This is a genomic window from Kitasatospora sp. NPDC088160, from assembly GCF_044741445.1.
Taxonomy (GTDB): Bacteria; Actinomycetota; Actinomycetes; order Streptomycetales; family Streptomycetaceae; genus Kitasatospora.
This window is the reverse complement of the sequence record NZ_JBIUSS010000005.1, coordinates 56481-110293: the sequence shown is the minus strand read 5'-3', so window position 1 is coordinate 110293 and position 53813 is coordinate 56481. Positions and strand designations below refer to the sequence as shown.

Sequence of the window (53813 nt, the reverse complement as noted above, 5' to 3'; positions counted from 1 at the left end):
CCTGGAAGGCGAGGAAGAGCAGCCCGGCGTCCGGCGAGCCGTCGGGCAGCAGGCCGTCGTGGTACGAGAACCCGCGCCGCAGCATCGCCGCCCCGCCGTTGGCGGCCGGGGCGGCCACCCGGACGTGCGCGTCGGCGGGGATCGCCAGCGCGCCGTCCGGGCCCTGCGCGGCCAGGTCGACGGGGGTGCGCTCGCCGGCCCCGGCGGGTGCGCCGAGCGGTGCGCCGTCCGACTTGCGCCGCCCGATCACCCGCTCCTGCCGGTCGGTCGGCAGCGCCTCCCAGTTGTCCAGCAGCATCCGGATCCGCCGGAACACCAGGTACGAGCCGCCGACGAGCCAGGCCGGCTGGTCCGGCCCGGCGGTGCAGAACACCTTGGCGGCGAAGCCGTCCTCGCCCGGCTGGGGGTTGTTGGTGCCGTCGATCTGGCCCATCAGGTTGCGGCCGGTCATCGGGCGCGCGGTGGCACCGGGCGTACGGGCGAAGCCGGCCGACTGCCAGCGCAGCGCCGCCGTGCCGGCCGCCTGGCGTTGCAGCACCCGCAGCGCGTGCACGGCCACCAGGGCGTCGTCGGCGCCGATCTGGACGAACAGGTCGCCGTCGCCGCGTGCGGGGTCGAGCGCGTCGGCGGGGAAGGGCGGCAGCGGTTCGAGCGCCTGCGGGCGGCGGTCGGCCAGCCCGGCCTTGTCGAACAGGGCGGCGCCGAAGCCGACGGTGAGGGTGAGCGAGCAGGGGCCGGCGTCCAGCGCCACCTGGTTGTCGGCGTCCTCGGCCGGCTCCCCGGCGGTCAGCCGCTCGGCGGTCTTCGTCCAGCGCTGGAGCAGGGCGCGCAGCCCGTCCCGGCCGGCGCCCTCGGCCAGGTCGAAGGCGGCCAGCTGGACCCGGGCCTGCTGGGGTTCGAGGATGCCGGCCTGGTGCTCGCCGTGGAACGGCACCCGGGCCGCGCCGAGCGCGCCGCCCGGCCCGGCGGCGGGCGCCGCGCCGGGGTGGCGGTCCAGGGCGACCGCCCCGGCGGCGCCGGCTCCGGCGCCGGCCAGCAGCCCGGCGCCGGCGGTGCCGAGCAGGGCCCGCCGGGTGAAGCCGGCGCGGCCGGGCGCCTGAGCACCCTGTGCTGCGGGCCTCGGCACCGTGGCCCGGTCCGTCGTGGCCCGGTCCGCCGTGGTGCGGTCCGTCGAGGTGTGCTCCATCGCGGTCAGCCGATCTTGAACTGCTGGGTCGGGGTGGTCTGGTCGATGTCGGAGGAGCGGATCTGCACCGACACCACCCAGGTGCCGGCCAGCGGCAGCTGCGCGGTGCCGCTCCAGCGGCCGGTGCCCTCCGGGGTGAGCGCCACCGGCAGCGGGCCGAGGTCGCGGTCCGGCAGGGTGAAGGCGAGCTGCACCTCGGGGACGTCCACCGGCTGCCCGTCCGCGCCGGTCAGCGCGAGGTGCACCTCGTTCGGACCGGTCCGGGCCGGGTTGAGGGTGACGGTCGCCGTCCCCTTGGCGTTCGGGGTGCGGCCCTTGGTGTCGTACGGGAGCTTGAGCTCCACGGTGCGGCCCGGCTCGGTCTGCGGGGCGGGCGCGCCCCCGGCGGCCGGTCCGGCGGCGGGTGCGGCGGCACCGGCCTTGACCTCGCTCGCCACCCGCCCGGGCGGGGAGTTGGTGAGCATCGTGGTGACCACCAGCACCGCCACCGCGACCAGTGCCTCGACCAGCACCGAGCGGCGCAGCCCGGCCCGGGTCGGGGTCAGTCCGCGCTCGCGCCCGGCGCTCTCCCGGGCCGCCTGCTGGCGGGCCAGCTGGGCCTGCCGGAGCGGGTCCTCGGAGTGCGCGGCGGCGACGCCGACCGGCTCCGGCACAGCGGCCGGCTCGACCTCCGCCGCCTCGGCCGGGGCCGCGCGCAGCCGGGCCAGCCAGGTGCGGGAGAACCAGGCGGCGCCGAGCATCACGGCCACGCAGCCGGTCTTCACCAGCAGCAGCCGCCCGTACTCGGTGCCGGTCAGCGCGCCCCAGCTGCCGAGGCCGCGCCAGGACTGGTAGACGCCGGTGGCGGCCAGCACCGCGACCGAGCCGAAGGCGACCTTCGAGAAGCGGTCGACGACCTGCGCGCCGACACCCTCGCGCAGCGCGACCAGCAACGCGGCCAGGCCGCCCAGCCAGAGCGCCATCGCGATCAGGTGCAGCATGCCGAGCGGCAGCGACAGCCAGACCTGGATGCCGACCGAGGCGTGGTCGGCGCCGACCCAGGTCGCCGCCAGGGCGATCGAGAGCACCAGCCCGGCGACGCCGAGGCCCAGCCGGGCCTCGCGCTGAGGCCGCTCGGCGGCGCGCTGCTCCAGCTCCCGCAGCTCGGCCTCCTCGGCCTCCTCGTCGCTCGCGCCTCCGGCGCTCCCCGTGCTCCCCGTGCTCCCGGCGCCGCCGGGCCGCACCGCCGGCCGGGCCGGCTGCCCCAACTGGCCGACCAGCAGCGACAGGAACACCCCGCTCGCCGCGAGCAGCAGCAGCCGGGCGGCCAGCGCGGTGCCGATCCGCTCGTCCAGGGTGGCGCGCACCAGCGACAGGTCGAGGGCCTTGCCGATCCCCGAACCGCGCTCGTACGGGCCGCGCAGCATCAGCACCGCGACGGTGGAGGCCAGCAGCGCCGCCCAGCCGGTCATCAGCAGCCGCTGCATCCGGCGCCGGGCGGCGCCCTCCGGCCAGCAGATCAGCACGAACGCGGCGACGCCGGCGAGCAGCGCGAACGCCGCGTACGCGACGGTGCGCCCGGTGCCGTAGAGGGCGGAGACCAGGCCGTCGGCCTTGGCGCCCTGGAGCGCGGTGGCGGACACCGAGGTGTCCGAGGGCGCGCCGATGGAGAAGGTGAACGCGCCGCCGATCGGGTGCGAGTCCTCCGAGACGGCCCGCCAGGCGACGGTGTACGTGCCGTTGGCGAGCCCGCTGTTCAGTCCGACCCGGGCGGTGTCCGCCTTGCCGCCGGCATGCCCGGGGTTGCCGGTGTCCACCGCCTTGCCGGCCGGGTCGAGCACCCGCACCGAGTCGCTGGACAGCGACACGGACTCGCTGAAGGTCAGCGTGACCGCCTGCGGGGCGGTGGCGACCACCGAGTTCTGGTGCGGGTCGGTGGACTCCAGGGTGGCGTGCGCGGCGGCCGGTCCGGCGCCGGCGAGCATCAGCGCGAGCAGCGCGCCGAGCGTCCCGAGCAGTCCGGCGATGCGGCGGTGGGCGGCCTTCTCCATGCTGGCGGTCCCCTTAACTCTGGCCGGGGCGGTAGGTGAGCTCCTTGACCGGCACCTTGACCGACAGGGTGCCGGACTTGGCGAAGGTCAGGTCGAGCTCCAGCTCGTCGCCGAGGGCGGGGGCCTTCTGCCATCCCATGATCATCAGGTGGGTGCCGCCGCGGGCGAACTCCAACGCGCCGTGCGCGGGCACGTCCAGGCTCGGGACCTGCTCCATGCTCGACGGGGTCGAGCGGTGCATGGTGACGGACTCGGCGCCCGGGCTGCTCACCTTGACCAGCTGGTCCTGCCCGCCGTCGTTGCGGACGGTCAGGTAGCCGGCGGCCATCCCGCCGGCCGGGGGCAGCGGGATGTAGGAGTCGGCGACGCTCAGCTTCGCCGCCCCGCCGCCGGCACCGCCCTGACCGCCTGCCCCGCAGGCGACCAGGATGGCGCCGCCGCCCAGGGCCGTCGCCAGTACCGCGCCCGTGAGCGCCGTCCGTCGGAAGCCGAGGGTCGCGCGGCCGGCCGGGGCGTGGCCGGTCGAGGCCTTCATGCCGCGACCCCCTTGGCGAGCAGCGGCAGGTCGTGCTCGTAGGTCTTCTCCTCGGTGCCGCTCAGGTAGAGCACGTGCGCCTTGTCGTCCGAGGGGAGGAAGGCCAGCACCTGCGCGCCGTGGGTCGAGGTGACGGTGCCGTCCGCGTTGACCACCGGGTCCTCGATCATGATGCCGAGCGACCTGGCGGCCGTCTTCACCTTGGCCAGGTCGCCGGTCAGGCCTATGAAGTCGCTGCCCATCGAGTCCAGCCAGGTGCGCAGCACCTTGGGGGTGTCGCGCTGCGGGTCGGTGGAGACGAAGACGACGTTGACCTTCTGCCGCTCCTCGGCCGGGAGCGCCTTCATCGCGACGCCGATGTCGCCCATGGTGGTCGGGCAGACGTCCGGGCAGCTGGTGTAGCCGAAGAACAGCAGCGTGGTCTTGCCGTTGGTCTGCTGCCGCAGGTCGTACGGCTGGCCGGAGGTGTCGGTCAGCTGGAGGTCGGGCTTCTCGAAGTTCTTGGTGAGCACCGTGCCCTGGTACGGCGAGTCGGACTTCTGCTGGACGACCTTGGCGGCGGTCGAGCCGCCCCCGGAGGAGCCGCAGGCGGTCAGCGTCAGGGCGGCGGCGAGCGCGACGGCGGCCGCGCCGGCCAGGCGGGTGGTGCGGGTGGTGCGGAGCATGGGAGATCCGATCGTGCGGGGTGGGACCGCCGGCGGGACCGTACCCGGGGCGTGGGTACGGCCCCGCCGGCGGGGTGGGTCAGGAGGCGGAGCCGCTGCTCCGGCGGCGCAGGCCGAGCACGCCGACGGCGGTGCCGATCACGCCGACCACGATGCCGACCACGCCGAGCACCCGGGCGGTGGAGTCGCTGGACTTGGCGCCGGCCGGGGCCGCGGCGTGGTCGGAGCTGTCGCCATGGGCGCCCGCGGAGGGGGAGGCAGTGACGCCGCCGTGGGCGTCCTCACCGGCGGCGGCCTTGGTGAGCTTCAGGACGGGGGCCGGGTGGGCCGGCTCGGGCTGGCCGTCCTTGGACTCGTCGATCCAGCGGACGATGTCGCCGTTGTCGTAGGTCTGCAGGGTCTTGAAGACCATGCTGTCGGCGTCGGACGGCAGCGGGCCGATCGAGACCCGGAACTCCTGGAACTGACCGGGGGCGATCTTGGTGCCGGCGTCGGCGGTCCAGGTGATCTTGGAGACGGCCTCGTTGACGTCGCTGCCGTGCACCTTGATCGGCTTGTCGAGCTTCGCCTTCTCGACGGTCGCGGTCCAGCCCGGCAGCGGCAGGGTGCGGACGGAGGCCAGCGGGTGGTCCAGCGGGAGGTTGACCTCCAGCTTCACCGTGCCGGCGGCGTCGCTCTCGTTCGGCACCCGGAAGTCGACGGCCGTGTAGCCGCCCTGGGCGGCCGCACCCGGGTTCACGGTGACGTGCGCGAACGCGGGACCGGCCAGCGCCACCACGGAGGCGGCGGCGGTGAGGGCGACGGCGGCGAGACGGCGGGTGGGAAGGGAACGCATGATGCGGTGTCTCCGATCGGAGCTCGGCGGACCGGCCCGCGTCCGGGCGACGGGAAGACCGTGCCTCGGCGGGGCCGCGCGTGGGGACGTGCTGGGGACGTGTGGGGGCGGAACCGGGGGCCGTCGGCGTGTCGGGGACACGCGGGACCGGCCCGGGACGCTGCGCACAACCGGGGCCCGACACGAAGGGGGCGCCAGGAGCCGGATCAGTACGCGAAGGCCCCGAGCGGCGGACCGCGCCGCACCACGCTGTGCCGCAGCGCGGCACCCGCCGGAAGCGGACTCTCCCCGCCCCGGACGCCGAACCGGCGGGCCGGACCGGCCGCGCCGAACAGGCCGCGCAGCAGCGCCGCCACCAGCACCAGCGCCGACCGCAGCGGCGCCGCCCAGTGCTCCCGGGCCGCCGACGCGGTCACCCGCACCAGCCGCCACAGCGCCGCCTCACCGCGCCGCAGCCACCAGCCCGCGACCAGCGCGGCGGCCAGGTGCCCGGCCAGCATCGACGGCGTCATCCCGAACACGCCGCCCTGCCACCACGGGGCGACGGCGTACGCGTTCGGGTCCAGGCCCGCCGAGGAGACCAGCTGCTCGGCGGTCGGGCTCCCCGGCAGGCCGGCCAGCGTGCCGGGGCGCGCCTCGTTGCAGATCAGCCGGCCCGCCACGGTCGGCAGGGTCAGCGGACCGGAGCCGCCGTGGTGCATGCCGGCCATGCCGCCGATCGCGGCGTGGCCGTTGAAGCTGTGGAACAGGCAGTGCAGCCCGAGCTGCCCCGCGCCCAGCGCACCGGCGATGGCCGTCAGCGAACGTTCCCGCCCACCGCAGGCCACCGCGAGCACCAGCACCGCGGCGAAGCCCGTCGCCAACGCGGCCGGCGGCACGTTCCCGCCACCCGCCAGGGCGTGCCCGGCAGCCGCTATCAACGTGCACACCAGGGCGAACGGGACGGCCCGGGCAAGCCGCAGGTCCCAGGCGGCGGCCCCCACCGGCGCATCCGGTGCGAGGGCGCCCGGGAGCGGGGCGGCGGGGAGGGCAGTCATGGCCGAGACATCATCTCACCGCCTACCTCGCCCGCGTGGGCAGGGTGGGAAATCCCTACGAATGCCCCGTTCGGCAGCGGCGTGCAGGCCGGCGAGTGCGCCACTCGGCACAATCCACGGCCTCAGTCCATCCGCCGAACGGGCGGCAGCGGGCCCCGGGCACGGTTCACCGCCGAATCGCCCGGAGATACCTAGTTGTATGTGGAGCCGCAGCCAGGAGGGACCTCCCGTGGACATCTGGTGGACTCTGCACCTCAAGCGCGACCCGGCCAGCGTCCCGCTGGCCCGGCGCATCCTGCTCGGTGCCATGGCGACGGCGGGCGTCGACCCGCAGATCGCCCATGACCTCGGCGTCGCCCTCAGCGAGGCCTGCGCCAACGCCGTCGAGCACGGCGCCTGCGGGCGGCCCGACGGCGGCTTCCAGGTCACCGCCTCGATCAGCGGCGACCGCCTGCGGATCGAGGTCACCGACTCCGGCCCCGGCCTTCCCGGCCCCGTCGGCACCCCCGCCCCGGCGGTGCGCCGCCGCCCCGTCCCCCCGCCGCCGCCCCGCCCGGCCGCGCACCGCCGCCCCCGCCGCGGCCGCGCCACCGTCCCGGCCCGCGTCCTCACCGCCCACCAGCCCCGGCGCGACGGCCACCCCTACGACACCCACGTCCTCCCCGCCCGCCCCACGGCGCCCACGCTGCGCCCCGTGGACCTCGACACCCTCCCGGACCTCACCGCCGAATCCGGCCGGGGCCTCTTCCTCATCCACGCCCTCACCGACCACGTCCAGCTCCGCAACCACCCGCTCCGGGGCGCCATCGTGAGTTTCGACAAGATCCTCAAGTGGCAGGACGGCGCCTTGTTGCGGGCAGCGTCCTGACACGGCGAACCGATGACGACGAACTGATACGACGAACGCCGGGGGCGCGGACCACGGTCCGCGCCCCCGGCGTTCACCCGGGTGCAGGGGTCAGCTGTGCGCGCCGGCCTTGCGGCGGCGCAGGACGAACACGGTGCCGGCGCCGGCCGCCAGGACGGCGGCGCCGCCGAGGGCGATCGGCAGGGTGTTGGAGTCGGCGCCGGTCTCGGCCAGGTGCGGGCCCGCCGACGGCGAGGCGGAGGCCGAACCGTGGCCGGCGGCCGCGGGGGTGCTGCTGGCGCCACCGGCCTCGGCGACCCGGAACTTGCCCTCGAAGGGGTTGTAGAACTGGGTGCAGGCGTTCGGCTTGTCGTTGGCCGGGGTGGGCACCTTGTCGTTGTCGAACGCGTCGGAGCCGGCGTCGTAGTTGGCGCCGTAGTTCCCGACCGGGGCCTTGGCGGTGGCGGCGATCCGGACCTGGTAGGTGATCTTCTCGCCCTTGGCCAGCTTGATGTCCGGCGACTGGAGGTCGCGGTCGTCGAGCTTTGCGGGCTTCCAGCCGGAGCCGGTGTTCAGCTGCACGTCGAAGAACTCGGTGCTCCACTGGACGGGGTAGTCCCCGTCGAACTCGTCGGTGACGTAGAGCGAGTTGTGGACGACGGGCAGATCGACGCCGCTGTTGTTCTGCCAGGTCACGCTCAGCTCGGCGGCCGGTCCGCCCTTGACCAGGGTGGTGCCGTACAGGCCGGAGCCGGTGACCTTGAGCAGCGGGCTCTGGTAGACGCCGCCGTGGCATCGCATGCTGTTGGTCGGGGTCGGCATCGGCAGGGTGGACGGCCGGTTGGTGGGGGTGGCCGTCGCGGTGTGGCTGGGGGTGGTGCTCGGAGTCGCCGTGGCGGGGGCGCTCGGGGTGGTGCTCGGGGCCGGGGTGCTCGGCGCGGGGGTGCTCGGCGCGGGGGCGCTCGGGGTGGCCGTGCTGGAGGTGGGGGGCGGGGAGGAGGGGACTCCGACCGCACTCGCGCTGACGGCGCCGACCGTGGTGCCGAAGGAGAGCGCCATCAGCGCGGACGCGGCCAGAAGGCGAGAAGAGCGCACGTTGAGAAGCTCCAGATTGGGGTAAATGGGGTTGATTTCGGGCGACTTGAGACCTCCGGCAGGGCCGTCGGCGCTGGTCGCGCCCGCGAACCCTACCGGTTGCGGGTGGCTGGTTTCGATCGGATTTGGCGCTAAGTGATCGATGCTGCCCAGCGCGCCCGTTCGGCCACCGGTTGCCGGGGTGGCCGGGGGGCCGGACGATGGCCGCATGAAGCACCAGATGCGAGCCGAGTACGGGGCCGGGGGTGCGACCGGCGGGGTGCGGTTGTGGCACATGGTCCGGGGGGCGGAGAGCGTGGCGATGTGCGGCCGGGAGCTCGACCCGGGCGCGCAGGTGCGGGAGCCGGTGGACTGGGGCAAGACGCCGGAGCTGTGCTGCCACACCTGCGGGGCGTACTACCTGCGCGAGACGCCGTACCTGTCGGCCGAACACCAGTAGCGCGCCAACGGGTGGTCTACCGTGATCGGCATGGAGCAACCCCTCGCCCGGCCACGGTCGTTGACCCGTGAGGCCGCCGGGCTGCGGTCCGGCGTACCGGGCCTGTCCGAGCACGTCGACCGGTTCTGCGGGCTGGTCGAGCGGGTGGATCCGTTGATCCACGCGTTCGTCCCGGAGCCGGGGCGGCACGAGCGGCTGCGCGCGCAGGCGCGGGCGCTGGCCGCGCGGTACCCCGAGCCGGCCGGGCGGCCGCCGCTGTACGGGGTGACGGTGGGGGTCAAGGACATCGTGCACGTGGACGGGCTGCCCACGCACGGCGGTTCGGCGCTGCCGCCGGGGGTCCTGGCGGGGCCGCAGGCCGTGGTGGTGGACCGGCTGCGGGCGGCCGGGGCGCTGGTCGCCGGCAAGACGGTGACCGCCGAGTTCGCGGCGAGCGCGCCAGGACCGACCCGCAACCCGCACCATCCCGGGCACACCCCGGGCGGCTCCAGCAGCGGGTCGGCGGCGGCGGTCGCGGCGGGGCTGGTGCCGCTGGCGGTCGGCACCCAGACGGTGGGATCGGTGATCCGGCCGGCCGCGTACTGCGGGGTGGTGGGCTTCCGGCCCACGTACGGGCGGATCCCGATGGCCGGGGTGATCCCGAACGCGCCGAGCTTCGACACCCTGGGGGTGTTCACGGCCGACCTGGCCGGGGCGGCCCTGGCGGCTGCACTGCTCTGCGACGACTGGCGGGGCGACGACTGGCGCGGCGGGCCGGCGGCCGGGGGCCGGCCGGTGCTCGGGGTCCCGGACGGCGCGTACCTGGAGCGGGCCGAGCCGGCGGCGCTGCGCGTCTTCGAGGAGAGCCTGGAGCGCCTGGCGCAGGCCGGCCTGACGGTGCGCCGGGTGCCGCTGTTCCCGGACTTCGCCGGGATCACCCGGCAATTGCAGACGATCAACCGCTTCGAGCTGGCCCGCGGCCACGCCGACTGGTTCGCCCGGTTCGGCGGCCTGTACCGGCCGGAGACGGCGGCGAGCATCCGGGTCGGCCAGGGCGTCGCGGCAGAGGACCGGGCGGCCGCGCTCCAGGCCCGGGAGCGGTTGCGCGAGCGGGTCGCCCGGGCGACCGCCGAGGTCGGAGTGGACCTGTGGCTGGCGCCGTCGGCGACCGGCGGGGCGCCGGAGGGCCTGCACACCACCGGGGACGCGGTGATGTCGCTGCCGTGGAGCTACCTGGGCCTGCCCGCGCTGAGCCTGCCGGCCGGACGGACGGCGGAGGGGTTGCCGCTGGGCCTCCAGGTGGTGGGCGCGGCGGGCGGCGACGAGCGGCTGCTGGCCCAGGCGGCTTTCCTGGAAGGGGCGCTGGGCGGAAAAGCCTAGGAGCCTGCTAGGCGAGCGCCGGGTCGGCCGGGTCGGTGGCCTCGGCGCGCAGCAGGCGCAGCAGGAGGCGGCCGGCCCGCTGGTAGGGGGTGTCCTCGTCGTGCAGCACGGCCTGCGAGTTGGCCGTCTCCAGGAGGGCGATCAGGGCGAAGGCGAGGTCGTCGAGGTCGGTGCCGGGCCGCAGGCCGCCGGTGGCGCGGGCCTCGGCGAGGGCGTCGGCGATCACCTGGCGCCACTCGCGGGCGCAGTCGGCGAGGGCGTCCCGGACGGCGCCGGGGCGGGCGTCGAACTCGGCGGTGACCTCGTAGAAGAAGCAGCCGCCGGGGAAGACCCGGGCCCGGGAGTAGGCGAGCCAGCTCTCGCAGAGGGCGCGGGCCCGGGCGAGGCCGGGCGGGGTGTCGGCGACCGGGGCGACGACGGCGTCGGCGAAGATGCGGCGGGCGGCGCGGACGGTGGCGAGCTGGAGCTCCTCCTTGGAGCCGAAGCCGGCGAACACGCCGCTCTTGCTGAGCCCGAGGTCGGTGGCGAGGCGACCGATGGAGAGCGCGCCGAGGCCTTCGACGGAGGCGATCGCGACGGCGCGGTGCAGCACCGCCCGGCGGGTCTCCTCGCCGCGCAGGACCCGTCCGTCCGTGGTCGACCCGGCCATCGGCCACCTCAGTTCTCGTCGTCGCCGTCGCCGTCGCGGTGCGTGCCGCCAGGGTAGCCCGGGGGCGGGCGGCGGACTTCCCGCCCATGAAACTGCACGAACGGTCGTGCTAATATCCGGGCCCAGTACGGCCCCGCACCCCGGCACGCCCGTCCGCACCGACAGGGAGACCGCATGGACCCGGCCCTCGCACTGGTTCGCACCGCCCTCAACACCACCTCGCACCTGGCGCCCCGGCTGGCCGGCCGCGCCACGTACGAGCTGTTCCAGCGTCCGCTGCGGCGCAGCGCCGTCCGCCCCGCCGAGCGGGAGACCCACCGGCAGGCCGCCGTCGAGCGGATCACCGTGAACGGCAAGGACGTCGTCGTCTACCGCTGGGGCGACGGCGCCCGGCCGGTGCTGCTGATGCACGGCTGGCGCTCCCGCGCCTCGCGCTTCGCCCCCTACGTGCCCCGGCTGCGCGCGCTCGGGCTGAGCCCGGTCGCCTTCGACGCGCCGGGCCACGGCGACTCCGGCGGCCGGGCCACCACGGTGCTGGAGTACCGCGCCATCGCCGGGCAACTCCAGGACGGCTACGGCGGGTTCGAGGCGATCGTGGCGCACTCGCTGGGCGTGGCCGGGGCGTTCCTGGCGCTGCGCGAGGGGGTCCGGGCCGGGCGGCTGGTCGCGCTCGCCGGGGTCAGCGAATTCGCCTACCTGCCGGGCGCGTTCTGCGCCGGGCTCGGCCTCGGCCCGGTGATCGAGCGGGACCTGCGGCACCGGATCGAGCACGAGCTGTTCGCCGGCACCGAGGACCCGTGGCGGCGCTTCGACGCCGCGCACCGGCCCGAGGAGGTGTCGCCGCCGATCCTGGTGGCGCACGACGAGGGCGACGACGTGGTCGGAATATCGCACGCGCGGCGCCTGAAAGCCGCGTACGGTGACCGGCTGGAACTACTGGTCACCCGAGGGCTCGGCCACCGCCGGATCGTCGCCGAGCCCACCGTCATCGACAACGCGATCGGCTTCCTGTCGGCCGGTCAGGAGGTCAGCGCCGCATGAGCCGTGCCGGAGAGCTCGTCGAACTGCACGCCCGGTCCCTGGAGTTGGCCGCCGAAGTGGTGGACGGCCTGCGGTCGGACCAGCTGGAGCTGCCGAGCCCGTGCGCGGGCTGGACGCTGCGGCGGCTGATGGAGCACATCGTCGGCCAGCACCAGGGCTTCGCCGCGGCCGCCCGCGGCGCCGGGACCGACCTCGCGCTCTGGGCCGACGCCCCGGTCGGCGACGACCCGGCGGGCGCCTTCCGCCGCACGGGCGCCGAGCTCACCGAGGCGTTCCGCGAGGCCGTGGCGGCCGGGCGCGAGGTCTGGCTGCCGGAGATCCAGCACGGCGGCCCCTTCCCGCTGGCGCACGCGGTCGGCTTCCACCTGCTCGACATCCTGGTGCACGGCTGGGACGTCGCGGCCGCGCTCGGTGTCCAGGCCCCGTTCACCGCCGTCGTGGACGGCGACGAGGCGCTGGCGGCGACCCTGCTGGCGGTCGCCGAGGCCGTCCCGGCCGCGCCGGAGAACCGGGTGCCGGGCAAGGCGTTCGCGCCGCGCCTCGAACCGGGTGCGGCGGGCGGCCGGTTCGACCGCGCGCTGGCCCTGCTCGGGCGGGACCCGGCCTGGAAGGCCTGAAGCTTTCGGGTGCGGGCGGGCGCAGGCCTGGCGTCAGGCGTGCCGGCCGCCGCGCTGTTCGTCGGGGAAGCGCGGCCCGCCGATCAGGAAGAGCAGCGCGGCGGTCGGAAAGCCGGTCGAGGCGGCCACTAGCACGATGAACTCCCAGAACATCTCCTGCTCCTCGTCAGTCCCGGGCCGCCCGGACACCCGAAGGTGATCCCAAACCTGACAGGCCCTGATTGGCCGAATTGTCCGGTCGCTATTCGACGGTATGACCGGATTGCCCCGGCTGCCACCGGGCGGCGGGGACCGGCCCGCGCCACACCGGCGCAGGGGTCTGGGCGCGGGCCGGGGGCGGCGGCCACACTGTCGGGATGCAGCTACAGCTCGCAGGGGAAGCACGGCGGCCGGACCGCGAGAGCGAGGACTTCGCGGCGGCCTCGCCGGAGGCGCTGGTACTGCTGGACGGTGCGAGTTCGCCGGCCGGCCTGGAGTCCGGGTGCCGGCACGGAACCGCCTGGTACGTCCGCCGGTTGGGCGTGCACCTGCTCGCCCGGCTCACCGACCGGGTGGACCGCTCGATCGCCGAGTGCCTGGCCGACGCCATCGTGGAGACGGCCGCGCTGCACGGCGGCCGCTGCGACCTGGGCCACCCCAACACCCCCGCGGCCATGGTGGTGGCGGCCCGCCGGCACGGCGAGTCGCTGGAGTACCTGGTGCTCGGCGACTCGCTGCTGGTGCTGGAGTACAAGGACGGACCGCCGAAGGTGATCGGGGACAACCAGCGCTTCCCCGGTGGGGAGGAACTGCGCCGGCAGGTCTGGGCGACCGTCCCCGGCTCGGCCGAGCGGGCCGCGCTGCACCTGGAGTACGCGCTGGCCGTCCGGTCCGCCCGCAACCGGGGCAACGGTCCGTGGATCGCCGCGGCCAGCCCGAAGGCGGCCGGGCACGCGGAGACCGGCTTCGTCCGGCTGGAGCGGCTGCACGCGCTGGCCGCGCTCACCGACGGCGCCTCGCGCTTCACCGAGCGCTTCGGGCTGGGGAGTTGGGCGGACGCGCTGCGGCTGCTCGCCGAGTCCGGTCCGGGCGAACTGATCGCGCAGGTCCGCGAGGTCGAGCGGGCGGACGCCGCCTGCGAGCGCTGGCCGCGCGGCAAGGCGCACGACGACGCCTCGGCCGTCTACGCGCTGCTGTAGCGCGTAGACGGCCGAGGCGCCGGGGGCGGTGCGGTCACCGAGCTGGTGCCGTCACCGAGGGCGGTGCGGCCGCCCGGGATGGTGCCGTCAGTCGATCGGGTGGCCGAACCGGCCGGACTGGAAGTCCCGCATGGCCTGCTCCAGTTCGCGGTGGCTGTTCATCACGAACGGCCCGTACCAGGCGACCGGTTCGCGGATCGGCTGCCCGCCGAGCAGGATCACGTCCAGGTTGGGGTGGCGGGAGTCCTGCTTGGTGTCGGCGGTGATGGTGATGGTGTCGCCCTCGCCGAACACGGCCGCCTGCCCGGTGCGGACCGGGCGGCCCTCGGCGCCGACGGTGCCGTCGCCGTTGAGGACGTAGGCGAGCGCGTTGAAGTCCGGCCGCCACGGCAGGGTGACCTGCGCGCCCGGGGTGATGCTGGCGTGCAGCAGGGTTATCGGCGTGTGGGTGACGCCCGGGCCCCGGTGGCCGTCCAGCTCGCCCGCGATCAGCCGCAGGATCGCGCCGCCGTCCGGGGTGGAGAGCAGCTTGACGTGGCCGCCGTGGATGTCCTGGTAGCGCGGGGCGGCCATCTTGTCGGAGGCCGGGAGGTTGACCCACAGCTGGATGCCGTGGAACAGGCCGCCGGTGGCCACCAGCGACTCCGGCGGGGTCTCGATGTGCAGGATGCCCGAGCCGGCCGTCATCCACTGGGTGTCGCCGCCGCCGAGGTGGCCGCCGCCGCCGTGCGAGTCCTTGTGGATGAACTCGCCGTCGATCAGGTAGGTGACCGTCTCGAAGCCGCGGTGCGGGTGCCAGGGCGTGCCCTTGGGCTCGCCGGCGGCGTACTCCACCTCGCCCATCTGGTCCATCATGATGAACGGGTCGAGGTACTTGGTGTTGATCTTGGCGAAGGCGCGGCGGACCGGGAAGCCCTCGCCTTCGAAGCCCTCGGGTGCGGTCGCGACGGTGAGGACCGGCCGGGCGCTGGTGGCGGCGGGGTCCGGGGTGGCGACGCGCGGCAGGGTCAGCGGGTTGTCGACGGTCACGGCGGGCATGTCGGCCTCCTTCGGGGGGTTCCTCTGGCCTACGTCCACGAGGTTAGTTCAATTCTCAACAACAAGCAAGTTGAAAGTTGAACCATATGGCGACGAAGGAGCGCGGGGCTCCTCCTCCAGGATGGGTCAGCCGTACATGCGGCGCATGGTGAAGTCGACCATCTGCTCGACCGCCTTGGCGTCGAACACCATCCGGTGCTCGCCCTCCATGTCCAGCGCGAAGCCGTAGCCGGTCGGCAGCAGGTCCAGGACCTCGGCGCCGGTGACGGTGAAGTGCTTGGAGTCCTTGCCGGCGTAGCGGCGCAGCTCCTTCAGCGAGCTGAACATCGGGATCACCGGCGTCGGCGTGTTGTGCAGCGCCAGGAAGCCGGGCCGCTCGCCGCGCGGGCAGTGCACCTTCGAGGTGATGAAGATGGCCTGGAAGTCCTCGACCGCCATCGAGCCCGTGGTGAACGCCCGGACGGCGTCCGCCAGCGACGGCGGGGAGGGTTCGGGGTAGAGGGACTGCTGGGACGCCTGCGACTGCGCGCCGTAGGCGTCGGGGCCGGGCATGCCGTTCATGCCCGGCTGCGGACCCGCCTGCTGCTGGTAGGGGTCGCCCGGGTATGCGTTCTGGTCATATCCGTACACACGGACAGGCTATCGGGAGCGCACCCGCCCGTGCGGGCGTCGATCCTGACAAGGACTGGTCGTCCCGACTTGTGGGACGTGACCACGTTCATAGCGGATTCACCGCCAGGGGCTTGCCCAAGTTACCGCTGGGTAGCATCATGATGCGTACTGGTGGGTACGGGGCGCCCGAACGCGGCGGTCTCCCGGAAGCGACGAACCGGAGAAAACGGCCATGGGTCACTACAAGTCCAACCTGCGGGACGTGGAGTTCAACCTCTTCGAGGTGTTCGGTCGCGAGCAGGTCTACGGCTCCGGACCGTTCGCGGACATGGACGTCGAGACCGCGAAGAACATCCTGAGCGAGATCTCGCGCCTCGCCGAGAACGACCTCGCCGCGTCCTTCACCGACACCGACCGCAACCCGCCGGTCTTCGACCCCGAGACCAACACCGCGCCGGTCCCGGCCACCTTCAGGAAGAGCTACCAGACCTACATGGACGCCGAGTGGTGGCGTCTGGGCATCCCGGAGGCGATCGGCGGCCAGGTCACCCCGTCCTCCCTGATCTGGGCCTACGCCGAGCAGGTCCTGGGCTCCAACCCGGCCATCTGGATGTACTCCTCCGGCCCCGCCTTCGCCGGCGTCGTCCACGACGAGGGCACCGAGGAGCAGAAGAAGGTCGCCCAGCGGATGACCGACCGCCTCTGGGGCGCCACCATGGTCCTCACCGAGCCCGACGCGGGCTCGGACGTGGGCGCCGGCCGCACCAAGGCGATCAAGCAGGAGGACGGCTCCTGGCACATCGAGGGTGTGAAGCGCTTCATCACCTCGGGCGAGCACGACATGTCCGAGAACATCATCCACCTGGTGCTGGCGCGCCCCGAGGGCGGCAAGCCCGGCACCAAGGGCCTGGGCCTGTACATCGTCCCCAAGTTCGACTTCGACTGGGAGACGGGCGAGCTGGGCGAGCGCAACGGCGCCTACGCCACCAACGTCGAGCACAAGATGGGCCTCAAGGCCTCGAACACCTGCGAGATGACCTTCGGCGCCAAGCACCCGGCCAAGGGCTGGCTGCTCGGCGAGAAGGTCGACGGCATCCGCCAGATGTTCAAGATCATCGAGTTCGCCCGGATGATGGTCGGCACGAAGGCCATCGCCACCCTCTCCACCGGCTACCTGAACGCCCTGGAGTACGCCAAGGAGCGCGTGCAGGGCGCCGACATCTCGCAGTTCCTGGACAAGACCGCCCCCCGCGTCACCATCACCCACCACCCGGACGTGCGCCGCTCGCTGCTCACCCAGAAGGCCTACGCCGAGGGCATGCGCGCGCTGGTCCTGTTCACCGCGTCCGTCCAGGACGACATGGTGGCCGCCGGCCTGCGCGGCGAGCGCGACGAGGCCGCCGAGCGCCTCAACGACCTGCTGCTGCCGATCGTCAAGGGCTACGGCTCCGAGAAGTCCTACGAGCAGCTCGCCCAGTCCCTGCAGACCTTCGGTGGCTCCGGCTACCTGCAGGAGTACCCGATCGAGCAGTACATCCGGGACGCCAAGATCGACACCCTCTACGAGGGCACCACCGCGATCCAGGGCCAGGACTTCTTCTTCCGCAAGATCGTCAAGGACGGCGGCCAGGCGCTCACCGCGCTGTCCGAGCAGATCCAGAAGTTCCTCGGCGCGGCCGAGGGCGGCGACGCCCTGGCCGCCGAGCGCGAGCTGCTCGCCAAGGCCGTCGGTGATCTGGACGCCATCGTGGGCAAGCTGCTGGCCGACCTCACCTCGGTCGAGCAGGACGTCAAGAACATGTACAAGGTGGGCCTCAACACCACCCGCCTGCTGCTCGTCTCCGGCGACGTCGTCGTCGGCTGGCTGCTGCTGCGTCAGGCCGCGGTGGCGCTGGCCAAGCTGGAGGCCGGCGCCTCGGAGAAGGACGTCCCGTTCTACCAGGGCAAGGTCGCGGCGGCCCGCTTCTTCGCCAAGAACGTCCTGCCGACCGTCGCCCCGCAGCGGCTGATCGCCGAGGGCATCGACAACGAGATCATGGACCTGGCGGAGGAGGCCTTCTGAGGCCCTCGCCCCACCCGTCACCCGCCGCGGTGCCCCCAGGGGTGCCGCGAGGGGCGTGACACCTCTCCGACCGCCTGACAGCACCCTCACGTCGAAGGGCCCGGCTCCCGCCGGGCCCTTCGACGTTGCGGCCCGTCCGCCCCGCACCCGTCGCCGAGTTCGCCCGTTTCGCACCCGTTGTTCGGGGGCCTCAGGCGCCGGGCCCGGCATGGCGATGACCGTCCGCGACCGGCGCGGATCTCTGGGTGTACGGAGTTCGGCAAGGCGTCACTTCACGGTTGTGTCCTCGTTCTGCATCCGTTGGGAGGTTCCGAATTCCCTGTCCGTGTACGGGCATATGCTCAAGGTGCGAAGCCGACTCCCCATCCGGCTTCAGCCCTCCCTCGACTCAGGAGCAGTATGTCGACCGCCGCCGCCCGCCAGGCATTCTTCGACCGGACGCACAGCGACGATCTGATCGCGTTCCTCGGCACCTCGCCGTCCCCGTACCACGCGGTCGCGAGCGCCGCCGAGCGGCTGGAGAAGGCAGGCTTCCGGCAGGTCGCCGAGACCGACGTCTGGGACGGCGCCGCCGGCGGCCGTTACCTGATCCGGGGCGGCGCCCTGATCGCCTGGTACCTGCCGGAGAGCGCCCGCCCCGAGACCCCGTTCCGGGTGGTCGGTACCCACACCGACTCGCCGAACCTGCGGGTCAAGCCGGTGCCGGACACCGGCTCGGCCGGCTGGCGCCAGGTCGCCGTGGAGATCTACGGCGGTGTCCCGCTGAACACCTGGCTGGACCGTGACCTCGGGCTCTCCGGCCGCCTCGCGCTGAAGGACGGCAGCTCGCGGCTCGTCCAGCTGGACGAGCCGCTGCTGCGGGTGCCGCAGCTCGCGATCCACCTGGACCGCCAGGTCAACGACGGCATGAAGCTCGACAAGCAGCGCCACCTCACCCCGATCTGGGGCCTCGGCCCGGTCGACGAGGGCTCGCTGATCTCGTACGTCGCCGAGCGCGCGGGCGTGGACGCCGCCGACGTGGCCGGCTGGGACCTGATGACGCACGACGTCCAGCCGGCCGCCTACCTGGGCCGCGACCGCGAGCTGCTGGCCGGCCCGCGCCTGGACAACCTGCTGTCCGTCCACGCCGCCACCGCCGCGCTGGCCGCCGTCGCCTCCGCCGAGGACGCCGCCGACCTGCCGTACATCCCGGTGCTGGCCGCCTTCGACCACGAGGAGACCGGCAGCGAGTCGGACACCGGCGCGCAGAGCCCGCTGCTCGGCAACGTCCTCGACCGCACCGTCCACGCGCGCGGCGGCACCCCGGAGGACCGCGCCCGGGCGCTGGCCGGGACGATCTGCCTCTCCTCGGACATGGGCCACGCCGTCCACCCGAACTACGCCGAGCGGCACGAGCCGGGCCACCACCCGCTGCCGAACGGCGGGCCGATCCTCAAGGTCAACGTCAACAACCGCTACGCGACCGACGGCGTCGGCCGGGCGGTGTTCGCGGCCGCCTGCGAGAAGGCCGGCGTGCCGTGGCAGTCCTTCGTGTCCAACAACGCGATGCCCTGCGGCACCACCATCGGCCCGATCACCGCGGCGCGCCTCGGCATCAAGACGGTGGACTGCGGCATCGCGGCGCTGTCCATGCACTCGGCGCGCGAACTGTGCGGCGCCGAGGACCCGTACCTGCTGGCCAGCGCGATCAAGGCGTTCCTGGAGGGCTGATCCCCCCTCAACGGCGAAGGGGCCCGGCGGAGTACGCTCCGCCGGGCTCCTTCCACGCCGGACGGGCTACTCCAGGCCGGCGAGCACCAGCGGCAGCCGGCGCGCGCCGTCGGCGACCAGCTTCACCGGCACGCCCCAGTCCTGCTGGTGCACGTGGCAGGCCGGGAACTCGATCTCCGGATCGTCGTCGCAGGACGCGGCCATCGCCGAGACGTGCAGCACGCCCTCGGCGACCTCCTCGGAGAGGACCAGCTCGCGCGAAAGGTCGCTGTCCGCGCCCGCTCCGGAGACCAGCAGCTCGGGCGGGGTCGCGCTGACCAGCAGCCGGGTGGACGGGCCGTACCGTTCGTCCAGCTTCTGGCCGCTCGGCGCCGAGAACACCACGTCCAGCCGGAGCGCGCCCGGCGCGACCTCGGTGGCCGCCCGCCGGGTGCGGTGCGCGACCGACTCGACCCGCACCGCCTCCTCCGGCAGCCGCAGCCTGGTCAGCCGGTGCCGGGCCGACTCGACGACCACGATGTCCCCGTCCACCAGGACCGCGCCGGACGGCTCGCGCAGGTCGGTGGCCAGCGTGGTGACCTCGCCGCTCGCCGGGTCGAAGCGGCGCAGCGCGTGGTTGTAGGTGTCGCTGACCGCCACCGAGCCGTCCGGCAGCACGGTGACGCCCAGCGGGTGCTGGAGCAGCGCCTGCGCGGCCGGGCCGTCCCGGTGGCCGAAGTCGAAGAGGCCGGTGCCGACGGCGGTGTGGACCGTCCCGGTTCCACGTGCCCCCTCCGATCGGCTGAGCCAACGGATCGAGGAGGTCTCCGAGTCGGCCACCCACAGCCGCTCGCCGTCCGCCGAGACCGCCAGACCGGACGGCTGGGCGAACCAGGCCTCACCGACGGGCCCGTCCACCAGGCCCTCGTTGGTGGTGCCGGCCGCGACGCCGACCGTGTCGGCGGCCGGGTCGTACGCCCACAGCTGGTGCACGCCGGCCATCGCGATCCACACCCGGCCGTCGAACCAGGCGACGTCCCAGGGCGAGGAGAGGTCCACCTCGCGGGCCGGGCCCTCGGTCGCCGAACCCTGCCACCACTGGCGGCCGGTGCCCGCCAGCGTGGTCACGGAGCCGTCCGCCAGCCGCACCCCGCGCAGCGCGTGGTTGACGGTGTCGGCCACGATCACGTCGTAGTCCGAGCCCTCCGGCAGCAGTGCCAGCCCCTGCGGCTCGCTGAACCGGGGGCTGGTGCCGTCCACCAGGCCGCGCTGCCCGTCGCCGATCCGGCGGACCACCGTCTCGCCGTCCTCGGCCAGTTCCACCAGCGAGTGGTGGCCGGAGTCGGCGACCAGGAAGTGCCCGTCGGGCAGCCGGACCGCCTTGCCCGGGAACTTGAGGTCCCCCGCGGTCGGCTCCGGCGCCACGTACGGGCCGTCGCCGCGGCGCAGCGTGCCCTTCGCCGCGTGCTCGGCCTCCAACTCCTCCACCAGCCGCGCGATCGCGTGCGCGTGGCCCTCGCCCGCGTGCTGGGCGACCACGTACCCCTCCGGGTCGATCACCACCAGCGTCGGCCAGGCCCGCACGGCGTACTGCTTCCACGTCGCCAGCGCCGGATCGTCCAGCACCGGGTGGTGCACCTCGTACCGGGCGACCGCGTCCACCACGGCCTGGTGGTCCGCCTCGTGCACGAACTTCGGCGAGTGCACCCCGACGATCACCACGGTGTCCCGGTGCTTCTCCTCCAACTCCCGCAGCTCGTCCAGGACATGCAGACAGTTGATGCAGCAGAACGTCCAGAAGTCCAGGACGGTGATCTTGCCCCGGAAGTCGGCGAGCGTCAGCTCCTTGCCACCGGTGTTCAGCCAACCGCCTGCCCCGACCAGTTCGGGGGCGCGTACACGTGCACGAGATGCCATGCCTGTATCCAACCGCATCGTGGTCGGGCGGCATTCCGGGGCGGCGGTCGTGGTGGGGGCGCGGTCGGGGGTGGTGGGCGTGTCGGAGGGGTGGGGGCCGGGGTTCGTGCTGTCGTTGGCCGCATGATCACCTCACCCCTGCTCCGGTCGGCCCTGACGGTCGCGACCGCTGTCCTGCTCGCCACCGGTGCCGGCGCCGCTTCGGCGGCGGCCGCCCGGCCCGGTCCGCGTGACGTCACCGCGGAGCAGTGCCAGGACGCCGGGGGGTGGGTGGAGGGCTCCGGGTACTGCGTGGGGGCCGAGGGCGACGACGACTGGGGGCAGCCGATCGACGGGCAGGCCATCAACCCGCATCCGGCGCCGGGCGAGGAGGACTGAGGGCGCCAGGGCCGGGTCCGGGTCAGGGCCGGGTCAGGGCCGGGGGAGTTCCGCCTGCCAGCGGGTCTCGCCGTCCTGCTGCTCGCCGGTGGGGGTGAGGCCGAGGGCCCGGGCGACGGCGGCGGAGGCGTGGTGGTCGGGGTGGATGTGGGCGGTGACGGTGCTGACGCCGGTGGCGGCGAGGTGGGAGAGCAGGGCGCGGGCGGCCTCGGTGGCCAGGCCGCGGCCCTGCCAGGGGGTGCCGACCACCCAGGCGAGTTCGGCGGCCCCGGGGCGGACGGTGGTCTGGACGTAGCCGGTGAGGCGGCCGTCGGCGCGCAGCCGCAGCGCCCAGTTGCCCCAGGTCTCGGCGGGGTCGGGGGAGCCGGCGGCGAGCCGGGCGTAGCGGACGCGCAGGTCGTCGGCGGTGGCCGGGGAGCCGCCGGTGAAGGCGTGCAGGGCGGGGTCGGCGAGGGCGGCGGCCAGCTCCTCGGCGTGCTCGGGGCCGATCGGGAGGAGGTCGAGGCGCTCGCTGTGCAGCGGGGCGGCGGGGTGGGGACGCATGCCGCCATTGAACGCCCGTGTGTGGCGGTGCTTCCCGGCGGGTGGGGGGATCGGGTCGAATGGGGGTCACGTCGACACGGAGGAGGCCGCTGTGCGGTACCTGGTCAGGGAGAAGCTGTTCGCGGTCGGAGACGACTACTGGATCGAGGACGACCGGGGCCACAAGGCGTACCTGGTGGACGGCAAGGTGTTGCGGCTGCGGCACACCTTCGAGCTGAAGGACGCGCACGGGCGGGTGGTCGCGGTGGTGAAGGAGAAGGCGTTCACCGTCCGCGACGCGATGAAGATCGAGGACGCCGACGGCGAGGTGATCGCGACCGTCCGGGAGAAGCTGTTCACCCCGTTCCGCGACAAGTACCTGGTGGAGCTGGCGTCCGGCGGCGAGCTGAAGATCCACGGCAACCTGATCGACAAGGACTACCGGATCGAGAACCACCACGGCGACGACCTCGCCCGGATCTCCCGCAAGTGGTTCCGGATCCGGGACACCTACGGCGTGGAGATCGCCGACGGCGCCGACACCGGCCTGCTGCTCGCGATCGCCGCCTGCGTCGACCACCTGGTGCACGAGGAACACTGATCCCCACTGACGTCAGGGGTCCTGCTTCCCCGGTCCGCCGCCCGCCCCGGTGGGGTATCTTTTGCCAACCCTTGACCAGGCCGGTCGGGGATCGGCGAGCGGACCGGGGGCTGGGACCACGATGGACGACATCCTGCACGGGCTCGGCGCGGCAGCGGCCTACGGAGCCCTCGGGGTGGTGCTGCTGCTCCTCGGCGTCGGCCTGGTGGACCTGTTGACGCCCGGCAGGCTCGGCCACCAGATCTGGGTCGAGCGCAACCGCAACGCCGCCGTGCTGCTCAGCTCCGCGCTGCTGGGCATCGGCGGCATCGTCTTCACCGCGATCATGTACACCTACGCGGACTTCGCCAAGGGCCTGGTCTCGACCGCCTGCTACGGCCTGCTCGGGCTGGTGCTGATGGCCGTCGCCTTCTGGGCGGTGGACCTGCTGACGCCCGGCAGGCTCGGCGCGATCCTGGTCGAGCCGGAGCCGCACCCGGCGGTCTGGGTCTCGGCCAGCTGCAACATCGCGGTCGCGGCGGTGGTGTCGGCCGCGATCGCCTGACGGCCCGCCCGAGCGCCTGGGCGCGCCCGGCCGCGTTCGGCTGATGGAGCGTCGGCCGACGGCCGGCGGTGGCGGCGAGGATCCGGCCGGGGTCGCCGACCTGCTGCGGCGGTGGGGCCCGGCCGGTAACGTACCGGCATGGCTGACCTTGAAGAACGCGCCAACGTCGTCGCGTCCGGCTCGCGGCAGGCCGGGGCAGGGGTGTCCGTCCGACGGCGCCGCGTCACCGACCTCGCCGACTGCGTCCGGGTGCTCGGCGACGTCCACGCCACCGACGGCTACCCCGCCGACTGGCCCGACCGCCCCGCCGCCTGGCTCACCCCCGGGGGCCTGCTCGCCGCCTGGGTCGCCGAACTGGACGGCCGCCCGGCCGGCCACGTGGGCCTCTCCCGCAGTGCCCCCGGCGACGTCGCCCCCGGCCTGTGGAGCCGCCGCACCGGCGGCCGCCCGGAACTCACCGCCGTGATCGGCCGGCTCTACGTCGCCCCCACGGCGCGCGGCCACCGGATCGGCGCACAGCTGGTGGCGTCCGCCGTGGCGCACGCGCGGGCGCTCGGCCTCCACCCCGTCCTCGACGTCCTCGCCACCGCGGCCCCGGCGAACGCCTGCTACCGCCGCCTCGGCTGGACCTGGCTCGGCAGTGGCGAACAGCAGTGGGCCGCCGACCGCACGGTCGTGGTCCACTGCTTCGCCGCCCCGAGGGAGTAGCCGGCTCCCCGCGGGCGGCCGGTGGCGGCGACCCGTCCGGAAGTGGCGGCGGCACCACTGGAGCGGGGCCGTTCGTCACACGGGGATGACGTCGACGCCCTGCTCCAGGCCGACGAAGTCGCCCGCGTTCCGCGTGTAGAGCGGCAGGCCGTGGGCGGCCGCGGTCGCCGCGATCATCAGGTCCATGCGGCGGGGGCGGGGGTCCCGCCTGGCCTGGATCGTGAGGGCGACCAGGGTGCCGAACCGCCGAGCTGCCTCGCGGTCGAAGGGGAGGGCGGCGAACTCCGCCTCCACGTCCGCGAGTCGCTGGGCCCTGGCCATCATCTGCACCGGGTCCTTGGCCATGGCGACGCCCTGGGCGAGTTCGGCCAGCACGATGGACGACAGCGCGGCATCGGCCGGCAGGAGCTGTGGATCGATCTGCGGCAGATCGATCACGACGCAGGTGTCGAGCACTCCGCGTCGGCGTCGCTCGGTCACTTCCGCTCCCACGGGTCGTCGCCGCCGATCCGGTCCTCATCGCCGTAGAAGGCGTCGGCTTCCGCGCGCATCTGCGTCGCGTCGACCGCCGGCGCGTTCCGCCACTTTCGCTGGAGTTCCTCGACGGGGACGAATCGGCGGCGACTGCTGATCGGCCGGACTTCGGCGATCTCGGTGCCGTTGCGAGTGATGTGGTAGATCTCGCCGGCTTCGACATCGTCGAGCACGGCCTTGGACCGCGCTGCGAGTTCGCGCTGCGTGATGGTCTTCATGGGGCAAGTGTATCGCGCCGTAATGCACCGTGTCGCACTGGCGGGGGAGACCGGTTCGGCTATCCGGCCGGGCGGTCCGCGGTGGGGCGGCGGCGGAGGGCGGGGGTGGTGACGGACGGGGGCTGCCAGACGCCGTCGGGGTGGTAGACGTCGGTGCCGGGCGGGACGATGGCGTCGATGCGGTCCAGGGTGGCGTCATCGAGGACCAGGTCGGCGCCCTTGAGGGCGGCCTCCAGCTGGTCGTGGGTGCGCGGGCCGAGGATCACCGAGGTGACGGCGGGGTGCGCCAGCGGGAAGGCCACGGCCAGTTCGGGGAGGGTGCGGCCGAGGTCCCCGGCGAGGGCGGTGAAGGCCTCGACGGCCTCCAGCTTGGCCGCGGTGGTGGGCAGCGTCGGGTCGAAGCGGCCCGGGTTGATGGTCGGGCGGCCGGTGGTCAGGTCGGCCGGGCGGTCCTTGCGGTAGCGGCCGGTGAGGAAGCCGGAGGCGAGCGGGCCCCAGGTCAGTGCGCCCATGCCGAGCCGCTGGACGACGGGCAGCACGTCGCGCTCCACGCCGCGGGCGAGCAGCGAGTACGGCGGCTGCTCGGTGCGGAAGCGCGGCAGGGCGCGGCGCTCGGCGACGTGGTGCGCGTCGACGATCTGTTCGGCGGGGAAGGTGGAGCAGCCGAAGGCGCGGATCTTGCCGGAGCGGACGAGGTCGCCGAGGACGGACAGGGTCTCCTCGACGTCGGTGGTGTGGTCCGGCCGGTGGATCTGGTAGAGGTCGATCCGGTCGGTGCGCAGCCGGCGCAGGCTGTCCTCGACCGCCCGGAGGATCCAGCGCCGGGAGTTGCCGCCGCGGCCGCGGCCCTCGCCCATCGGGAAGTGCCCCTTGGTGGCGAGCACGATCTCGTCGCGGTCGCCGCGGGCGGCCAGCGTCCTGCCGACGATCTCCTCGGACTCGCCGGCCGAGTACATGTCGGCGGTGTCCACGAAGTTGATGCCCCGGTCGAGCGCGGTGTTGATGATCCGGGCGCAGTCGTCGTGGTCGGGGTTGCCGACGGAGCCGAGCATCATCGTGCCGAGGCAGTAGGTGCTCACTTCGATGCCGGTGCCGCCGAGGACGCGGTATCGCATGGTGCTGCTCCCCCTGGTGGTGGGTCGGTGGTGCGTCAGAGGCTAGGAGTTGGAGTGCACTCCATGGCAAGGGTCGGTCCGGATCCCCGTCCACCGGGGGGAGTCCGGGCCCGTGGCGCGGAGCGGGCGGGCGGTGGCCGGTCGGGGTGCATCGTTTGCGGAAACGGCAACAAAGCTTGCCGATACGGCCGGTCCGGTCGCAGCCTGGCGGTGGAGGTGAGCGCCATGGGCGACACGATGAGGACGGCAGGGCCGACGGCCCCCCGGGACGACTACGACGCGGTGGTGGTCGGCGCGGGTGCGGCCGGGCTGAGCGCCGCGCTGGTGCTGGGCCGGGCCCGGCGCCGGGTGGCGGTGGTGGACGCGGGCCAGCCGCGCAACGCCCCCGCCGCCCACATGCACGGGTACCTGAGCCGGGACGGCATGCCCCCGGCGGCGCTGCTGGAGGTCGGCCGGGCGGAGGTCGCCGGCTACGGGGTCGACCTGATCGACGCCCGGGCCGACCACGTCGAGGTCGTCGCGGACGCCGAAGGCGCGGGGACGGGCTTCGCCGTCCACCTGGCGGGCGGCCCCGTGCTGCACGCACGCCGGGTGGTCGTCGCCACGGGTCTGCGCGACGGGCTCCCGGAACTCCCGGGCCTGCTCGAACGCTGGGGCCGCGACGTGCTGCACTGCCCGTACTGCCACGGCTACGAGGTCCGCGACCGCCCGCTCGGCGTGCTCGGTACCGGCCCGGGCGCGGTCGACCAGGCGCTGCTGCTCCGGCAGTGGTCCGCGGACGTCGTCCTGATCACGCACACCCTCACGCCGACCGGGGCCGAGCGGGAGCGGCTCGCCGCCCGCGGCGTCCGGGTCGTCGAAGGCCGGATCACCCAGCTGGTGACGGACGCCGACCGGCTGCGCGGCGTGGAACTCGCCGACGGCCGGGTGGTGCCGCGCGAGGCCGTGTTCGTCTTCCCGCAGCCGGTGCCCCGGGACACGCTGCTGTTCGGCCTGGAATGCGCCCGGGACGAGAGCGGCTGGGTCACCACCGACCGGGCCGGCCGCACCAGCGTCCCCGGCGTCTGGGCGGTCGGCAACGTCGCCGACCCGCGGGCGCAGGCCGTCGTCGCCGCCGGGATGGGCGCTGCGGCGGCGTTCGACCTCGACCACGACCTCGTCGCGGAGGAGATCGGACGGGCGGTCGCCGAACACCGCGCGTCCGGCGCCGCCGTTCCCGCCTGAACGGGGGAAGCTCCCCCGGCACCTTCGTCCGGCGTCACCCGTTCGCCCGCGTCACCCGTTCGCCCGCGTCACCCGTTCGCCCGCGTCACCCATCCGCCCGCGTCGCCCGTTCGACCGGCGTCACCCGTCCGACCTTCCGTCATCCGCGATCGGAGAACCCGCGATGTCCGAACATCAGCACCAGCACCAGCACCAGCACCAGCACGGCCAGGGCCACCAGCACGGGCACCACCACGGCGACGTCCCCGCCGCCGACTTCGACTGGGACGCCCTCGCCGCCCACCTGGAGCGGGAGGCCGAACTGCGCGCCCCCGCCATCACCGGGGCCGCGCAGTGGCTGCGGTCCCTGCACGCCGAGCCCGGCGGGGTGCGGCGGGTCCTCGACGTCGGCAGCGGGCCCGGGGTGATCGCCGGACTGCTCGCGGACGCCTTCCCCGAGGCCGAGACGGTCGCCGTCGACCAGTCGGCCGCCCTGCTGGAGCGCGCCCGAGCCCGCTCCGGCGGCCGTCTGAGCACCCAGCAGGCCGACCTGCCCGCCGAGTTCGGCAAGCTCGGCGAGGCCGACCTGATCTGGTCCGGCAACGCGATCCACCACCTCGGCGACCAGCAGGCCGCCCTGACCTCCCTCGCCGCGACGCTCCGGCCCGGCGGCCTGCTGGCCGTCGCCGAACGCGGCCTGCCGCTGCGCTACCTGCCGCGCGACTTCGGCCTCGGCCGGCCCGGCTTCCAGGCCCGGCTCGACGCCGTGCACGAGGACGGCTTCAGCACCATGCGCGCCGAACTGCCCGGCGCCATCGAAGAGGTGGAGGACTGGCCGGCCATGCTCACCCGCTCCGGCCTGACCCCCAGCGGCACCCGCACCTTCCTGATCGACCACCCGGCCCCGCTCGCCCGCCCCGCCCGCGAGCACCTCCACACCCAACTCGCCCGTCTGCGCGACCAGCTCGCCGACAACCTCGCCCCGGAGGACCGCACCACCCTCGACGCCCTCCTCGCCGAGGACACCCCCACCGGCATCCTGAACCGCCCGGACGCCTTCTTCCTCTCGGCCATGACCGTCCACACCGCCCGCAAGGCCGGCTGACGGCCGCAACCGCCCCGGCCGCAGCAGAGGCCTACAGGCAGGGGCCTACAGGGTGTGGCCGAGAGCGGTGATGAGGGCGGCGATGCGGGCCTCGTCGCGGCGGTAGTGGGTCCACTTGCCGATGCGGGTGGCGCGGACGAGGCCGGCGCGCTGGAGTTCGGCGAGGTAGGCGGAGACGGTGGACTGGGCGAGGCCGGCCTTGGCCTGGATGTGGCTGACGCAGACGCCGACCTCGTGCGGGTCGGCGACCGCTTCCTCCAGGGGGAAGTGGCGTTCGGGTTCGCGCAACCATGCCAGCAGTTGCAGGCGCGTCGGGTTGGCGATCGCCCGCAGGGCGGTGACCAGGTCAACATCCATGGCTGGAAGCGTACCGGCGTGTGACAGCAGGGCCTCGGCGAGCCGACGCCGGTCAGTGGGGCAGTGCGGTGCCGCCCGGTGGGGTGCCGATGACCTGGGCGAACCATCGGTGATGGTGCGTCAGAGTCACCCCGGTGTCAGGCGGGTGGCGGGCGGCCCGGGCCCCGGGCCGCCCGCCGGGGCTCAGCCCTCCTGGCCGCCGAAGCGGGTGGTCCAGGCGGCCAGGTCCTCGTCGGTGATCTTGGCGAACAGCACCGGCGGCACGGTGAACGCCGTCCCGGCCGGCACCAGGTCCAGTGCCCGCGCCTGCTCCGGGCCGACCCAGGACAGGCCGGCCGCCGGAGCGTCCTCGGGCAGGGCGAAGGCGCCGCGCATCGCCGCCGCCGCGGTCGGGATGAACGGCTCGGAGACCACCGCGTACAGCTGGATCAGGTTCATCGCGGTGCGCAGGGTCAGCGCCGCCGCGTCCGGGTCGGTCTTCACCTGGAGCCAGGGCGCCTTCTCGTCCAGGTACGCGTTGCCAGCGCTCCACAGCGCGCGCAGAGCCTGCGCGGCCTTGCGGAAGTTGAGCCCGTCCAGCTGGGCCTCGTACTCGGCCAGCAGGGCGGCGATCTGCTCGCCGAGGCGCTGTTCGGCCTCGCCGGGCGCGTGGCCGGCCGGGACGGCGTCGCCGAAGCGCTTGCGGCTGAAGGTGAGCACCCGGTTGACGAAGTTGCCGAGGGTGTCGGCGAGGTCCTTGTTGACGACGGAAGCGAAGAGGTCCCAGGTGAAGCTGGAGTCGTCCGACTCGGGGGCGTGCGCCATCAGGAAGTAGCGCCAGTAGTCGGCCGGCAGCAGTTCCAGGGCGACGTCGGTGAAGATGCCGCGCTTCTGGCTGGTGGAGAACTTCCCGCCGTAGTACGTCAGCCAGTTGAAGGCCTTGACGTAGTCGACCTTCTTCCACGGTCGGCGCGAGCCGAGGATCGTGGCCGGGAACATCACGGTGTGGAACGGGACGTTGTCCTTGGCCATGAACTCGGTGTACCGGACGCTGTGGTCGGCCTCGTACCACCAGGACTTCCAGTCCCGGGCCTGCCCGGCCGGGGCCGCGTCCGCCCACTCCTTGGTGGCGCCGATGTACTCGATCGGGGCGTCGAACCAGACGTAGAACACCTTGCCCTCGGCCGCCAGCCCCGGCCAGACGTCGGCCGGCACCGGGACGCCCCACTCCAGGTCGCGGGTGATCGCGCGGTCCTGGAGGCCCTCGGTGAGCCACTTGCGGGCGATCGAGGAGGCCAGCACCGGCCAGTCGTCGCCGTGGGCGGCGATCCACTGCTCGACCTCGTCGGTCAGCTCCGACTGGAGCAGGAACAGGTGCCTGGTCTCCCGGACCTCCAGGTCGGAGCTGCCGCTGATCGCCGAACGCGGCTCCAGCAGGTCGGTCGGGTCCAGTACCCGGGTGCAGTTCTCGCACTGGTCGCCGCGCGCCTTGTCGTAGCCGCAGTGCGGGCAGGTGCCGACGATGTAGCGGTCCGGCAGGAAGCGGCTGTCGGCGTTGGAGTACACCTGCCGGATCGCGCGCTCCTCGATGAAGCCGTTGCGCTGGAGTTCGCGGGCGATCTCCTGGGTGATCTCGCGGTTCTGCGGGGAGGAGCTGCGGCCGAAGTGGTCGAAGGACAGCCCGAAGCCGTCGTACACCGCCTTCTGCGCGTCGTGCGCCTGGGCGCAGAACTCGGCGACGGGCAGCCCGGCCTCCTGCGCGGCCAGTTCGGCGGGCGTGCCGTGCTCGTCGGTCGCGCAGATGTAGAGCACCTCGTGGCCGCGCTGGCGCAGGTAGCGGGAGTAGACGTCCGCCGGGAGCATCGACCCGACCATGTTGCCCAGGTGCTTGATCCCGTTGATGTACGGAAGGGCGCTGGTGACCAGGTGCCGAGCCATCCTCGGATGCTCCGATTTCTCCCGCACGCGCACCCCACCCGGAGTGCTGTGCCAGGCGCAGGGGTCCACTGTGGGCTGCCAAGCCTACCGCCGCCGGGCCGGGAGGGCGGTGCGGCTCAGGGGGGCGGACTCAGGGGCGGGCGCGGTTCAAGGGCGGCGCTGCTCGGGGGCGGGTGCTGCTCGGGGGCGGGTGCGACTCAGGGCCCGACGGAGTCGCTGTACCGGTCGAACTCCCCGGCCTTCACCCCGCGGACGAACGCGGCCCACTTGCGCGGCGTGGTCCGGACGACGATCTCGGGGCGGTCCGACTCGCGGATCTCCACCAGACCGTCGGCGGCTCTGATCTCGACGCACTCGTTGCTCTCGCCGCTGGACGAGGACTTCCGCCACTCAGTCATGAGAAGTCTTTCAGTAAGGCCCGGATGAAGTCCCGGGACTCGGCCGGCCCGAGGGCGACCGCGGCGGTCTCCTCCTTGATCTGTCGGTACGTCTGCAGTTCGGTGTCGGTGTGCACGAACTTCGGCCCGTTCGAGAGGTCGATCTGTACGGTGTCGAGCTCGGGAACGGGCCCGCGGGCGAGGTAGAGGCTCTCTCCGGACCCGGGAAAGGTGTCGACGCTGAACGGGATGGTCCGGATCTCCACCCCGGGCCGCTCGGAATCCTCCAGCACGCCGAGCAGCTGGTCGCGCAGCACCACCGCCCCGCCGAACTGCATGCGCAGCGCGGATTCGTGGATGTACGCGGCGTACGGCTTCGGGCGTTCGGTGAACAGCCGCTGGCGCTGGATCCGGAACGCGGTGCGGGCGTCGGCGTCCGGCTGGGGCATCGGCGGCCGGACCCGGGCGAACACCGCGGAGGCGTACGCCGAGGTCTGCAGCAGTCCGGGGATGAAGGTGGTGTGCAGGATGGCCAGCGACTCGGCGTGGTGCTCCATCTCCGCGATGTCGATGAGCCCGCCGGGCAGCCGGCCGCGGTAGCCGTCCCACCAGTACTTGCGCCGGTCCTGCGTCATCGCGAGCAGCGCGTCGAGGTAGGGGCCGTCGGCGCAGTGGCAGGTGCGGGCCCAGAGCCGGAGCCGTTCGGCGCTGATGCCGGACTTCCCGTTCTCCATCTGCGAGATCTTGGGCAGGTCGGTGCCCAGGGTGGCGGCCAGGCTCTTGGGCGTCACGCCCACGCGTTCGCGCATCTTGCGCAGCTCGATGCCAAGGCGCTGCTGACGCACGGTCGGCGACAAGCGGGGTGGCATGACTCTCTTCTCCGGATCGCGGCTCGGGTCGATGCTTCCGGTGAAGTGTGCCGTGCTCACCCGGCCCTAGCTACTGAAATGGGGGATACCCCACGATGGAGTGAACGTTCTCCCGCTCGGTAGCAAGTCTTGCACCTCGACCCTATGGTCGTTCCCGCGTCAGTCACTGACTTGTTGTGGCCTAAACAGCCGCCAATCAGCCGTAAATACACACCAGATGCATGGTCGGCACGCTCGACATCACCGACCGGAGACTGTCATGCCGCTTCCGCTGCTTCTCACCCCCGCCCACCGCATTCCCGCCACCCGGTGAACGGCCTGCTCGTCGCCGGTTTGTCCGCCCTCCTGCTCGCCGTGCTATTCGTCGGCTGGCTGGTCTGGCTGGTCAACGCCCAACCCCGCGAACCGCGTTCCGTAAAACGCGAGTTCGTCGTCCGCCATTCCTCCGCCGCCGTCGAGAAGAAATAGCGCGCGGCAGCGGTGGCCCCCCGCCGGGAGGGGGGCCACCGGAGGGTGCGGTCAGCCGTCGCCGAAGTGGTCGAATTCGCCGCGCTTCACGCCCTCGATCCAGAGCGCGAACTTCTGCGGGGTGGTGACGATGATCGCGTCGGGGCTCTCGGATTCGCGGACCTCGATCAGTCCCCGTTCGTTGACGGACACCTCCACGGAGTCGCCGCCGTCCCGGGTGCTGCTGGTGGACTTCTGCCACTGCTGGGTCATCGGTTTCCTACTCCCATCGCGGTTCCTGCCTGGCACCCTGGACAACTCCCGGGGGGCCGTTCAGGAACGGGGGCGCACGGAGGGTTGGGCACCGCGCGAAAGGCGCTCGACGAGGCGGATCCGGGCGGCGGGCCACTCGTCGGCGAGCATCGAGAAGTAGGCGGTGTCGCGCCACACGCCGGTGGCGCGCCGCTTCTCGCGGCGGTGGACGCCCTCGTACCGGGCGCCGAGGCGCAGGATCGCGTTGCGGGAGCGCTCGTTGAGCGCGTCCGTCTTCCAGTAGACCCGGCCCATGCCCAGGTCGTCGAAGGCGTGCGAGAGCAGCAGCAGCTTGGCCTCGGTGTTGACGGGCGTGCGCCAGACCGAGCGGGCGTACCAGGTGCCGCCGATCTCGACGACCTCGTCGACGAGCCTGACGTCGTAGTAGCCGGTGATGCCGACGGCCCGGCCGCTGGGGAGGTCGATCACGGCGAACTTCACCGCCGACCCGGCCGCCACCTCGGCGAGCCGGGCGTCGAGGATCGCGCCCAGTTCCTCCTCGGTCGCGGGCGGGAGGGAGGGGATCCAGCGCCAGACCTCCGGGTCGGGGCCGACGCCGGCCCACAGGTCGGGCAGGTGGTGGCGGCCGAGGGGCTCCAGGCGGACGTGGCGGCCGGTGAGGGTCACGGGCGTGGGCGGCTGTGCGGTCATGCCGGAAAGGTAGCGCCATGCTGCACTAGATGCAATGAACTTCTGCACTAGTGCAAAATCGGCGGAGCGGGCAAAGCGAAGGGCCCCGCGGGACGTCCCGCGGGGCCCTCGACCGGATCAGGCTCAGATGAACGAGTTGATCTGGATCGTCTCGTCGCGGCCCGGGCCGACGCCGATGGCGGAGATCGGCGCGCCGGACATCTCCTCCAGCGCCTTCACGTACGCCTGCGCGTTCTTCGGCAGCTCGGCGAAGGTCTTGGCCTTGCTGATGTCCTCGGTCCAGCCCGGCAGCGTCTCGTAGATCGGCTTGGCGTGGTGGAAGTCGGACTGGTTGTACGGGAGTTCCTCGACCCGCTTGCCGTCGATCTCGTACGCGACGCAGACCGGGATCTGCTCCCAGCCGGTGAGCACGTCGAGCTTGGTGAGGAAGAAGTCGGTGAGGCCGTTGACCCGGGTCGCGTAGCGCGCGATGACCGCGTCGAACCAGCCGCAGCGACGGTCACGGCCGGTGGTGACACCGCGCTCGCCGCCGATGCGGCGCAGCGCCTCGCCGTCCTCGTCCAGCAGCTCGGTCGGGAACGGGCCGGAGCCGACGCGGGTGGTGTAGGCCTTGAGGATGCCGATGACCCGGTCGATCTTGGTCGGGCCGATGCCGGCGCCGGTGCAGGCGCCGCCCGAGGTCGGGTTCGACGAGGTCACGAAGGGGTACGTGCCGTGGTCGACGTCGAGCAGGGTGCCCTGGCCGCCCTCCAGCAGGACGACCTTGTTCGCCTTGAGCGCCTGGTCCAGGACGAGGGTGGTGTCGGCGAGGAAGGGCTTGATCTTGTCCGCGTAGCCGAGGTACTCCTCGACGACCAGCTCGGCCGGGATGGCACGGCGGTTGTACAGCTTGACCAGGATCTGGTTCTTGTCGTGCAGCGCCGCCTCGATCTTCTGGCGCAGGATCGACTCGTCGAACAGGTCCTGGACCCGGATGCCGACGCGGTTGATCTTGTCCGCGTAGGTCGGGCCGATGCCGCGGCCGGTGGTGCCGATCCGGCGCTTGCCGAGGAAGCGCTCGGTGACCTTGTCCAGGGTGCGGTGGTACGGCGTGATCAGGTGGGCGTTGCCCGAGATCAGCAGCTTGGAGGTGTCGATGCCACGGTCGTTGAGGCCGCTCAGCTCGGAGAGCAGCACGCCCGGGTCGATGACGACGCCGTTGCCGATGACCGGCGTCACGTTAGGGCTGAGGATGCCGGAGGGGAGCAGGTGCAGGGCGTACTTCTGGTCGCCGATGACCACCGTGTGACCGGCGTTGTTGCCGCCCTGGTAGCGGACGACGTAGTCGACGGAGCCGCCGAGGAGGTCGGTGGCCTTCCCCTTGCCCTCGTCCCCCCACTGAGCGCCAACGAGCACGAGTGCCGGCACAGGCGTACACCCCTTCCGGTTGGGGCATCCTGCGTAGGCCGCAGTCTGCCCCGAGATAGACGAAGCCCCTGGCGCAGTAGCGCAAGGGGCTCTTGCACCGAGAGATTACCTGAGGAAGGACCGGTCGTGTCGTCCCTGTCCACGCCCGCAACCGGCGGCCCCGAGCCGCTCCTGCTGCTCCTCGACCCGGCGGCCCGGCAGACCGACGGCGAGTCGGTGCGGATCGCGAAGGACGTGCTCTGCGGAGGCGCGGACGTCAAGGTGGTCTATCCGGAGAGCCCGTCCGAACTCGACCGGGTGCTTTCGCACCGGGGTCGTCGACGCCCGGTCGTGATCGGTTCCGACCTGGCGTTGCAGCGGGTGCTCCAAGCCCTGTACCGCCAGCGTGAGCTGGGCGCGGATCCGGTGGGCATGGTTCCGGTCGGCCGGTCGGAGGAGCTGGTCGCGGCCCGCGCGCTCGGGGTGCCGGGCGAGCCGGTCCGGGCCGCGCGAGCGGTGCTGTCGGGTGCGGCGCGCAAGCTCGACCTGCTGGTGGACGACGGCGGCGGGGTGGCGCTGGGAGGGGTGCGGATCACCGGTGCCGGGACGCGGCGTCCGGCCGGCCGTACGGGTGGTTGGCGTTCGCTATGGGCGAAACTGGCTGCGGCCGAGCAGGCGAACGCACTCGCGGCGGACGGCCGGTCCTCCGCCGAGCACAACCCCCGGGTCCGGGTCGAGGCCGACGGCCGGCTGCTCGCCGACGTGCACCGGCCGGTGCGGCTGGTCCAGCTGACCCTGCCGGGCGTCGAGGCGGACGCCGCCGGCGTGCTGGAGGTGGTGATCCGCGCGCCCGGCGCCCTGGTGCGCGCCCGGGCGGAGAGCGTCTCGGTGGTCGGGCGCGGCTTCGGCTACGAGGCGGACGGCCACCCCGTCGGTCCGGTCCGCGCCCGCACCTGGACGGTACACCCGGGCGCCTGGGGCCTGTTGCTGCCCGCCGCGTGACGCCGGGGTGAACCCCGGGTGAGCAGGCTCACTTTCGCCGTCGCCCAGACTCCCGGCCCTCCGCACACGGAACGCCCCAACAGGCGCGAACCACAAGGCCAACCGCCTCCGGCCGGAATTCCCCCCACCCGAAATCCCCACCCGGTAAGGGGTTTTGTCTACGCGCGTTACCGGCCGATCGTCAGACAATCCCGGCCGCCCGGGTTCCGGAAGCCCGTGCCCGCTGCCCTAGACTCGAAGACGTGCCACGTGGTGACGGAAGACTCAACCACGATCTTCTTCCCGGTGAGAAAGGCCCCCAGGACGCTTGCGGCGTCTTCGGTGTCTGGGCTCCCGGCGAGGAGGTCGCCAAGCTCACGTTCTTCGGCCTTTACGCCCTGCAGCACCGCGGTCAGGAATCCGCGGGCATCGCAGTGAGCAACGGCTCCCAGATTCTCGTCTTCAAGGACATGGGGCTCGTGTCCCAGGTCTTCGACGAGGCCTCCCTGGGGTCGTTGCACGGGCATATCGCCGTCGGACACGCCCGCTACTCGACCACCGGGTCCTCGGTCTGGGAGAACGCCCAGCCGACCTTCCGCGCGACCGTGCACGGTTCGCTGGCCCTCGGGCACAACGGAAACCTGGTGAACACCGCCGAACTGGCGGCGATGGTCGCCGAACTGCCCGGTGAGGAGCACGTCTCCCGCTCCGGGCGGAGCGCCGCGACCAACGACACCGACCTGGTGACCGCGCTGCTCGCCGGCCACCCGGACCTCTCCATCGAGGAGACGGCCAAGGTCGTGCTGCCCAAGGTCAAGGGCGCGTTCTCGCTCGTCTTCATGGACGAGCACACCCTCTACGCCGCCCGCGACCCGCAGGGCATCCGCCCGCTGGTGCTCGGTCGGCTGGAGCGCGGCTGGGTGGTCGCCTCCGAGACGGCGGCGCTGGACATCTGCGGCGCCTCGTTCATCCGCGAGGTCGAGCCCGGCGAGCTGATCGCCGTCGACGAGAACGGCATGCGCAGCTCCCGCTTCGCCGAGGCGAAGCCCAAGGGCTGCGTGTTCGAGTACGTCTACCTGGCCCGCCCCGACACCAGCATCGCCGGGCGCAACGTGCACCTCTCCCGCGTGGAGATGGGCCGCCGCCTGGCGAAGGAGGCGCCCGTCGAGGCCGACCTGGTGATAGCGACGCCGGAGTCCGGCACCCCCGCCGCGATCGGCTACGCCGAGGCCAGCGGCATCCCGTACGGCTCCGGCCTGGTGAAGAACGCCTACGTGGGCCGCACCTTCATCCAGCCCAGCCAGACCATCCGTCAGCTCGGCATCCGGCTCAAGCTCAACCCGCTGCGCGAGGTCATCGCGGGCAAGCGCCTGGTGGTCGTCGACGACTCGATCGTCCGCGGCAACACCCAGCGCGCGCTGGTGCGGATGCTGCGCGAGGCCGGCGCCGCCGAGGTGCACATCCGGATCTCCTCGCCGCCGGTGAAGTGGCCGTGCTTCTTCGGCATCGACTTCGCCACCCGCGCGGAGCTGATCGCCAACGGGATGACCGTCGAGGAGATCGGCCGCACGCTCGGCGCGGACTCGCTCTCCTACATCTCGATCGACGGCATGATCGAGGCCACCAAGCAGCCCAAGGACAGGCTCTGCCGGGCCTGCTTCGACGGCGAGTACCCGATGGAGCTGCCGGACCCGGCACTGCTCGGCAAGCTCCTGCTGGAGGCCGAGATCAAGGGCAGCCAGCAGCCGCCGGCCGTGCGCGGCAAGCCGACCAGCGGCAGCGACCTGGACGGCGTCCAGTCGCTGCTCGGCGGGGCGGGCGCGGCCGACGCGCTGCGCCGCCCGTAACGAATCCACGGTGGGGTCCCGCGAAACGGGGCCCCACCGCTGTTCCAGCCCCCACCAGACCCGAGAGGGCCGCACCGTAGTGACCAGCAACCAGAACGGCGCCACCTACGCCGCAGCCGGCGTCGACATCGAGGCGGGCGACCGCGCCGTCGAGCTCATGAAGCAGTGGGTGAAGAAGGCGAACCGCCCCGAGGTGGTCGGCGGTCTCGGCGGCTTCGCCGGCCTCTTCGACGCGTCCGCCTTCAAGCGCTACGAGCGGCCGCTGCTGGCTTCGGCCACCGACGGCGTGGGGACCAAGGTGGCCATCGCGGCCGCCATGGACAAGCACGACACCATCGGCCACGACCTGGTCGGCATGGTCGTCGACGACCTGGTCGTGTGCGGCGCCGAGCCGCTGTTCATGACCGACTACATCTGCGTCGGCAAGGTCGTGCCGGAGCGGGTCGCCGCGATCGTCAAGGGCATCGCCGAGGGCTGCGCGCTGGCCGGCTGCGCCCTGGTCGGCGGCGAGACCGCCGAGCACCCGGGCCTGCTCGGCCCGGACGAGTACGACGTCGCGGGCGCCGGCACCGGCGTGGTCGAGGCCGACGCGCTGCTCGGCGCCGACCGCGTGCGGGCCGGCGACGTGGTGATCGCGATGGCGGCCTCGGGCCTGCACTCCAACGGCTACTCGCTGGTGCGCCACGTGCTGCTGAACGAGGCCGGCTGGAAGCTGGACCGCAAGGTCGAGGAGTTCGGCCGCACGCTCGGCGAGGAACTGCTGGAGCCGACCCGGATCTACTCGCTGGACTGCCTGGCGCTCACCCGCGCCACCGAGATCCACGCCTTCTCGCACGTCACCGGCGGCGGCCTGGCGGCCAACCTGGCCCGGGTCGTCCCGGAGGGCCTGCACGCCCGCCTGGACCGCGGCACCTGGACCCCGCTGCCGGTCTTCCAGACCGTCGCCCAGGTCGGCAAGGTGGCCACCCTGGAGATCGAGAAGACGCTCAACATGGGCGTCGGCATGGTCGCGGTCGTCCCGCCGTCCTCGGTGGACGCCGTGCTGGCGATCCTGGAGGACCGCGGCGTCGAGGCCTGGCTGCTCGGCGACATCGTCGAGCGCACCGGCGAGCACGAGGCCGGCGCGGCGCTCTACAACGCCTACGAGGGCTTCACCGCGGGCTGAGCCCGGCTGGACGACGAGAGGGCCCCTCCGGCGCACCGGAGGGGCCCTCTCGTCGTCCAGCCACCCGGGGGGCGGCGACCACCCGGTAACCATCCGGTACGCGGGAACGCCGAAGACCGGCCTGGCGCGCTGGGCGCCTGGGCCGGTCGGCGAAACTACTGGCTACGAGCGGCGAGAGGCCTGCGACGGCCCGGTGCCCGGCTCGGTGTCGTCCTCGTCGTCGAGGTCGGCATAGCGGGCGGCGTACTCGGCATACGGGTCGTCGTCCTCCTCCTCCTCGATCGGCTCCGGGTCGATCGGAGCGGTGGACGGCGATGCGCCCAGCTCGTTGGACAGACGGTTAGCGTCAAACCCGCCGCTGTTGTACTTCAGCTCGCGGGCGACCTTCGTCTGCTTGGCCTTGGCCCGGCCGCGCCCCATGGGTCGACCCCCTCAACGATGGGGCTCACGGCCCCGAGTCTGACACGTGTTCATGATCAGGACCGGCCTGCCCGAATGGGAGGACCGTCCCTTGGAGCATTAACGGTACCTGTTTCCGCCGCTGGACGGTACGTCGTCGGTGTGACGTGGCGCGCACCGACCGCACCCGAGACCAGGTCTTCCCAGGTCAGGGGAGGTTTTGCGGCGGTTTGCGCGCTGTCCGGAGGTGTCTGAGGTCCGTCGTTCCAGGACCGATTATCCCCCCAAGGGGGACCTTGGATCACCCGATCGGGCGCAGAAGTGAGAATCCGGTTCCACATCGTGATGCGCGGGGGACGGCTGGGCCCCTCCCGCCCGGGGGCGGGTCACGGGGGTGCGGCCGCCCCCCGCGCATCCGAGGTTCCGGGGGCGCCGGATCAGGCCCGGCGGGCGCCCGGCAGCAGGACCGTGCGCAGCGCGCTGATCTCGCGCATCCGCTTCTCGGCCAGGCGGTCGGCGGCGACCGCCGGCGGGACGCCGTCGGAGGCGGCCCGGGTGAAGATCTCCAGGGTGGTGTCGAAGATCCTGGTGGCCTTGTTCTTGGCCCGGTCGAAGTTGAAGCCCTCGATCTCGTCGGCGACCTGGATCACGCCGCCGGAGTTCACCAGGTAGTCCGGCGCGTAGAGGATGCCGCGGTCCGCGAGGTCCTTCTCGACGCCCGGGTGGGCCAGCTGGTTGTTGGCCGCGCCGCAGACGACCGTGGTGCCGGACTCGCCGAGCGCGGCCACCGTGTCGTCGGTCAGCGCGCCGCCCAGGGCGCAGGGGGCGTAGACGTCCAGCCGGGCCTGCAGCAGGGCGGCGGTGTCGGCGACGACCTCCACCTCCGGGTGGGCCGCGCGGACGCGGTTCACGGCGGTCTCGGAGACGTCGGTGATGACGACGGTGGCGCCGTCCGCGACGAGGTGGCCGACCAGGTAGTGGCCGACCTTGCCGACGCCCGCGACGCCGACCCGCTTCCCGCGCAGGGTCGGCTGGCCCCAGCGGGCCTGGGCGGTGGCGCGCATGCCCTGGAAGACGCCGAAGGCGGTCAGGATGGACGAGTCGCCGGCGCCGCCGTGCTCGGGCGAGCGGCCCGTCACGAACTGCGTCTCGCGCGCGATGACGTCCATGTCCTGCACGTAGGTGCCCACGTCGCAGGCGGTGATGTAGCGGCCGCGCAGGGACTCCACGAAGCGGCCGTAGGCGCGGAGCATCGCCTCGTTCTTGTCCTTGGTGGGGTCGCCGATGATGACGGCCTTGCCGCCGCCGAGGTCGAGCCCGGCCAGCGCGTTCTTGTAGGACATGCCGCGGGACAGGTTGAGCGCGTCCTCCAGGGCCGCCTCCTCGGAGGCGTACGGGAAGAAGCGGGTGCCGCCGAGGGCCGGGCCCAGCGCGGTGGAGTGGATGGCGATGATCGCCTTGAGCCCGGAGCTGCGGTCGTGGCAGAGGACGACCTGCTCGTGGCCGTCGCCGGGGGCGCCGTCCTGCTCGGTGCGGAAGATCCTGCTGAGCACTCCGGGTGCGGGGTGCGTGGCGGATGTCTGTACGTCGGTCACTGTGGTGACTCCAGTATCGAAGGCCCGCCTGCTGTGGTGCGGGCGCCTAGGGCGAAGCGTAGTCGCGGGAGCGTCGCCGATCCGCCCTCTTGTCCGAGCTTGTCCCCGCGGTCCGGGGAATGGGACGCCGGGGGTGCGCGGTGCGGGCGCGAAGGGGTTCGGGGGCGCGCCCTCCCGGGGCCGGTCGGCGCGTGCGACCATGCAGGACGTGACCGTCGTGCGCACCTCGGTACTGCCGCCCTACGCCGCCCACCTGCGGGTCTACGAGCCGCTGGCCGCCTACCCGGAGTCCGAGCGGGCGCGCTGGCAGGCCTACGCGGCGGAGCGCGGTCCGGACGCCGTCGAGGCGGCGCAGCCGGTGGCCGCGGCCGTCCTGGAGGAGCAGCGGGAGGCGCTGGCGGAGCTGGCCGCCCGGACGCCCCGGGCGCTGCCCGAGCGGGAGAGCGGGCGGGCCTACCTGCGGGTGGTGGACGGCGTGCTGTACGTCTGCCCGTGGGCGACCAGGCTGCGCAGCTGGCAGGCGCTGGAGGAGCTGCGGGCGGCCGCGCCGGTGGCGCTGCTGGACACCGCGGTGCCGCCGGTGGCCCGGGCGGCGGCGGAGGCGGACCGGGAGCGCTGGCGGGCCGGCCATCCGGACGCCCGGCCGTGGATCCTGACCAGCCGGTGGGAGGTGCCGGTGCGCTGGTTCCTGCCGTTCGGGGACGAGGACCGCTGTTTCGTGCCGGCGCAGGAGCGGGGCAAGCCGGGGCGGGCGGCGGCGCTGTTCTACCTGGTGCCGATGGCGCAGGCGCGCCGCCGGGTGGCCCGGGCCTTCCGGGCGCTGCGTGAAGAGGTGCCGGACGGGGAACTGGTCCGGGGGGCGGAACAGATCGGGCGGTGGCTGGAGGAATTCCATCCGCGCTCGCTGGTGGAGCTGGACTACGGGGGGCTGGTGCATTTGCTGGGGCCGGAGCGGCTGTTGGCGGACCGTTCGGCGGGGGAGCTGGAGGAGGGGCTCCGCGCGCTGCGGGCGGGGGACACCGCGGAGGCGCTGCGCGCGTACGGGGAACTGACGGCGCGCTGGCGGAGGGTGCTGGCGCTGCGGTACGCGAACTGACGTCCGACCACCCGTGTATGACTGTAAGAGTCCTATGGCCCGAGCTGGATGACCAAGGTCCTGGTTCGGGTCAATAGCTGTCGAACGTGACACTACTCACCGTTGACGCGAACTTACCCCTATGTGCAAAAATGGGACAACCAGCCCAACTTCACGCGGGCATGCCCACTTTTGGGTGGTTCTGGAGTCGATGCGTGCTTTGCGGGGAAACAGGGGGTCTGGTCCCCTCGTAACCAGGCGTCACGGCCGCGTGACTGCCCGTTATGGGGTGGTCCATCGCCATCCGTCGCTCTTGAACCCGTGAGGGGTCAATTTTGGCGGTTTGGTCGATAGGGCTGGACGGATGGTGTAGTTGTAGACACCAGGACAAGCCGTTCGTCCTATAACCGACTCGGCCCGTCTATGCCATTTCGGGCATCGCGGGCCAAGGTGCAGAATTTGAAGGATAGAACCGCCCTGGTTCGGTTCTCCCGAGGAGGCCGCTCATGACCGCTCGTACCCCTGATGCTGAGCCCCTGCTGACGCCGGCAGAGGTCGCCACCATGTTCCGCGTGGACCCGAAGACGGTCACTCGTTGGGCCAAGGCGGGCAAGCTGACGTCCATTCGCACGCTCGGCGGTCACCGCCGTTACCGCGAGGCGGAGGTGCGCGCTCTGCTGGCCGGGATTCCCGCTCAGCGCACTGAGGCCTGATAGGCCGAAGGCTCTTTAAAGGGGCCGCTTACCGGACTCCGCCGGGTCCGGTAAGCGGCCCCTTTGCCATGCCCGCTCGCGGTGTCCGGGTACTCGGCACAACGTACGGAATGCTGAACTCCGGATAACGATTCGATGCGCATGATGCGGGGGGGATTTACAGTTAATGGCTGTACAATTTTACATATTAAATTAGTGAGGTCTTGGTGGGGGTGGTGCGGGGGTGTTCTCGGGAAAAGATAAGTGACGACCGTCACACCGTCTGTCACTTGTGGTCTGGACCTGGTCCGGGATAAACACCGGACGCCAAAAGCGAGAGGCCCGGAACCTGACGGTTCCGGGCCTCTCGCACTGCGGCGATCCCGACGGGACTTGAACCCGCGACCTCCACCTTGACAGGGTGGCGAGCTAACCAACTGCTCCACGGGACCAGAGTTTTCTGATCTCGTTCACTCGCTTGCCGCGCTGCGAACAAGACAGATCGTAGCCCATGGTGGGCCCCCAGGTCGAACTGGCACCTGAGGGCCCCCGAGGAGGCCGCCGCCCAGCTCAGAGCGTGGCCCTGGCGGCCTCCATCGCCTTGGTGATCCGCTTCTCCGACACCGGGCTCGGCGTGCCCAGCGACTGGGCGAAGAAGCTGACCCGCAACTCCTCGATCATCCAGCGGATCGCCAGCACCTCCGCGGACGGCTGCCGGCCGGCCGGCACCGCCGCCAGCAGCTCCCCGTACTCCCGCTGCACCTGCTGGACCTTCAGCAGCTGCTGGGCGTCCCGCTGCGGGTGGTTGGGCAGCGCCTCCAGCCGGCGGTCCACCGCCAGCAGGTAGCGCTTGAGGTCCGGCAGCCGCTGCCAGCCGGTGTCCGTGACGAAGCCCGGGTGCACCAGGGAGGCCAGGTGCAGCCGGATGTCGTTCACCGCGTTCAGCAGCACCGGGCTGCTCACCGACTTCAGCCGGGTCGAGGCCTTGTGGAAGGCGATCAGTGCGGTGGCCGTCTTCAGCGTGGTGTCCGCGGACAGGTCGTACAGGTCCGCCCGCACCTTGTCGTGCAGCGTGCCGAAGGCCGCCTCGTCCCAGGCCGGTCCGCCGGCCAGGGTCATCAGCCGGTCCGTCGCACAGGCCACCACGTCCTCGAAGAGGGCGTTCACCGAGCCGTGCGGGTTGTGCGAGAGCGCCAGCTTCGCCTGGTTGCCCAGCCGGCCCTGGATCGACTTGGCCGGGGAGGTGGTGGTCAGCATCAGCAGCCGGCGGGTGCCCTCCCACATCGACCGGGTCTGCGCCTGCGGGGTGTCGAACAGCTTCACGCCGACCGACGTCCCCTCGTCCACCAGGGCCGGGTAGGCGCGCAGCGAGTGGCCGCGCGAGCGCTGCTCGAAGGTGCGCTGGAGCACGGGCAGGCCGCCCGGCCAGGCGGTCAGCCCGCCCTGCTCGATGCCCTGGCCGGAGGCCGCCGAGGACAGCGTCTCCTTGAGCTTCGGCTTGAGTCGCAGCCGCAGCTCCTCCAGGTCCTTGGACTCGGCGAGCTTGCGGCGGCCGTCCACCACCCGGAAGGTCACCTTGAGGTGGTCCGGCACCCGCTCGTCGTCCCAGGCCTCCGGCGGCACGGTGATGGCCGTCAGGCGCTTGAGGGCGTGCTCCAGGGACGGCAGCAGCGGCTCCTGGCGGTCCTCCACCGCGCGCAGCGCCGCCTTCGCGAAGTCCGGCGCCGGCACGAAGTTGCGCCGGATCGCCTTCGGCAGCGACTTGATGTACGCGGTGACCAGCTCCGTCCGCAGGCCCGGGATCTGCCAGTCGAAGCCCTCCGCGGTGACCTGGTTGAGCACCGGCAGCGGGATGTGGACGGTCACGCCGTCCGCGTCGCTGCCCGGTTCGAACTGGTAGGTCAGCTGGAAGCGCAGCTTGCCCTGCTGCCAGTGGTCCGGGTAGTCGGCCTCCGTGACGCCGTCCGCGGAGTCGTTGATCAGCATCGACTTCTCGAAGTTGAGCAGGTCCGGCTGCTCGTGCCGGGCCTTCTTCCACCAGGAGTCGAAGTGCCGGGTGGAGACCACGTCCTCCGGCAGCCGGGCGTCGTAGAACTCGAACAGGGTCTGGTCGTCGACCATGATGTCCCGGCGCCGGGCCCGGTTCTCCAGCTCCTCGACCTCGCCGAGCAGCTTGCGGTTCTCGGCGAAGAACCGGTGGTGGGTCTCCCAGTCGCCCTCGACCAGCGCGTTGCGGATGAACAGCTCGCGGCACAGCTCCGGGTCGATCCGGCCGTAGTTGACCTTGCGCTGGGCGACGACCGGCATCCCGTAGAGCGTCACCCGCTCGTACGCCAGGACGGCTCCGGCCTTCTTCTCCCAGTGCGGCTCGCTGTACGTCCGCTTGATCAGGTGGCCGGCCAGCGGCTCCACCCACTCCGGCTCGATCTTGGCGTTGATCCGCGCCCACAGCCGGGACGTCTCCACCAGCTCGGCCGACATCACCCAGCGCGGCGGCTTCTTGAACAGGCCCGAGCCCGGGAACACCGCGAACCGGGCGCCGCGCGCGCCGCCGTACTCGCGCTTCTCCACGTCGAACAGGCCGATGTGGGAGAGCAGGCCGGCCAGCAGCGACTGGTGGATCCGGTCGGCGTCCGGCTCGGCGTCCTCGTGCGGCTCCTCGATGGTGACGCCCAACTGCTTGGCGACCGTGCGCAGCTGGGTGTAGATGTCCTGCCACTCCCGTATCCGCAGGTAGTTGAGGAACTCCGCCTTGCACATCCGGCGGAAGGCCGAGGAGGACAGCTCGCGCTGCTGCTCCCGGACGTAGCGCCACATCGCCAGGTAGGACAGGAAGTCGGAGGTCTCCGAGTTGAACCGGCGGTGCCGTTCGTCGGCGGCCTGGCGCTTCTCGGCGGGGCGCTCGCGCGGGTCCTGGATGGACAGCGCGGCGGCGATCACCATCACGTCGCGCACGCAGCCGTTCTTGTCGGCCTCCAGCACCATCCGGGCCATCCGCGGGTCCACCGGGAGCTGGGCCAGCTGGCGGCCGAGCGCGGTGAGGCGCTTGCGCGGGTCCTTCTCGTCCGGGTCCAGCGCGCCCAGCTCGTGCAGCAGGTGCACGCCGTCCTTGATGTTGCGGGAGTCCGGCGGGTCCAGGAACGGGAAGGCGGCGATGTCGCCGAGGCCCGCCGCCGTCATCTGCAGGATCACCGAGGCCAGGTTGGTGCGCAGGATCTCGGCGTCGGTGAACTCGGGGCGGGAGAGGAAGTCCTCCTCCGAGTACAGCCGGATGCAGATGCCGTCGGAGGTGCGGCCGCAGCGGCCCTTGCGCTGGTTGGCGCTGGCCTGGCTGATCGCCTCGATCGGCAGCCGCTGCACCTTGGTGCGGTGGCTGTAGCGGGAGATCCGGGCGGTGCCCGGGTCGATCACGTACTTGATGCCGGGGACGGTGAGGCTGGTCTCGGCGACGTTGGTGGCGAGGACGATCCGGCGGCTGCCGGAGCGCTGGAACACCCGGTGCTGCTCGGCCGAGCTCAGCCGGGCGTACAGCGGCAGGACCTCGGTGGACTTGAGTTTCAGCTTGTCCAGGGCATCGGCGGTGTCGCGGATCTCGCGCTCGCCGGAGAGGAAGACCAGGATGTCGCCCGGGCCCTCGGCCTGGAGCTCCTGGGCCGCTTCGCAGATCGCCTGGATCTGGTCCCGGTCGCGGTCGGCGTCCGTCGCGTCGTCGTCCTCGTCCAGGTCGTCGACGAGCGGGCGGTAGCGGACCTCCACCGGGTAGGTGCGGCCGGAGACCTCGATGATCGGGGCGTCGTCGAAGTGCCGGGCGAAGCGCTGCGGGTCGATGGTCGCGGAGGTGATCACGACCTTGAGGTCCGGGCGGCGCGGGAGCAACTGCTTGACGTAGCCGAGGATGAAGTCGATGTTGAGGCTGCGTTCGTGCGCCTCGTCGATGATCAGGGTGTCGTACTGGAGCAGTTCGCGGTCGGTCTGGATCTCCGCGAGCAGGATGCCGTCCGTCATCAGCTTGACCAGGGTGTCCTGGCCGACCTGGTCGGTGAACCGGACCTTCCAGCCGACCGCCTCGCCCAGCGGGCTGCGCAGCTCCTCCGCGACCCGCTCGGCGACCGTACGGGCGGCGATCCGGCGCGGCTGGGTGTGGCCGACCAGACCGCGCACGCCGCGGCCCAGCTCCAGACAGATCTTCGGGATCTGGGTGGTCTTGCCGGAGCCGGTCTCACCCGCGACGATCACCACCTGGTGGTCCCGGATGGCCGCCAGGATCTCGTCCTTCTTCTGGCTGACCGGCAGCTCGGCGGGATAGCTGATCGGCGGGACGGCACCGCGGCGCTGCTCGACCAGCAGCTCGGCGCGGTCGATGTCGGCGGCGATCTGGGCGGCGACCTTCTGCCGGGCCTCGGGCTTGCGGACCCGACGGGCCCCCTCCAGTCGGCGCCCGATCCGCACCTGGTCGCGCAGGGTCAGCTCGGGCAGGCGGGCGGCCAGCTCACCGATACCGGAACCCTCGGCGGGTGCGGGGGCGGACTGGACTGCGGGAGAACTCACTGCGGGCATCCCTCTAGGTTCGCAAGGAGGCACGGCGGCGCGCACCTCGGTTTTCGAGCCTCTCCAGTGTCACAGCCCCCGGCGGCCGAGCGCGAACGGCGGGTCCGGGTGCCGGTGACGTCGGGCCGGGCGGCTTCGGGCCGGGCCAGGCAACGGTTCGCGGCGGTTTCGGGCTCTGGGGGTTGAGGAGGTGCTCATGGGAGCCCAGAAGACCGCGAGGGACGAGGAGTTCCGCGCGTTCACCGGCAGCGCGTGGACGCGGCTGCTCAGGACGGCGTACCTGCTCGCGGGGGACCGGCACACCGCCGAGGACCTGGTCCAGCAGGCCCTGGAGCGGGCGTACGTCGCCTGGAGCCGGGTCCGGGCGGCCGACGACCCGCACGCCTACGTGCGCCGGATCCTGATCAACGAGCACGCCCGCCGGTTCCGCCGCCGAGCGGCCGAGGAACTGGTCACCGCCGTGCCCGACCGGGCCGCACCCGAGGGCCCCGACGGCTACGCGCGGCTGGACGAACGGGCGGCGCTGCTCACGGCCCTCGGCACGCTGCCGCCCCGGCAGCGGCAGGCCGTCGTGCTGCGGTACTGGGAGGACCTCACCGAGACCCAGACCGCCGCGGCGATGGGCTGCTCGGTCGGGACGGTGAAGAGCCAGGCGGCCAGGGGCCTGGCCAAGCTGCGGGAGGCCTCCTCACTCAACGGGCTGGCGAGCATCGGAGGCGGAAGATGAGCAACGAGGGCAACGTGGGGGCCATGGGGAACGTGGACGGCGAGGACAGGGCCGGGGCGGGGTCCGAGGCCTCGGCGGCGCGGGTCCTGGGCGAGCTGGCCGGAAGCGTCGAGATCGGGGCCGTCCCGTACGACCGGCTGGTTGCCGGGGGGCGGCGCCGGCTGCGGCGCCGGCGGCTGCTGACCAGCGGGGCGGTGGCGGCGCTGGTCGCGGCGGCCGTCGTCGGGGGGACGGCACTCGGCGGGCTCGGGCTCGGGCTCGGGCGGGGGCCGGGAGACGCGGCCGACGCGGGGGCGGTGGTGGCGGACGCCCGGACCGTCACCACCGCCGAGGCCGCCGCAGGCACCGCAGGCACCGCGGGCACCGCCACGACACCGACCGCTCCCGCGCGGGATCCGTTCACCCCGGTCCGGGTCGTGGTCGGCCAGGGCACCACGAACGGCAGGCAGTGGCAGGCGTGGGCCGCGTTCTGGCCGGCGGCCGCCACCAAGGAGGACGCCTTCCGCCAGGCCCGGCTGATCTGGGCGGACCGGCACGCGGCCATCCCGCAACTGCCGGAGACCACCCGGGCGGACATCGACCGGAGCTGGCACCCGGACGTGGACCTGGTGAACCTCTACGCCACCGTGGACGGGCAGCGCCAGGTCGACGACGCGATGCACGACACCCCCGCCCCGGGGACGCCGGACGGGGCGATCATCGACCGGGCCACCTCCGGAGGGGGGACGATGCTCGGGCTCAAGGGCGGGGAGCTGGGCGCCTCACCGGTGGTGATCGCCGGGGTCCGGCCCCAGGTCGCGAAGGTCGTGGTCACCTGGGACACCGGCGGCGTCAGCGCGTCGGTGCCGGTCGCCCTCGGCGACTCCCCGACGCACTGGTACGCGATCGCCAAGAAGCCGGGCGCCCAGGCCCGCACGTTCACGTACTACGCGGCGGACGGCTCCGTGCTGGGCACCGACGCCAGCTGGTTCCGCTCCTACTGAACCCGCCCGGCGCTGTGCGGCCTCGGCGCCGCCCGCGCGACCGGCCCACCTCCCCCTCGGGTCAGCCCGCCCGAGGGGGAGCCGCCCGGGATCAGTAGGGCAGCAGGTCGCCGGTGACCAGCTCGAACCCGAAGGGCTCCGGAACGCGCAGCGTCTCGCCGAACGCGATGTCCTCGCGCCGGTGGTACCGGGTGCCGTCCGGCCTGCTGAAGAGGGTGACGGTCTTCTCCCGCGCGTCGACCAGGAGGTACAGCGGGATCCCCATCAGCGGGTAGTCCCGCACCTTCCCGACCCAGTCGTTCTCGGGGTTGGAGGGCGAGACCAGCTCGACCGCGATCGCGGCCAGCTCGGCGGGCACCTGGTTGTCGGTGGTGGCCAGCGCGTCGTCCGGAAGGTACGTCAGGTCGGGATTGCGGCTCTTGCCGACGTTGGGCGAGACCAGATCGGTGTTCTCGCTCGGCAGCAGCCCGGCCGGGGTGTGGGCGTCGAACTGCCGGCGCACCACCAGCAGGTTGCGCTGGTGGATCCCCGAGGGGCTCACCATCATGGTGATGGTGTCGCCGGAGAGCTCCACCTTGAAGCCGTCGGGCAGGCTCCTGCGGGCTTCTTCCAGGAGCTCGAAGTGTTCCGGGGCCATGAGTGCGACGCCTCCCGAACCGAATCCACCGGTATCCGGCAGCCAGCGTAGTCGGCGTCCGACCCCCGGGACGGCGGAAGCCCCGCAGCGATCACGCTGCGGGGCTTCCGATCTGTGGCCAGGGCCGGGGTCGAACCGGCGACCTTCCGCTTTTCAGGCGGACGCTCGTACCAACTGAGCTACCTGGCCGTACTACACCGTCTCTTGCGAGACGAGCGATCCCGACGGGACTTGAACCCGCGACCTCCACCTTGACAGGGTGGCGAGCTAACCAACTGCTCCACGGGACCTTGTAGTGGTTTCCCACTAAGGTCTTGCGGCACTGCTTTTTACTACGGTACTGCGTGCCCCCAACGGGATTCGAACCCGTGCTACCGCCTTGAAAGGGCGGCGTCCTGGGCCACTAGACGATGAGGGCTTGCGGCCTGTCCCGCTGTTTCCAGCGTTCGGGGACGTCGAGAAGCATATGGGATGCAGGGCGGATCGCCAAAACGGGTTTCGGCCGGGTGGGTGGGGGCCGTCCGAGGGCCGCCCGGGGCGGGGTCAGGACCAGCCGAGTTCGTCGAGTTCGTGGTCGTCGAAGCCGAAGTGGTGGGCGACCTCGTGGATGACCGTGGTGCGGACTTCGGCGACGACCTGGTCGTGGGTCTCGCAGTGCCGGAGGGTGGGGCCGCGGTAGATGAGGATCCGGTCGGGCAGGACGCCCGCGTACCACTCGCCGCGTTCGGTGAGCGGGGTGCCCTCGTAGAGGCCGAGGAGTTCCGGGTCGGCGGGGTCGGGCTCGTCCTCGACGAAGACGGCGACGTTGTCCATCATGGCCGCGAGCTGCGGGGGAATCTGGTCGAGGGCGTCGCTGACCAGCGTCTCGAACTCTTCCCGGGTCATCTCCACCGGTTCATTGTCGGGTCTGGAGTGACGCTGTGCCAGACGGCGGAAGCCGGTGTTTGATGGGGTTATGGCGACCTCGGACGGCACGGTGGACGGCCCGGCGCGGACCCGGCCGGTGGGCGACGGGACGGCCACCCGGAGACGGCCGCCGGTGTGGCGCGGGCAGGGGCCGGCCGTGGCCGTGATCGCGGTGGGCGGGGCGATCGGGGCGGTGGCCCGGTACGGCGCCGGGCTGGCCTGGGCGAACGGGCCGGCGGCGTTCCCGTGGACGACGCTGCTGATCAACGTGGTCGGGTGCGCGGTGATCGGGGTGTTCCTGGTGGTGATCACCGAGGGGCGTCCGGCGCACCCGTTGCTGCGGCCGTTCTTCGGCACCGGGGTGCTGGGCGGCTTCACCACCTTCTCGACGTACGCGGTGGACATCCGGCGGCTGGTGGAGGAGGGGCGGCTCGGGCTCGGGCTGGCGTACCTGGGGCTGACGCTGCTGGGCGCGCTCGGCGCGGTGTGGGCGGCGGCCGCGCTGACGCGCCGTCTGATCGCCCGCGGGGGCGTGCAGTGAGCAGGTTGAGCGGGCCGGCGCTGCGGCTGACCGTGCTGGTGGGGGAGAACGACCGCTGGCACCACCGGCCGCTGTACAGCGAGATCGTGCACCGGGCGCGGGCGGCGGGGCTGGCCGGGGCGAGCGTGTTCCGGGGGATCGAGGGGTTCGGGGCGTCGTCGCTGGTGCACACGGCGCGGCTGCTGTCGCTGAGCGAGGACCTGCCGGTGGCGGTGGTGATCGTGGACGAGGAGGAGCGGGTGCGGGCGTTCCTGCCGCAGTTGGACGGGCTGGTGGCGGAGGGTCTGGTGCTGCTGGACCGCTGCGAAGTGGTCAGGTACGTGGGGCGGGAAGAGGCTTCGGGGTGAACTGGCTGCTGGTGGTGGCGGGCGCGGTGGTCGGCGCGCCGCTGCGGTACCTGACCGACCGGGCCGTGCAGGCCCGGCACGACTCGGTGTTCCCCTGGGGGACGTTCGCGGTGAACGTGGTCGGCTGCCTGGTGCTCGGCCTGGTGACCGGGGCGGTGGCGGCGGGGGCCGCGTCCCCGCACGTCCAGGTGCTGCTGGGGACGGGGCTGTGCGGGGCGCTGACCACGTACTCGACCTTCTCGTACGAGACGCTGCGGCTGGTCGAGACCGGGGCGGGGCGGTACGCGCTGGCGAACGTGGCGGGCAGCGTGGTGGCGGGGCTGGCCGCGGTGTACGCGGGGGCGGGGCTGGCCTCGGCGTTCTGGGGCTGAGCGTCTGCCGGCCTGCCCGTCTGCCGGTCTGCTCGCCTGCCGGTTCGGCGGGCTGTGGCGGATGCGGCCCGGACGCTTCCTGGCGCGCTGCCCGTGTCCCGTCGGGGCGGGCGCGCGTTGGGCACCGAAAAGCGGCCGCGCGAGCAGTGGGCGGCCCGGGTGGGGCGGTGGAGAGGGATCTCGGTGGCTTCGGTGCGGGCGGTTCGGGCGGTGGTGCGTACGGCTTCGGTGCTGGCGGTGGCCGGGCTGGGGTTGACGGGGTGCATGTCGGTCGGTCCTGAGGCGGAGGTGAAGCACGGGGTGGCGCCGGTCGGGCAGGCCGGTCCGGCGGGCAAGCCGGGGGTGACGAGCGGGCCGTCGGCCTCGCCGAGCGGCGCGCATCCGGGGAGTGCGTCCGGGCGCCCGGAGCGTTCGGGGGGCTTGCAGAGCGAGAACGCGCCGGCCGGGGTGACGGCTGCGGCGGCGGGCGAGGTGGCACCCGGCGCGAACGGCGCGGCCGCCGGCGTGGTCCCGGTGCCGGGGGCGCCCGCCGTGGACGCCGCGCCGGCCGGCACCGGCGCGAACGGTTCGGCGGGGGGCGTGAGTGCCAGCCCCGCGCCCCGGCCGGGCGGCGGTGCGTCGGCCGGTACCGGTGGTGCGGCGGGCACCGGGGGCGCGGGCGGGGCGGGCGGCACCGGTGAGGGCCGCTCCGGCGGCACGGCGGGCACGCCGTCGGCCACGCCGAGCAGCCACCCCTCGACGTCCCCCGAGCCCGAGCACAGCTCACCCGCCGCGACCGTCCCACCGACCACGGAGCCCTCGGCCGGCAACTCCGGTTCCTCGGCCCCGAGCCCGCATGCGGGTGGGCATTAGCGGTCTGGCCAGGGCATTTGCCTCTGATCCCGAGGTTCGTCTATGGTGGTAGATCGTTCGTTTGATTCATTTGACTGGCGCCCTATTCCCATCTGGCGCCCTTGGCGCGTTCCGGCGATCCGTGGCTGACCGCATAGAGGCGGTTGTGAAACAGAACCCCCGGACTTTGGCGCGTGCCACTTCCGGAAGGTTTTACATGTCTCTCGTTGACGACGCCCGCTTCGCCATGCCCGCGAGCGAGGCCGCCGCCGATGTCACCGACACCGCCGACACCCTCACCGACGCCGTCGAGGCCGTCGAGCCCACCGACGCCGACGCCGACGTCGAGCTGAACGCCGACGCCGTCGAGGCCGAGGAGGCCGTCGAGGCCGCCGAGCCCACCATCACCTTCGGCGACCTGGGCCTGCACGACGACGTCGTGCGCGCCCTCGCCAAGCGCGGTGTCACCACCCCGTTCCCGATCCAGGCCGCGACCATCCCGGACGCCCTGGCCGGCAAGGACGTGCTGGGCCGTGGCCGCACCGGCTCCGGCAAGACCCTCAGCTTCGGCCTGCCGCTGCTGACCCGCCTCGCCGACGGCGAGCGCACCAAGCCCAAGCACCCGCGCGGCCTGATCCTCGTCCCGACCCGCGAGCTGGCCATGCAGGTGGCCGACGCCCTGGAGCCGTTCGGCTCGGTGCTCGGCCTCAAGCTCAAGGTCGTCTGCGGCGGCACCTCGATGTCGAACCAGATCTACGCGCTGGAGCGCGGCGTCGACGTCCTGGTCGCCACCCCCGGCCGTCTGCGCGACCTGCTGAACCGCGGCAGCGCCAAGCTGGCCGACGTCCGGACCGTCGTGCTCGACGAGGCCGACCAGATGGCCGACATGGGCTTCCTGCCCGAGGTCACCGAGATCCTCGACCAGGTGCCGGCCGGTGGCCAGCGCCTGCTGTTCTCCGCCACCCTGGAGAACGAGATCGACACTCTGGTCAAGCGCTACCTGAAGAACCCGGTCACCCACGAGGTCGACCCGTCGGCCGGCGCGGTCACCACCATGACCCACCACATCCTCGTGGTGAAGCCCAAGGACAAGGCGCCGATCACCAACGCGATCGCCGCCCGCAAGGGCCGCACGATCATCTTCGTCCGCACCCAGATGGGCGCCGACCGCGTCGCCGAGCAGCTCATCGAGGCCGGCGTGAAGGCCGACGCGCTGCACGGCGGGATGACCCAGGGCGCCCGTACCCGCGTCCTCGGCGACTTCAAGGACGGCTACGTCAACGTCGTCGTCGCCACCGACGTCGCCGCCCGCGGCATCCACGTCGACGGCATCGACCTGGTCCTCAACGTGGACCCGGCCGGCGACCACAAGGACTACCTGCACCGCTCCGGCCGCACCGCCCGGGCCGGGCGCTCCGGCGCCGTCGTCACCCTGGTGCTGCCGCACCAGCGCCGCGGCGTCTTCCGCCTGATGGAGGACGCGGGCGTCGACGCCTCGCGCCACATCCTCGACCACGCCTTCGACGCCGAGGTCGCCAAGATCACCGGCGCCCGTTCGCTGATCGAGGTCCAGGCCGAGAGCGCGGCCGGCATCGCCGGTGCCGCCGAGCGCGAGCTCGCCGACATGACCCGCCAGCTGGAGCGCGCGCAGCGCCGCACCACCGAGCTGCGCGAGGAGGCCGACCGCCTGGCCGCGCGGGCCGCCCGCGAGCGGGCCGAGCTGGGCATCGAGGACGAGGCCCCGGCCGCCGAGGCGGGCGACGAGGCCGCTGCGGAGACCCCGGCCACCGAGGCGCCGGCTCCGGCCGCCGCGCCGCAGGCCGAGGAGCGCACGCCGTCGTACCGCGAGGCGCGCACCGAGCGTCCGGCCTTCGGCCGTGACCGTGACCGCGATGACCGTGGTGGCCGTTCCGGTGGCTTCAACCGTGACCGTGACGACCGTGGTGGCCGTTCCTTCGGTGACCGTGACGACCGCGGCGCCCGTTCCGGTGGCTTCAACCGCGATGACCGTGGTGGCCGTTCCGGTGGCTTCAACCGTGACCGTGACGACCGTGGTGGCCGTTCCTTCGGTGACCGTGACGACCGCGGCGCCC

The 53813-nt window shown here is 72.9% G+C and carries 54 protein-coding genes and 4 tRNA genes (1 of these 58 only partly in view); 27 read left to right on the top strand and 31 right to left on the bottom strand.

Features of this window, described 5'->3' with window-relative positions:
• The 6 genes from efeB to ACIOGZ_RS09260 form a co-directional block, all read right to left on the bottom strand.
• Positions 1-1186, bottom strand: the 5' portion of a protein-coding gene (gene efeB, locus ACIOGZ_RS09285) for an iron uptake transporter deferrochelatase/peroxidase subunit (protein WP_400985447.1). Its footprint begins 152 nt before the window's first position; only the first 1186 of its 1338 coding nucleotides appear in the window; it begins with the start codon at positions 1184-1186; its stop codon lies beyond the left edge, outside the window.
• Between the two features lie 5 nt (positions 1187-1191).
• Positions 1192-3216, bottom strand: a complete 2025-nt coding sequence (locus ACIOGZ_RS09280) for a FixH family protein (RefSeq protein ID WP_400985445.1) — start codon at positions 3214-3216, stop codon at positions 1192-1194.
• 13 nt (positions 3217-3229) lie between these two features.
• Positions 3230-3751 carry a copper chaperone PCu(A)C gene (locus ACIOGZ_RS09275; protein WP_363581474.1) on the bottom strand — a complete coding sequence of 174 codons (522 nt, stop codon included), beginning with the start codon at positions 3749-3751 and terminating at the stop codon, positions 3230-3232.
• Positions 3748-4416, bottom strand: coding sequence for an SCO family protein (locus tag ACIOGZ_RS09270; RefSeq protein ID WP_363581472.1), 669 nt, complete (start codon positions 4414-4416; stop codon positions 3748-3750). The genes ACIOGZ_RS09275 and ACIOGZ_RS09270 overlap by 4 nt, the downstream gene beginning before the upstream one ends.
• A gap of 79 nt (positions 4417-4495) precedes the next feature.
• Entirely contained in the window at positions 4496-5251 is a 756-nt protein-coding gene (locus tag ACIOGZ_RS09265) for a YcnI family protein (RefSeq protein WP_363581470.1), read from the bottom strand.
• 206 nt (positions 5252-5457) lie between these two features.
• Positions 5458-6288, bottom strand: a complete 831-nt coding sequence (locus tag ACIOGZ_RS09260; protein WP_363581468.1) for a hypothetical protein — start codon at positions 6286-6288, stop codon at positions 5458-5460.
• Positions 6289-6517: 229 nt separating this feature from the next.
• Between ACIOGZ_RS09260 and ACIOGZ_RS09255 the strand changes: the two genes are divergently transcribed.
• Positions 6518-7156 carry an ATP-binding protein gene (locus ACIOGZ_RS09255; protein WP_400985443.1) on the top strand — a complete coding sequence of 213 codons (639 nt, stop codon included), beginning with the start codon at positions 6518-6520 and terminating at the stop codon, positions 7154-7156.
• Positions 7157-7246: 90 nt separating this feature from the next.
• On the opposite strand, the gene ACIOGZ_RS09250 is transcribed toward ACIOGZ_RS09255, so the two are convergent.
• On the bottom strand, positions 7247-8230 hold the full coding sequence (locus ACIOGZ_RS09250) for an LAETG motif-containing sortase-dependent surface protein (protein ID WP_363628059.1): 984 nt from the start codon (positions 8228-8230) through the stop codon (positions 7247-7249).
• A 208-nt stretch (positions 8231-8438) separates the two neighbouring features.
• On the opposite strand from ACIOGZ_RS09250, the gene ACIOGZ_RS09245 reads away from it, so the two are divergent.
• Both ACIOGZ_RS09245 and ACIOGZ_RS09240 read left to right on the top strand, forming a co-directional pair.
• The gene (locus ACIOGZ_RS09245; RefSeq protein ID WP_350880659.1) at positions 8439-8669 is read left to right on the top strand and encodes a hypothetical protein; all 231 of its coding nucleotides are present in this window, start codon (positions 8439-8441) and stop codon (positions 8667-8669) included.
• A 30-nt stretch (positions 8670-8699) separates the two neighbouring features.
• Entirely contained in the window at positions 8700-10028 is a 1329-nt protein-coding gene (locus ACIOGZ_RS09240) for an amidase (protein ID WP_363628060.1), read from the top strand.
• Between the two features lie 7 nt (positions 10029-10035).
• On the opposite strand, the gene ACIOGZ_RS09235 is transcribed toward ACIOGZ_RS09240, so the two are convergent.
• A complete protein-coding gene (locus tag ACIOGZ_RS09235) occupies positions 10036-10677 on the bottom strand; it encodes a TetR/AcrR family transcriptional regulator (protein ID WP_363581458.1) in 642 nt (213 codons plus the stop codon).
• Between the two features lie 174 nt (positions 10678-10851).
• Between ACIOGZ_RS09235 and ACIOGZ_RS09230 the strand changes: the two genes are divergently transcribed.
• From ACIOGZ_RS09230 to ACIOGZ_RS09220, 3 genes are all read left to right on the top strand, one after another.
• The gene (locus ACIOGZ_RS09230; protein WP_400804456.1) at positions 10852-11718 is read left to right on the top strand and encodes an alpha/beta hydrolase; all 867 of its coding nucleotides are present in this window, start codon (positions 10852-10854) and stop codon (positions 11716-11718) included.
• Positions 11715-12335 carry a TIGR03086 family metal-binding protein gene (locus tag ACIOGZ_RS09225; protein ID WP_400985441.1) on the top strand — a complete coding sequence of 207 codons (621 nt, stop codon included), beginning with the start codon at positions 11715-11717 and terminating at the stop codon, positions 12333-12335. Before ACIOGZ_RS09230 ends, ACIOGZ_RS09225 begins: the two co-directional genes overlap by 4 nt.
• A gap of 356 nt (positions 12336-12691) precedes the next feature.
• Entirely contained in the window at positions 12692-13513 is an 822-nt protein-coding gene (locus ACIOGZ_RS09220; RefSeq protein ID WP_363581452.1) for an integrase, read from the top strand.
• Between the two features lie 87 nt (positions 13514-13600).
• Here the strand turns inward: ACIOGZ_RS09220 and ACIOGZ_RS09215 are convergent, their stop codons facing one another.
• A complete protein-coding gene (locus ACIOGZ_RS09215) occupies positions 13601-14551 on the bottom strand; it encodes a pirin family protein (RefSeq protein WP_400985440.1) in 951 nt (316 codons plus the stop codon).
• A 126-nt stretch (positions 14552-14677) separates the two neighbouring features.
• Positions 14678-15181 carry an SseB family protein gene (locus tag ACIOGZ_RS09210; RefSeq protein WP_063348360.1) on the bottom strand — a complete coding sequence of 168 codons (504 nt, stop codon included), beginning with the start codon at positions 15179-15181 and terminating at the stop codon, positions 14678-14680.
• 214 nt (positions 15182-15395) lie between these two features.
• Between ACIOGZ_RS09210 and ACIOGZ_RS09205 the strand changes: the two genes are divergently transcribed.
• The gene (locus ACIOGZ_RS09205) at positions 15396-17225 is read left to right on the top strand and encodes an acyl-CoA dehydrogenase (RefSeq protein ID WP_363581448.1); all 1830 of its coding nucleotides are present in this window, start codon (positions 15396-15398) and stop codon (positions 17223-17225) included.
• A gap of 399 nt (positions 17226-17624) precedes the next feature.
• Positions 17625-18935, top strand: a complete 1311-nt coding sequence (locus tag ACIOGZ_RS09200; protein WP_363581446.1) for a M18 family aminopeptidase — start codon at positions 17625-17627, stop codon at positions 18933-18935.
• A 66-nt stretch (positions 18936-19001) separates the two neighbouring features.
• On the opposite strand, the gene ACIOGZ_RS09195 is transcribed toward ACIOGZ_RS09200, so the two are convergent.
• A complete protein-coding gene (locus ACIOGZ_RS09195; protein WP_363581444.1) occupies positions 19002-20831 on the bottom strand; it encodes an NHL domain-containing thioredoxin family protein in 1830 nt (609 codons plus the stop codon).
• Between the two features lie 123 nt (positions 20832-20954).
• Here ACIOGZ_RS09195 and ACIOGZ_RS09190 point away from each other — a divergent pair, with 123 nt between their 5' ends.
• A complete protein-coding gene (locus ACIOGZ_RS09190; RefSeq protein WP_363581442.1) occupies positions 20955-21209 on the top strand; it encodes a hypothetical protein in 255 nt (84 codons plus the stop codon).
• A gap of 33 nt (positions 21210-21242) precedes the next feature.
• Here ACIOGZ_RS09190 and ACIOGZ_RS09185 read toward each other — a convergent pair whose 3' ends face one another.
• Positions 21243-21752 carry a GNAT family N-acetyltransferase gene (locus tag ACIOGZ_RS09185; RefSeq protein WP_363581440.1) on the bottom strand — a complete coding sequence of 170 codons (510 nt, stop codon included), beginning with the start codon at positions 21750-21752 and terminating at the stop codon, positions 21243-21245.
• A 91-nt stretch (positions 21753-21843) separates the two neighbouring features.
• Here ACIOGZ_RS09185 and ACIOGZ_RS09180 point away from each other — a divergent pair, with 91 nt between their 5' ends.
• From ACIOGZ_RS09180 to ACIOGZ_RS09170, 3 genes are all read left to right on the top strand, one after another.
• The gene (locus tag ACIOGZ_RS09180; RefSeq protein ID WP_363581438.1) at positions 21844-22332 is read left to right on the top strand and encodes an LURP-one-related family protein; all 489 of its coding nucleotides are present in this window, start codon (positions 21844-21846) and stop codon (positions 22330-22332) included.
• A gap of 121 nt (positions 22333-22453) precedes the next feature.
• Entirely contained in the window at positions 22454-22876 is a 423-nt protein-coding gene (locus tag ACIOGZ_RS09175; RefSeq protein WP_400327416.1) for a DUF350 domain-containing protein, read from the top strand.
• Between the two features lie 138 nt (positions 22877-23014).
• Positions 23015-23584, top strand: coding sequence for a GNAT family N-acetyltransferase (locus ACIOGZ_RS09170; protein ID WP_363581434.1), 570 nt, complete (start codon positions 23015-23017; stop codon positions 23582-23584).
• Positions 23585-23659: 75 nt separating this feature from the next.
• Here the strand turns inward: ACIOGZ_RS09170 and ACIOGZ_RS09165 are convergent, their stop codons facing one another.
• Genes ACIOGZ_RS09165 through ACIOGZ_RS09155 form a run of 3 tightly spaced genes read right to left on the bottom strand, consistent with a single transcriptional unit; the run spans position 23660 to position 25451 of the window.
• The gene (locus ACIOGZ_RS09165; protein ID WP_400985437.1) at positions 23660-24064 is read right to left on the bottom strand and encodes a PIN domain-containing protein; all 405 of its coding nucleotides are present in this window, start codon (positions 24062-24064) and stop codon (positions 23660-23662) included.
• A complete protein-coding gene (locus ACIOGZ_RS09160) occupies positions 24061-24336 on the bottom strand; it encodes a PhdYeFM domain-containing protein (protein WP_363621209.1) in 276 nt (91 codons plus the stop codon). The genes ACIOGZ_RS09165 and ACIOGZ_RS09160 overlap by 4 nt, the downstream gene beginning before the upstream one ends.
• Positions 24337-24395: 59 nt before the next feature.
• Positions 24396-25451, bottom strand: a complete 1056-nt coding sequence (locus ACIOGZ_RS09155; protein WP_363621211.1) for an aldo/keto reductase — start codon at positions 25449-25451, stop codon at positions 24396-24398.
• A 225-nt stretch (positions 25452-25676) separates the two neighbouring features.
• On the opposite strand from ACIOGZ_RS09155, the gene ACIOGZ_RS09150 reads away from it, so the two are divergent.
• Complete coding sequence (locus ACIOGZ_RS09150) at positions 25677-26675, top strand: NAD(P)/FAD-dependent oxidoreductase (RefSeq protein ID WP_400985435.1); 999 nt, start codon at positions 25677-25679, stop codon at positions 26673-26675.
• Positions 26676-26838: 163 nt separating this feature from the next.
• Entirely contained in the window at positions 26839-27759 is a 921-nt protein-coding gene (locus ACIOGZ_RS09145) for a class I SAM-dependent methyltransferase (protein ID WP_400985433.1), read from the top strand.
• Between the two features lie 45 nt (positions 27760-27804).
• On the opposite strand, the gene ACIOGZ_RS09140 is transcribed toward ACIOGZ_RS09145, so the two are convergent.
• The 4 genes from ACIOGZ_RS09140 to ACIOGZ_RS09125 form a co-directional block, all read right to left on the bottom strand.
• Positions 27805-28116, bottom strand: a complete 312-nt coding sequence (locus ACIOGZ_RS09140; protein ID WP_400985432.1) for an ArsR/SmtB family transcription factor — start codon at positions 28114-28116, stop codon at positions 27805-27807.
• A gap of 183 nt (positions 28117-28299) precedes the next feature.
• Positions 28300-30033, bottom strand: a complete 1734-nt coding sequence (metG, locus tag ACIOGZ_RS09135) for a methionine--tRNA ligase (protein WP_400985430.1) — start codon at positions 30031-30033, stop codon at positions 28300-28302.
• Positions 30034-30230: 197 nt separating this feature from the next.
• The gene (locus tag ACIOGZ_RS09130; protein WP_063348346.1) at positions 30231-30431 is read right to left on the bottom strand and encodes a DUF397 domain-containing protein; all 201 of its coding nucleotides are present in this window, start codon (positions 30429-30431) and stop codon (positions 30231-30233) included.
• Positions 30428-31279, bottom strand: coding sequence for a helix-turn-helix transcriptional regulator (locus ACIOGZ_RS09125; protein WP_363628065.1), 852 nt, complete (start codon positions 31277-31279; stop codon positions 30428-30430). Before ACIOGZ_RS09125 ends, ACIOGZ_RS09130 begins: the two co-directional genes overlap by 4 nt.
• A gap of 309 nt (positions 31280-31588) precedes the next feature.
• Here ACIOGZ_RS09125 and ACIOGZ_RS09120 point away from each other — a divergent pair, with 309 nt between their 5' ends.
• The gene (locus tag ACIOGZ_RS09120) at positions 31589-31747 is read left to right on the top strand and encodes a hypothetical protein (RefSeq protein WP_350880619.1); all 159 of its coding nucleotides are present in this window, start codon (positions 31589-31591) and stop codon (positions 31745-31747) included.
• A gap of 51 nt (positions 31748-31798) precedes the next feature.
• Here the strand turns inward: ACIOGZ_RS09120 and ACIOGZ_RS09115 are convergent, their stop codons facing one another.
• The 3 genes from ACIOGZ_RS09115 to ACIOGZ_RS09105 form a co-directional block, all read right to left on the bottom strand.
• Complete coding sequence (locus tag ACIOGZ_RS09115; RefSeq protein ID WP_350880617.1) at positions 31799-31999, bottom strand: DUF397 domain-containing protein; 201 nt, start codon at positions 31997-31999, stop codon at positions 31799-31801.
• Positions 32000-32059: 60 nt separating this feature from the next.
• Positions 32060-32689: a GNAT family N-acetyltransferase gene (locus ACIOGZ_RS09110; RefSeq protein ID WP_400985428.1), complete on the bottom strand. Its 630-nt coding sequence runs from the start codon at positions 32687-32689 to the stop codon at positions 32060-32062.
• A gap of 123 nt (positions 32690-32812) precedes the next feature.
• The gene (locus tag ACIOGZ_RS09105) at positions 32813-34096 is read right to left on the bottom strand and encodes an adenylosuccinate synthase (protein ID WP_363581417.1); all 1284 of its coding nucleotides are present in this window, start codon (positions 34094-34096) and stop codon (positions 32813-32815) included.
• A gap of 126 nt (positions 34097-34222) precedes the next feature.
• Here ACIOGZ_RS09105 and ACIOGZ_RS09100 point away from each other — a divergent pair, with 126 nt between their 5' ends.
• The 3 genes from ACIOGZ_RS09100 (at position 34223) to purM (ending at position 38068) form a co-directional block, all read left to right on the top strand.
• Entirely contained in the window at positions 34223-35077 is an 855-nt protein-coding gene (locus ACIOGZ_RS09100; protein WP_363581415.1) for a diacylglycerol kinase, read from the top strand.
• A gap of 242 nt (positions 35078-35319) precedes the next feature.
• The gene (purF, locus tag ACIOGZ_RS09095; protein WP_350880611.1) at positions 35320-36903 is read left to right on the top strand and encodes an amidophosphoribosyltransferase; all 1584 of its coding nucleotides are present in this window, start codon (positions 35320-35322) and stop codon (positions 36901-36903) included.
• Positions 36904-36982: 79 nt separating this feature from the next.
• On the top strand, positions 36983-38068 hold the full coding sequence (gene purM / locus ACIOGZ_RS09090) for a phosphoribosylformylglycinamidine cyclo-ligase (protein WP_363581413.1): 1086 nt from the start codon (positions 36983-36985) through the stop codon (positions 38066-38068).
• Between the two features lie 162 nt (positions 38069-38230).
• Here the strand turns inward: purM and ACIOGZ_RS09085 are convergent, their stop codons facing one another.
• Positions 38231-38488, bottom strand: a complete 258-nt coding sequence (locus ACIOGZ_RS09085; protein WP_063348338.1) for a DUF3073 domain-containing protein — start codon at positions 38486-38488, stop codon at positions 38231-38233.
• Between the two features lie 416 nt (positions 38489-38904).
• The gene (locus tag ACIOGZ_RS09080) at positions 38905-40062 is read right to left on the bottom strand and encodes a Glu/Leu/Phe/Val dehydrogenase dimerization domain-containing protein (RefSeq protein WP_363581411.1); all 1158 of its coding nucleotides are present in this window, start codon (positions 40060-40062) and stop codon (positions 38905-38907) included.
• A gap of 199 nt (positions 40063-40261) precedes the next feature.
• Between ACIOGZ_RS09080 and ACIOGZ_RS09075 the strand changes: the two genes are divergently transcribed.
• Together ACIOGZ_RS09075 and bldC are read left to right on the top strand one after the other, a co-directional pair.
• Entirely contained in the window at positions 40262-41158 is an 897-nt protein-coding gene (locus ACIOGZ_RS09075) for a hypothetical protein (protein ID WP_363628068.1), read from the top strand.
• 485 nt (positions 41159-41643) lie between these two features.
• On the top strand, positions 41644-41850 hold the full coding sequence (gene bldC, locus ACIOGZ_RS09070; RefSeq protein WP_014137253.1) for a developmental transcriptional regulator BldC: 207 nt from the start codon (positions 41644-41646) through the stop codon (positions 41848-41850).
• 357 nt (positions 41851-42207) lie between these two features.
• Here the strand turns inward: bldC and ACIOGZ_RS09065 are convergent.
• A tRNA-Asp gene (locus ACIOGZ_RS09065) sits at positions 42208-42281 on the bottom strand.
• 118 nt (positions 42282-42399) lie between these two features.
• Positions 42400-46386 carry an ATP-dependent RNA helicase HrpA gene (gene hrpA, locus ACIOGZ_RS09060; protein WP_400985426.1) on the bottom strand — a complete coding sequence of 1329 codons (3987 nt, stop codon included), beginning with the start codon at positions 46384-46386 and terminating at the stop codon, positions 42400-42402.
• A 187-nt stretch (positions 46387-46573) separates the two neighbouring features.
• Between hrpA and ACIOGZ_RS09055 the strand changes: the two genes are divergently transcribed.
• Positions 46574-47104, top strand: a complete 531-nt coding sequence (locus ACIOGZ_RS09055) for a SigE family RNA polymerase sigma factor (protein WP_363376868.1) — start codon at positions 46574-46576, stop codon at positions 47102-47104.
• Positions 47101-48087 carry a hypothetical protein gene (locus tag ACIOGZ_RS09050; RefSeq protein ID WP_400985425.1) on the top strand — a complete coding sequence of 329 codons (987 nt, stop codon included), beginning with the start codon at positions 47101-47103 and terminating at the stop codon, positions 48085-48087. Before ACIOGZ_RS09055 ends, ACIOGZ_RS09050 begins: the two co-directional genes overlap by 4 nt.
• A 91-nt stretch (positions 48088-48178) precedes the next feature.
• Here ACIOGZ_RS09050 and ACIOGZ_RS09045 read toward each other — a convergent pair whose 3' ends face one another.
• The 5 genes from ACIOGZ_RS09045 to ACIOGZ_RS09025 form a co-directional block, all read right to left on the bottom strand.
• Positions 48179-48724 carry a Uma2 family endonuclease gene (locus tag ACIOGZ_RS09045; protein ID WP_400804484.1) on the bottom strand — a complete coding sequence of 182 codons (546 nt, stop codon included), beginning with the start codon at positions 48722-48724 and terminating at the stop codon, positions 48179-48181.
• A gap of 115 nt (positions 48725-48839) precedes the next feature.
• A tRNA-Phe gene (locus ACIOGZ_RS09040) sits at positions 48840-48913 on the bottom strand.
• Positions 48914-48940: 27 nt separating this feature from the next.
• Positions 48941-49014: transfer RNA gene (locus ACIOGZ_RS09035), tRNA-Asp, on the bottom strand.
• 55 nt (positions 49015-49069) lie between these two features.
• A tRNA-Glu gene (locus ACIOGZ_RS09030) sits at positions 49070-49142 on the bottom strand.
• Positions 49143-49267: 125 nt separating this feature from the next.
• Positions 49268-49609, bottom strand: coding sequence for a metallopeptidase family protein (locus ACIOGZ_RS09025; protein WP_350880588.1), 342 nt, complete (start codon positions 49607-49609; stop codon positions 49268-49270).
• A 70-nt stretch (positions 49610-49679) separates the two neighbouring features.
• Here ACIOGZ_RS09025 and crcB (ACIOGZ_RS09020) point away from each other — a divergent pair, with 70 nt between their 5' ends.
• The 5 genes from crcB (ACIOGZ_RS09020) to ACIOGZ_RS09000 form a co-directional block, all read left to right on the top strand.
• Positions 49680-50171 carry a fluoride efflux transporter CrcB gene (gene crcB, locus ACIOGZ_RS09020; protein WP_400804486.1) on the top strand — a complete coding sequence of 164 codons (492 nt, stop codon included), beginning with the start codon at positions 49680-49682 and terminating at the stop codon, positions 50169-50171.
• Positions 50168-50518 (top strand): DUF190 domain-containing protein, encoded by a 351-nt coding sequence (locus tag ACIOGZ_RS09015; protein WP_363581399.1) that lies wholly within the window; start codon positions 50168-50170, stop codon positions 50516-50518. Before crcB (ACIOGZ_RS09020) ends, ACIOGZ_RS09015 begins: the two co-directional genes overlap by 4 nt.
• Positions 50515-50889 (top strand): fluoride efflux transporter CrcB, encoded by a 375-nt coding sequence (gene crcB, locus ACIOGZ_RS09010; RefSeq protein WP_363581397.1) that lies wholly within the window; start codon positions 50515-50517, stop codon positions 50887-50889. Before ACIOGZ_RS09015 ends, crcB (ACIOGZ_RS09010) begins: the two co-directional genes overlap by 4 nt.
• Before the next feature lie 420 nt (positions 50890-51309).
• Positions 51310-51741: a hypothetical protein gene (locus ACIOGZ_RS09005; RefSeq protein ID WP_400804490.1), complete on the top strand. Its 432-nt coding sequence runs from the start codon at positions 51310-51312 to the stop codon at positions 51739-51741.
• 196 nt (positions 51742-51937) lie between these two features.
• Positions 51938-53813, top strand: a 1876-nt coding sequence (locus ACIOGZ_RS09000; protein ID WP_363628070.1) for a DEAD/DEAH box helicase, incomplete at its 3' end; no start/stop codon positions are given.

Bases quoted from the DNA above. Each gene is read 5' to 3' on its own strand.
- ACIOGZ_RS09280 (WP_400985445.1), bottom strand. From the start codon at position 3,216: ATGGAGAAGGCCGCCCACCGCCGCATCGCCGGACTGCTCGGGACGCTC.
- ACIOGZ_RS09275 (WP_363581474.1), bottom strand. From the start codon at position 3,751: ATGAAGGCCTCGACCGGCCACGCCCCGGCCGGCCGCGCGACCCTCGGC.
- ACIOGZ_RS09270 (WP_363581472.1), bottom strand. From the start codon at position 4,416: ATGCTCCGCACCACCCGCACCACCCGCCTGGCCGGCGCGGCCGCCGTC.
- ACIOGZ_RS09265 (WP_363581470.1), bottom strand. From the start codon at position 5,251: ATGCGTTCCCTTCCCACCCGCCGTCTCGCCGCCGTCGCCCTCACCGCC.
- ACIOGZ_RS09260 (WP_363581468.1), bottom strand. From the start codon at position 6,288: ATGACTGCCCTCCCCGCCGCCCCGCTCCCGGGCGCCCTCGCACCGGAT.
- ACIOGZ_RS09245 (WP_350880659.1), top strand. From the start codon at position 8,439: ATGAAGCACCAGATGCGAGCCGAGTACGGGGCCGGGGGTGCGACCGGC.
- ACIOGZ_RS09240 (WP_363628060.1), top strand. From the start codon at position 8,700: ATGGAGCAACCCCTCGCCCGGCCACGGTCGTTGACCCGTGAGGCCGCC.
- ACIOGZ_RS09235 (WP_363581458.1), bottom strand. From the start codon at position 10,677: ATGGCCGGGTCGACCACGGACGGACGGGTCCTGCGCGGCGAGGAGACC.
- ACIOGZ_RS09230 (WP_400804456.1), top strand. From the start codon at position 10,852: ATGGACCCGGCCCTCGCACTGGTTCGCACCGCCCTCAACACCACCTCG.
- ACIOGZ_RS09225 (WP_400985441.1), top strand. From the start codon at position 11,715: ATGAGCCGTGCCGGAGAGCTCGTCGAACTGCACGCCCGGTCCCTGGAG.
- ACIOGZ_RS09220 (WP_363581452.1), top strand. From the start codon at position 12,692: ATGCAGCTACAGCTCGCAGGGGAAGCACGGCGGCCGGACCGCGAGAGC.
- ACIOGZ_RS09215 (WP_400985440.1), bottom strand. From the start codon at position 14,551: ATGCCCGCCGTGACCGTCGACAACCCGCTGACCCTGCCGCGCGTCGCC.
- ACIOGZ_RS09205 (WP_363581448.1), top strand. From the start codon at position 15,396: ATGGGTCACTACAAGTCCAACCTGCGGGACGTGGAGTTCAACCTCTTC.
- ACIOGZ_RS09200 (WP_363581446.1), top strand. From the start codon at position 17,625: ATGTCGACCGCCGCCGCCCGCCAGGCATTCTTCGACCGGACGCACAGC.
- ACIOGZ_RS09195 (WP_363581444.1), bottom strand. From the start codon at position 20,831: ATGGCATCTCGTGCACGTGTACGCGCCCCCGAACTGGTCGGGGCAGGC.
- ACIOGZ_RS09190 (WP_363581442.1), top strand. From the start codon at position 20,955: ATGATCACCTCACCCCTGCTCCGGTCGGCCCTGACGGTCGCGACCGCT.
- ACIOGZ_RS09185 (WP_363581440.1), bottom strand. From the start codon at position 21,752: ATGCGTCCCCACCCCGCCGCCCCGCTGCACAGCGAGCGCCTCGACCTC.
- ACIOGZ_RS09175 (WP_400327416.1), top strand. From the start codon at position 22,454: ATGGACGACATCCTGCACGGGCTCGGCGCGGCAGCGGCCTACGGAGCC.
- ACIOGZ_RS09170 (WP_363581434.1), top strand. From the start codon at position 23,015: ATGGCTGACCTTGAAGAACGCGCCAACGTCGTCGCGTCCGGCTCGCGG.
- ACIOGZ_RS09160 (WP_363621209.1), bottom strand. From the start codon at position 24,336: ATGAAGACCATCACGCAGCGCGAACTCGCAGCGCGGTCCAAGGCCGTG.
- ACIOGZ_RS09155 (WP_363621211.1), bottom strand. From the start codon at position 25,451: ATGCGATACCGCGTCCTCGGCGGCACCGGCATCGAAGTGAGCACCTAC.
- ACIOGZ_RS09150 (WP_400985435.1), top strand. From the start codon at position 25,677: ATGGGCGACACGATGAGGACGGCAGGGCCGACGGCCCCCCGGGACGAC.
- ACIOGZ_RS09145 (WP_400985433.1), top strand. From the start codon at position 26,839: ATGTCCGAACATCAGCACCAGCACCAGCACCAGCACCAGCACGGCCAG.
- ACIOGZ_RS09140 (WP_400985432.1), bottom strand. From the start codon at position 28,116: ATGGATGTTGACCTGGTCACCGCCCTGCGGGCGATCGCCAACCCGACG.
- metG (WP_400985430.1), bottom strand. From the start codon at position 30,033: ATGGCTCGGCACCTGGTCACCAGCGCCCTTCCGTACATCAACGGGATC.
- ACIOGZ_RS09130 (WP_063348346.1), bottom strand. From the start codon at position 30,431: ATGACTGAGTGGCGGAAGTCCTCGTCCAGCGGCGAGAGCAACGAGTGC.
- ACIOGZ_RS09125 (WP_363628065.1), bottom strand. From the start codon at position 31,279: ATGCCACCCCGCTTGTCGCCGACCGTGCGTCAGCAGCGCCTTGGCATC.
- ACIOGZ_RS09115 (WP_350880617.1), bottom strand. From the start codon at position 31,999: ATGACCCAGCAGTGGCAGAAGTCCACCAGCAGCACCCGGGACGGCGGC.
- ACIOGZ_RS09110 (WP_400985428.1), bottom strand. From the start codon at position 32,689: ATGACCGCACAGCCGCCCACGCCCGTGACCCTCACCGGCCGCCACGTC.
- ACIOGZ_RS09085 (WP_063348338.1), bottom strand. From the start codon at position 38,488: ATGGGGCGCGGCCGGGCCAAGGCCAAGCAGACGAAGGTCGCCCGCGAG.
- ACIOGZ_RS09075 (WP_363628068.1), top strand. From the start codon at position 40,262: ATGCAGGACGTGACCGTCGTGCGCACCTCGGTACTGCCGCCCTACGCC.
- bldC (WP_014137253.1), top strand. From the start codon at position 41,644: ATGACCGCTCGTACCCCTGATGCTGAGCCCCTGCTGACGCCGGCAGAG.
- hrpA (WP_400985426.1), bottom strand. From the start codon at position 46,386: ATGCCCGCAGTGAGTTCTCCCGCAGTCCAGTCCGCCCCCGCACCCGCC.
- ACIOGZ_RS09055 (WP_363376868.1), top strand. From the start codon at position 46,574: ATGGGAGCCCAGAAGACCGCGAGGGACGAGGAGTTCCGCGCGTTCACC.
- ACIOGZ_RS09050 (WP_400985425.1), top strand. From the start codon at position 47,101: ATGAGCAACGAGGGCAACGTGGGGGCCATGGGGAACGTGGACGGCGAG.
- ACIOGZ_RS09045 (WP_400804484.1), bottom strand. From the start codon at position 48,724: ATGGCCCCGGAACACTTCGAGCTCCTGGAAGAAGCCCGCAGGAGCCTG.
- ACIOGZ_RS09025 (WP_350880588.1), bottom strand. From the start codon at position 49,609: ATGACCCGGGAAGAGTTCGAGACGCTGGTCAGCGACGCCCTCGACCAG.
- crcB (WP_400804486.1), top strand. From the start codon at position 49,680: ATGGCGACCTCGGACGGCACGGTGGACGGCCCGGCGCGGACCCGGCCG.